Source organism: Sphingomonas rhamnosi, assembly GCF_036663615.1.
Taxonomy (GTDB): domain Bacteria; phylum Pseudomonadota; class Alphaproteobacteria; order Sphingomonadales; family Sphingomonadaceae; genus Sphingomonas.
The window spans coordinates 1-42,225 of the sequence record NZ_JAXOJJ010000011.1 but is presented as its reverse complement, the minus strand read 5'-3'; the positions used below and the strand labels follow the sequence as shown (position 1 = coordinate 42,225).

Sequence of the window (42,225 nt, the reverse complement as noted above, 5' to 3'; positions counted from 1 at the left end):
ATTCACTTTGTCTCATACCCCCTTCGCTAACGCGAATGTCGCGGGGTGGAGCAGCCCGGTAGCTCGTCAGGCTCATAACCTGAAGGTCACAGGTTCAAATCCTGTCCCCGCAACCATCTTGATTTGTAGCGCCTCGGCAGCCATCGGCTCCGAGGCCTTTTCTTGTTCGCCACACGTGCACAGTTCCAGCATGCTGGCCAGCTCACCACGCAGGTGGATCGCGAGGTCGTCACCCTCAGGCCGGAGCACCACGGCTTCGATGAGCTCGCGGATGCGCTCGAATGCCAGGCTCTGCAACGCCTCGTCCTCGAACGCCTTGGTCAAACGTGCCACCTTCTCGCGGTACACGCGGCCAAGATCAGGATGCACGAGCGCTGGAACATTAGCCGGCACCGCAGTAGCTTTGATCTCGGCTGCAAGCCACTTTTGCCGCTCACTCAGGAGCTGCAACTCGTCGACGAACATCGCGGCATCTACGCCTTTGAGAATCGCCGTCTTGATGTTGGACAGCTGCGTGTTCACCTGCGCCAGCTCCACTTCGCGTTCCGGGCGCACGGTGACGCTCACCGCCTGCAGCCGGCGGGTCTCCGCTTCATACTCCTCCAGGAACACCGCCAGCACATCATCGCGCAGCATCTCCGTGGTGAGGCCGGACAGTATTCGAGCGTCGAGCTCGTCCTGCCGGACGGTCAGTCGGTTGCCACAGTAGCTCAGCCCCTTTTTGGCTGACCCCTGACAGCCGAAGCGGCTTTTGCCCGACTTGGCGTAGCTGGCGCCGCACTCGCCGCAGGTCATCTTGCCCGTCAGGAGATAGCGTGGCCGCTGCTGGGCGAAGAAGGGCACGGGCGGCGTGACGTCGGCCTTCGGCTTCGATCCTCGCGCGAGCTTTGCCTGTCGGTTCTTCACCGCTTGCCACAGCGCGTCCGGAACGATGCGCAGGTCCGGCACCGCGACCAGCTCGGGGCGTTCTTCGTCGGGGCGCACGAAGGCATGACGCTTTCCACTATCGGGGTTCTTCCGATAGGTCTGCTTCTGGTAGGGGCGCCAGCCGGTATAGAGAATATTGTTCAGGATGCCGGTGCCACGTTCGGCATTGCCTGTGATGGTATTGGGCGTCCACGCGGGTGGCTTGAGGCTCAGCCTTGCGTCACGCTTGCCGCTGCGCGGCGGAGCAACACCTTCGGTATTCAGCCGACGGATGATCTGGCCGGGCGACATCCCAGCGGCAAACTCTTCGAAGATGCGCACGACGATGGCGGCCTGCGCCGGCAGCACCTGCTGCAGGCCTTTGATGCGTTCGTTGTTGCCGTCATATTCGATCCGCTTGTCGTAGCCATATGCGACACCGCCAGGGTTCAAGCCCATTTCATGGCGCTTGGCCAGTGCATCGCGGGTCTTGCCGCTCGTCGCTGTGATCTGCTCGGCATTGATGGTGCCCATCATGCCGATGTGCATCGGTGTAATCACGCCCTCCTTGCGGGTGGCGAGGATGATGCCGCGAAATTTCAGTCGCTCGTAGAGGCCGGCAATGTCCGCCTGCCCGCGCGAGATGCGGTCCATCGCGTCGCCGTAGACGACGTCCACGCCCCCGCGGCCGACGGCGGCGAGAAGCGCCTGCATTCCAGGCCGATGCATCGTTGCGCCGGATTTGGCTCCATCGGTGAAGCAGCCAACCTCGATCCACTCCTGCCGCGCTAACTCCCGCCGACACATCATCAGCTGCGTATCGATGCTGAGCGGATCCTGTTGGTCCGTCGAGTAGCGGGCGTAAATGACAGCTCGCACCTTAATTTTCCTCTTCCATTCGGGGTTCGCTGCCCGTTGCGTCCCCTGATCCTTTGTTCAGCTTCGACCTTCCCCTTTGAGCATCCATACGCGCAAGATCGCGCGCAAGTAGCCGTGCCAACTCAATGGCCAACGAGTGGGGCGGGCGGGGCGCCTCCGTAAGGCCACCGGCATCGATGCATGAGCGCTTACGCATCTTGGATGCGCTCGACCAAATCATTGAAGTACCGGAGCGTGACAACGGCGCTGTCTTCCAGCGCCGACAGTCGATCATCGAGCTCCACGAGCGTGACGAGCATGTCGCTCGCCGGTTCGCTGGCCATGTGGGCCTGTCGGACCAACCCTGCCGTCCGCCCGAACTCGGCGGCAAGCGCCCGCCATGCCAAATCGAGCGCTTCGAGAATTCGCGACTGTTCGCCAATGCGTGCCGTGTCGGCAGCATGGGACGCGACGACGATCATCGGAGCGCCGCCACCAGACCGGCGAGGCTCGGTGGCGGCTGATCGTCGGCGAAGCGCGGATTGCCGTCATAAGCCTTGATCCAGTCGAACGCTGCACCACGGTTCGGGAATGTTCGATACTGCAGTTGCAGGTCCTGGCAGATCTGCGCGACGAGGTAAGTCTGGTTGACTGTCGCCTTTTCCTTGCGCCAGCTTGCCTTCGGGTCACGCCCCTTTTTGGATTTGAGGAATAGCTCGGTTTCTTCACGGTACAGCTTGCGCAGCCATTTCCAGCGCACCCAGATTCCGTATTCCCGGATCGTTCCCCCCGCAGGCGACTGGAACAAGAGCGCGAGATGATCCGCAACCGAGCCGTCGGGCGCGTGTGCGGTGGACTGGACCAGCAGGAGAACACCTATGTTTCCCAGAGCCAGCCAGCCCGTGAGAGCGACGTGGTCGAGGTCCAGCTGGTCGACCGGCTCGAAGGCGCCGCCAAGTCGGTAGGCGGCTCGATCTCGCAGATTGAAGGCGGCGCGGCGGTGTTCGCGCGCCTGCGCGTCGTGGATCAGCGCGTCGAGTTCGCCAACCCTCGTCTCGACGTGACGTTGAGCCATCGCCAGCTTGCTGAATAGCCGACCGGCCTCGATCTTGAGGCGGTCCTCGATGCTGTAGGTCTTCGGTGCCATGCCCACCTTTTGAGCGACACAGCAAAGGCGCTTATGGGGGCTACCCCCGGTAAAAACACAGTTGGGGTCTCAGGCGGCCGTGAGGGCTGCATTGATGGAATCGCGTAGTTGCATCTGGCCGTCAAAGGCTCCGGGCAGCTTGGCACTGGCAGGGTCTTTGCGGATTGCGATCGCGTTGCGTTTGATCTCGCTGTCGATTTGACCTGGATTTGAGCCAGACGTCCGGCCGTGCGGTGACGGGCGCACCCTCGTCTTGTTCTGCACGCTGGCCTCCCACGCGTTCCATATCTCTTCAAAGCTGTACGCTGGCGTGCATTTCTGCCTGGCCGGGTCGGGCGCTTGATACTTCATGCGGCTAGTGGTCGGATCCCAGACTTGCTGCATCCTGATTCGGTAAAGTGCGATGTCGCGGAGAAACGCGATACGAAGCGCTTCGAACAGGTAGCCTACCGATAGCGCCTTCTCGTGAATCCGCAAAGGTTCAGGCAGGAGACCGAGCATTCCGCGGCTTCCCAGCGTCATCAAGGCTTTATCGATCCAGCTAGGCTGGTTTTGCGGCCGATCGGCAGTCCAGTCGATGGCCTCCTCCACGGCCAGGTACAAGCACACGCCTGCGTTGGCGCGGTCCATGTGCCCGACCAGCGTATTGGGTGCATGCCTTTTCTTGCAGGTTGCGAGGGTCTCGCGCAGGGTCATCAACGACCTGCGCGTCTCACTCACGACTTCGTCAAGGACAGGGTAGAGGGCATTGCCGTGCTGAGCGCGCCAAAGGTGAAGCTGGACGCGAGCCCGGGTATCGAGTTCAAGCTCTCGAATCTCAACCTCTGTTTTCCGTCTGAGCCCAATAGCCAAGTCATTCGACTGGGCGGGTGTGTAGGCGTCAAGCAGACGCTCTGCGAGCGACAGATCCGCTTCCAGCAATCGCAGCAGTGTGGAGACCCGCAGACTTCCTCCGCTACCATCCTTTTCTGCTGCGTCGAGCGCCGACCAGTTCAAAGGCGCGTGGATTTGCGCGCCGCACCTCATGGCAATGCCCCGGAGAACATAGGCAATGTGGAGACGTGCCATGCCGGGCACCACCGTCTTCAGCTCCTCGATTTCCTCACGTAACGCGGGCCGCAGCGACAGGTTTGCCGCACTCTCTGAAAGGAGGCGCCGACCGCGACCGATCCTGAGCTCCAGGAGAGCATCCGCGGCTTGCGGCAATATCTCCGACAACTTTGTCAGATCCGTCGCAATTTGCTCAAGATCCTCGATGCCGATATAGTCGCAGATCACTTCGCGCGCAGCGTCAATGCCATCGGGCCCAACGAGCCGATTGAGATACTGGGTAATGCCACTCGGATTACGGCCCACCGTGCTGGCGTCGGGAAATTGAGGATAGACATGTGTTACACGTGCGGCGAAATCCGCTGGCATGGCGCTGCCGCCCAGGAGCGCGGCTATGCGCTGTCCTGAGGCATAGCGCGACCGCTGGCGACGGGAGATCTCGTGCTCGATGTGCGTGAGCAGGGTGTCCAGGCGGTCGGGGGCAGAAAGGTGCTCCGACAAATACGAACGCATCAAGGCCTTGCTCCAGCACACGTCGCAACGCTTCGGTCCGGGTGGTTCGGAGCTATCCCGCCTCGCCCGCTCAACCGCGACAAACCGTTACGTTTAGTGCCAAGAAATTGGCATACTGGTTATTGCAGCAGCTAATGTGCGATTAACCGTGCCAATGTGTCCTCCTATGAATAAGTTGCACCCATCTGACGTGTTCGCCGCGCGATGTTAGACCCTTAGGCGGCATTGGTCCGGTTTGCCCCAGAAGCAGATGCGGCAGGGATCGGAACGGCTGCTTTCACGGAGATTTGGGTGGAGAACGGCCTAGCCGCTTTGGAGCGCAGACCGGCATAATCGGCCATTTGTTCAGGTTAAAGTCGTTGGCAGTATGAAGCTTCAGGTACCTATATTCTCCCGGTTTTTGCGACGGCTTATGCCCCGTGAAAGGCTTTGGAGCGTATGCGCCGGATCCACACAGTGCCACAGCACTTCCGTTACCGGTAGTTACCGAACTACTCTGCAGCCTTTTCAAGCGCTTCGAGTGAATCGGCTGGGGCATCGCCGAACTTGACTTTCGAAACAAGGACCGAGTCATGCAACTACGATAACTTCGTCGATGGGGAGGTCTATTCTGCTTCCAGCTTCAATCCATTTGCGCTAGCGTCCGTGTGTTTTAAATCTGGCTGGGGGGCTAGTCATGAACCGGAAACCGATCTTCGACGCCGTGCGGATATTGCTCGGCCGCGGCTTTACACCAAGCGAAGTGAAATCACTCGATCTTGCCTGCGACTTGGCGGAAGCTGCGCTGAGCCCGGCGGCGCCGCCTGCCCCGGTGGAGAACACAACCAGGGCTCCTGCCAGTCCGGTCCCGCACGTCGCTGCACGCAGCCTGGGGTCGCTTTCCGAAGAATTCGAGAGCGGTGGTCGCGGACCCGAAACCGTGTCCGGCGGCCTCAACGATCCGGGAGGCGTCTCCTACGGCGTGTACCAGCTGGCCAGCAAGAGCGGCAGCTGCGCCGCCTTCATGAAGGTGGAGGGCAGGCCCTGGGCGGCGGACTTCGGCACGGCCGTGCCAGGCAGTCTGCCATTCACAACCGCTTCGAAGGCAGTAGCGCACCGCGATCCGGATGCTTTCCGCAAGGCGCAGCACGCTTTCATCGAGCGGACCCACTATCGCCCTGTGCTCGCCGCCGTCACCGATCGCAAAGGGATCGATCTTGACGCGCGCTCCGATGCTGTGAGCGACGTGGCGTGGTCCTGCGCGGTGCAGCATGCAGGCGCGCCGAACATCCTCATCGAGGCGATCGATGTGACGGACCGAAACACCGCCCGCGACGATCCTGCTTATGACCGTCAGCTCATCGAGGCGACCTACGCCACCCGAAAAGCCTACGTCTTGCACGTGGCGAGCAATCCCAAGCTGGCGCCCGGCGAAAGGGCCCAACTGATCTCGATCACCAAGAACCGCTATCCCAAGGAACTGGCGAAGGCGCTGGCAATTCTGGGGACGGGGGCGTCCCTTGCGCGCTCACCGGCCCAACCCGCGATAGGGGGAGCCGCGGCGAACGGTACTCCCGGTGCGATCCTCGGCACGATCAACGGGAGGGCGGTGGCCGGATCCAACGGCGTCGACGTGAAAGGGCCGAGCGTGAACTTGGACACACTCGATGCGCGGATGGAACCGGCCATCGTGGCGGTCGCCCAGTCAGCGCGGGCGCTCGCCCTTCCCCGTCCCGTCATCACCTCGGGGAACGACAGCAAGCACATGGATGGTTCGCGCCATTACACGAATCGGGCCATCGATTTCCGCGGCAACAACGTCAAGGTCAGTGTGGGCCAAGCCTTGCGCGATTTGGTAGCCGCGAAGCTCGGAACGGACTATGACGTCGCGTTCGAGACTTTCATGGACCCGGCGAACAATCATCTGCATGTCGAATATGATCCCGATTAGACCGTTGCTGGCGGCAGCCGTCGTGCTGGTGGCTGCATGCGAGCGCCCGCCGGCGACTGCACAACGGCAGACCAGCGAGAACGCCGCGGTCAACAGTGACGCTGCATCATCGTCCGCCGAGCTCAAAACAGCCAAGCCTTCGCTGACCGGGCGGTCTCCGGTCGAGCCTGCCGCCAGCGTCACCCCGACGATCAACCAGGCTTCGACTGGGCAGATCGACTCTGAGCCGAAGGCGGCTCCGCCCGGCCGCGTGGTCGAGACAATCGACATCACCGTGAATGGCGAGCCCGCCTGCGCCCTCACCGTCCGCTACCGCCACAAGGTCGACCAGCCCGCCACATGGCGAGGCGAGCGCTGCGCCGACATCTCAGTGCGCCTGGTCTCACTAAAGGACCTGGTAAACCTGGGCCAGGCCGCCAAGCTCGACGCCGATGCACGTGAAGACCTCGCACGGACCGATGGCGGCAGGGCGATCTATGTCGAGGGCAAGTTCTCGTCCGCGCTATTTCCACTGAACGTCCTGGGACGTATCTACAAGGTGCCGCTCGCCGACTGATCGAAGACGCGCGGTCTACAGCGTCCTGAAACTTAGCGCATTTGCCCAGCAGACTCCGTGTCGATCGACCGTGAAGTTATTTGACGACTACTCTGTAACAGGATTAACAATTGCGCGGGGGGCTCCAGGGGGGGGCGCGCCAGGGAGCATCCGATGCGCAGTGATCAGTGCCGGATCATTGTTCACGATCGGCAGGATCGCGTCGTCGGCTGCGGATTAATCGCCGATGACGAGCACGTCATCACCTGCACCCATGTCGTTCGTTCCGCCTGGGGGGAAGAGGCGCCGCCCAACGCACCTGTCCAGATCACAACCGATGCGGGCGAGCGGCTGGACACGCAAGTCGTCAAGGAAGGTCAGCCCAGCTTCGATGTCTCGGTGCTCAAGCGCACTGACGGCAAGCGCTTCGCGCCGACCGTCTCGGCGCTGTGGGCCAGGGGCAGGCCGGGCCAGGCCTTCACGGGCCTCGGCATGAACGCTAAGTATGCCGACGGCGTGCCGCTGAGCGGCACTCTGGGAGCGACCACGCTGGGCGGCAATAACCAGTTCGTCACCGCGACCAGCAGGGACACACGCATCGAGCCGGGGGCGTCGGGCGCGCCGCTGTTCGAGGTGGTGGATCCCGATGTCCGCAACGACGGAGCGTTGCTCGGCATGGTGACCAGTTACCAGCAGCTGATGAACGGAGTGATCGTCGGAGCTGCGGCGCTGGCCGCCTTCTGGCCGGGGCTGCGCTCGTTCGACCCGGCTCCCGGCGAAGTCATGCCGCCCCTGCTTGATGACGACGCGGACCGCGCGCCTGTCGACCGTCTGCTGCGCGAGATCGATCGCTCCCCGCAGCGCCGTGCCTTCAAGGACGCCATCGACGAGCGCCGCCTGCTGAGCGGTCCGGGCTACCTGATCGCGGCGCTGTCCGGCGTCTGGGCGGACTTGCCCGACCGCTGCGCCATGGTGCTGAGCACGTATGCAATGGCACGGATAATGCGGGATGTCGCGCCCGACACGATCAAGTCGAAGGTTTGGCCGCTGAAGATCGCCGACCTGCTTGCCGAGACCAGCAGGGGCGCACGCCGCAATCTGCTCTCCGCGCTGTGCTGGAATTACCAGGTGGACACCGACGTCGCGGTGCTGCGGCCCTGCCTGGCGCAGGAGACGGTGCCGGTCTCGATCTTCGCCACGGCGTCGCGTCAGGACGTTGCGCTGATCACGTCCAAGATGCTGGCGGGCTGGTCCGCCTGCCTGGCGGAGCTTGCCTTGCCGATCCGCAACAAGCCGCTGCTGATGTTCATTATGGTGGTCGGCGACGATCCCGACACGGCGCCAGCAGCGACGCCGCTGCCGGTGCTGCGCAAGCCATGGTACGTCAACCTGCCGCCGTTGCAGTTGATCGAGGCCGACGAGGTGCGAACCTGGATCACGGGCTTGTCGCAGGATGCTCAGGGCCGCCGCGTGCGGCGCCAGATCGAGGCGGTCCTCGACACCCGTGCGGCAGGCTCGCCGCGATTCCGCATGAAGGAGCTCGAGTCATGGTTCAGTGCAGAATGTTGCGATGAGCGCGAATTACGCGTTTCTGGCAGTGAAGCCCGGGGAGGGTTCGGTCACCCTGACCGCGCCCCTGGTGTCCCAGTCGCCCGACCCGACCAATTACAAGCCGGCGCGGGGCCTCGCCGAAGCGATGGACACAGCGATGCTGCTGGGCATGCCGCTCCTCCTGACTGGGGAGCCAGGAACCGGCAAGACCCAGGCGGCGCGGTGGCTGGCATACCGGCTGAAGGCACGCCTGGTTCGCCAGGACGTCAAGTCCACCACCGCTGGGCGCGACTTGCTATACAGCTTCGATGAAGTCGCACGGTTCCGCGAGGCCAACCGGGGCGAGAGCAAGCCGCTGATCGAATACGTTCGCTTCAGCGCTCTCGGCGAGGCGATCGTGCGCACTTGGGGTGGGGAAGGGGCGCTCACGTCGTTGCGCCAGGGCGCGAACATCGCCGACGATGCCTTGCCAAAAACGACCCAAGCGACCACCGCGACGCTCCTGCCGCAGGACCCGCAGTTCGCCAAGGCCAAGCCTGAACACTGCGTCGTGCTCATCGATGAGATCGACAAGGCGCCGCGCGACACCCCCAACGACCTGCTTGCCGAGTTCGAGCTCCTGGCCTTCGATGTGCCCGAGCTTGGCCTTCGGATCGCGGCGGATGCGCGCTGGCGACCGATCGTGATCATGACCAGCAACTCCGAGCGCGCTCTGCCCGAGGCGTTCCTGCGCCGCTGCCTCTTCTTCAACATCCCGCCGCCCAGCCCGGATGACATGGCGCAGATCGTGTCGGGGTTCATCAAGGAGCTGCCCGGTACGCCGCTCTTCACCAGCGCCTTCGCCTTCTACGAGGCGTTGCGGCGTGAACCCACGGTGCGAAAGAAGCCCGGGACGGCGGAATTTTTGGCCTGGTGCGGAGCACTCTTCCGCCTCGCCGGACAGGAGCCGGACAAGGCTCTGACGCATAAGGCAGAAACCGACGACCGCGTCCTCAAAACTTTGATCTGTCTCGCCAAGGCCAAGGAGGATCTGGTCCTCGCGGAAACGCTGTACAAGAGCGGCGACTGGCAGGCGCAGCCGACGCCGGGTTGATGGGGGACGCGCGCGACTTCTACGCCGAGGCGCAAGGGCAGGCTCAGTCGCGTCGTCTAGGGCCCTTACGACTGGCGAAGCTGGCGGCTTTGCAAGTCGCGCTGCTCGAACGCGGCGTGCCGTCGGATGATCTGCGACTACCGTTCTACTTCGCCCCGCTGCTCGGCACGGCGCCGGACGATGCGGACGATGCGGACTATTGCGGCCCGCTGACGGCCACGGCTCAGACAAAGTCCTTTCCTCTCGAGGGGCAGGATGCCGACGCGCCAGGAACCTGGCGGCGCCTGGGCGCGGCCGCGCGATCGCGGTCGCTGGCGCTCCGCTCGTGGTTCACATGGGACAGGGCGCGTGCCCTGCTTCGGTCCGAGCGCTTTCGGATCTACGCCGGCTTGACGGTATTGGCTCTGCTACTGATCCTGATCTTCGGTCCGTCGAACCCGCTCAACCCCGACGCGATCGACACTTCGAGCCCGCTGCCGCCGATCTTCGATGCCGCGACCAGGAGCCGCACCGGCTCGATCACGCAATCGCTCTTCCTGCTGAACGGGACCGTGCTACTGGCAGACCTGGCACTCGCCGCGCTGGCGTTCGCCTGGCCCTACTGCGCGGCGGTCCTGCACGAGCGGCGGCGCACTCGGCTGCGCGAAAGTGTCGCCGCGATCCCGCATACCCTGATTGCGACCTCGGTCCGGCTGGCGCAAGCGCGCTTCTTCGACGATCCGTCATTCGCTGCCTCGCTGCGCAAGCTGCGTCGCTATACCTCGGTACCCTCGAATTCGATCGATGTGGCCGGCAGCATTCGCGCCACGATCGCACATGGCACGGAGCCCCAGCTGCGCTTCGCCAGGCGCAAGCGCAGTCCCGACTACGTGCTGCTGAGCGAGCGCGAGCAGCCGGGCGACCACCTCCCCGAACTCGCCAAGTCGTGGCGCGAGCACTTGGGCGAGGCACAGATCTCCTGCGCGCATTACGAATTCTTCGGTGATCCGCACACCCTGAGGGCGCTCAGTGAGAGCCAAGGCCGCCTTGCCGCGCCGGCCGACCAGCACGAACGGCTCGAGGACGTGCTGTTGCGCCACCCCGGTGCGCACGTCGTCATCATGCTGGAGAGCTTCGACGCGCTGCCCGATGGCGCCTCGCTACCACGCTGGCTCCAGGGGGACCGCAACGAGACCCGATTTCACCTGATGAACCCGCGCGCCGCGCGTCACTGGGCGGCCGAAGAGGTACGCCTCGCGGGCCTGAACGTCGAAAGCTTCGATGCCACGTGCGAGGGCAGCCTGGACTTCGCCGACCAGGTCGACCGTGCCAGCGGCGAGGGTGAGGTCGCGCCGCCGGACGCGCCGGGCGAAGCGGACCTGGGCGGCTGGCTCGCCGCGCACCGTTCGCTGCTACTGGCGCAAGCACCGCCGACCGAGCATCAGGTGCAGGTCATCCTGGACACGCTGCAGCGCTGGCTCGACCGCGAGGCGTTCGATTGGCTGCGCGCGCTCGCGGTCATGCCGGTGATCAGCCCAGGCTACACGCTGTTCTGCGGGGCGGTGCTGGCCGACCAGACGCTCGTCACCCATGATCGGTTTCTCGCCTTGGCGCGTCTGCCGTGGCTGCGCAGCTGCACGATGCCAGCGTGGCTGCGCCTGGCCCTGCTGGGAAGCCTCTCTCCCGCCGCCTTGGAGCGCGCTGCCGCCGTGGCCGCCGCCTTCCTTGATCCCACGGACGGCGAGCCGCAGACCGCGGAAGACCTGGTCGCCCGGCGGCGCACCGCCGAGGACGCGGCCCAGCGCGCCGCGCTCTCGCAGCGGCTGCGGCAATCGCGTCACCCGATCTTCAATGACCCCCTGCTTCACGAGGCGCTGCAAGGCGAGGTTCCGCAAGGTGAGCCGCTCGATGTGCGCGCGCATGGCATGGTGCCGGTGTCCCGCCCGCGCTGGTTCCGCCGGCCGGGTTATCAAGCCTCGATCGCGGCGGGACTCGCCATCGTGCTGCTGCTGTTCGTACAGCCGCAGTCCTGGCGCGAGCAGGGCCTGATCCCGTTCGGATCGCGACAAGTGCCGCAGCCGCCCGCGTCCGCGCCCGCCCCGGAGCCAATGAGCGCGGCGCCTTCACCCCTCCCGACACCGGATACCCCGCCCCCCGCGAGCGAGAGTGCTGCCGACGCTATGGAAGCCGCGGCTGATGCCGCAAGCGCCGCCGCCGCGAAGGCCGCCATCGAGGCGGACGCTCCGGCGCCCGACCAGGCCCTTCGGGGACGGTCGAGCACGCTCTACATCCAGATCGCCGACGAGAATCAGCGCCGCCAGGCGCAGGCGGTTCAAGCGCGGCTGGCAGGCGCCGTGATCGCCGGCGTCACTGTGACCGCCCCAGGTGTCCAGAACACCGCTACACGGTCGCCCAACAGCACGCAGTTGCGCTGCTTCACCGCATCCGCCTGCGCCTTCGCGCAGTACCTCGTGCCGGTAATCAGCTCGTCAGGCGTCGACGCGCGCATCGTGCGGTTCACGCGTCAGGACTTCACCACGCCTGACAACCGGCTGCAGGAGAACCAGGTCGAACTCTGGCTTGGCCAGCCAGCCAACGCGCCGAACTCGGACTCGCTTGGCAAGACGCCAACAAGCAACACGCCAAAGAGCAAGGTACCGGCCAGCAAAGCGCGGGCAGGCAAGAGCGCCAGCGATGCGAGCGGTAGCACCGGCGGCGGCTGGTCGGTGGCGCAGGACAAGGCGCCGACGCAAGTCGCACCGAGCCGCACTGACCAGTCGCCGGTCCAAGCGGCGCCTCCGGCAGCGACGGGGGCATCGTCATCAGCGGCGGAGACCCCGTCATCATGGGGGATGACCGCCACCGCCTACTTCTCCTACGACAACAGTGCCCTTGACGCCGAGGCCGTCTCGCTTCTGACCGACGCCGTACGCCGGGCTCGGAGCATGGGATCGTATCGTGTGCGGCTCGATGCCTATACCGATCTGAAGGGTGGCAGCACGTCGGCTGCACGTGATGCCCAAGTGGTCCGCGCGTACCTGGTCGGACTCGGCGTTCCCGAAGGCGCGATCGCGACCACCATCCATCCGACCGATCGCACGACCGGATCTCAGCAGACTGGCGCCACCGGGGCACGCCGGGTGGAGGCCACCTTCTTGCAGAACACCGCCCGGTGAGCGACGCGCCGCTAACCCCGCATCCCGGTCGCGCGTTCGCCTAGTTGCCGAACACGGTGTAGGCCAGCCAGGTGAAGTCGTTCTGCGTCTTGCAAGCCTCGCGCGCGGCCTTGACCGCCTCGCCGAGCGTGCAGCCATTCTCCAGTCCGGCGTAGACCGACTTGGCGAAAGCATTGGCGAGCTTGTCGTCGACCGACCATAGCGCGCCGATGAAGGCCGCCGCACCCCGCCGGCTGCTTGGCCGCAGGAAGGCGCGCGCGAAGCCGGCTGGGCCGACGATCCCGGCCCCTTGCTGCCCGGTCTGGCAGGCATTGATGAACACCAGCGGCCCGCCGTCGGTGCCGAAGTCCGCCTTGTCGCTGACGATCTCCCAAGTGAGCGTATCGGGTACGGCCTCGCCCCGCTCGTTTTGCTGACTGAGGAGCAGCAGTTCGGACCCGATCACCTCGTCCTGCTTCACCCGGCCATGGCACGCGAAGTGCAGCAACGCGCAATTTGTGGCGCCGGTCTCGAGGAAGTCGGCGACCGCCTGGCTGGTCGCCGGGATCTCGGTGATCGCCGCACCGAACCGCTCGATCAGCGAGTCGCGCTCAGCCACCGCGCCGGCGAGCTTGGTCCGCGCGTCGGCGTAGTCGGGGATCACATAGCTGCACGTGCCCTCGTCAAACGCGCGTCGCCGCCGGTTGGCCGGAGCATCGTGGAGCCAACGCGTCAGGCCCCATTCGGCGAGGAAGCCCTGACCCGACTTCTCCTGTCCATCGGGATCGCTGAGGTAGGCCAACTCCCACGGAATGTAGGGCTCGCTCGAGATGATCTGGATCGCGGTGATGTCCTTGCGGAACTTCCACAGGGTCCGCCGGATCGGCTCGGGCATTAGGCCGTTGGTCCACTCCTTGGCCGCGGCCGTGAGTTGCAGCAGGAAGCTATTGTAGAGCGCCTGCTTGTCCCCGCCCTGACGCAGTTTCCACGCCCGCTCCACTCGTTGGAGCAAGCCGCTCGTGTACTTGTCGAGCGAGATAGCGCCATCGATCGCCAGCAGCTGCAGGTCGGCTAATTCGGGATCGTCGCTGGTGAGGTTGAACTGCAGGCGCAAGTTGTCGTTGCCGGTCTTAAACTCGTAGATGCGCAGGACCACGCGTCCTTTCGAGGCCACTTTGATCGGCGTGGCCGCCTCGGCCTGCCCGCGCAGCGTCCTGGGTCGGACATCGACGAAGATCGGCTTTAGGCTGAAGGCCGCGACCGTCTGATTGTGCTGCCGCGCCTCGATCCGCAGCTCGGCCTCGCCCGGCGTCAGGCCCTTCACCTTGAACTTGCGGACGACTTCGTCGGGGTCGCTTGGGTCGACCTGCTGGACGTGCGGATCGAGCACTTCGCAATTGGCCAGCGCGATTACCTCGACCTCGAGCGGCTTGACCGCGTCCAGCCTCACCGGGTTGACGAGCGCGGCTGCGGCAGCGTGATCGGCCACGACGATCGCATCTGGCGAGATGGTGACATAGACGCTCGCGGGCTTGTCGAGCGTGGGCACCGGCGTCATCTCGGCGGCGACGTAGCGCTCGGTGGTCGCTGGAGCCGCGGCGTCAGCGGGCGCCGCGGCAGATGCTGCGACGGCGGTTGGTCGCTCGGCAGCGACCGGCGGGGCTGCGGGCGTGGGCGGCTCGGCCGCGGGGCTGGGCGGCCGGATGGCGTCCCAGTCGATCGAGGCCGGGCCGCGCCGGACCGGCTCGTCGTGTCGATCGTATCGTCGCTCCCAGGCTCCATCGTCCTCGCCTCGGCGCGCGTCATCCGAAACGCGGTCGGCTTCCCAAAAGTTGTCGGCCGCCCAAGCAGCTTTGTCGCCACCGAAACCGCCACCACCGCCACCGCCATAGTCGACGGCGGCGTCATATCGAGGCTCGGGCGGGCGCTGCGGTTCGGGCACGGGCTCGGGGTCTGGCTCGGGGTCGGGCTCGGGCTCGGGCTCGGGCTCCGGCGCCGCGCCAACCGGTGACCCCTGCCATTTCGGATCCAGCCAGGCCGCGATCTGATCGCGCACTTCGCTCTGCGAGAAGTAGATCGTGTGGTAGATGCCCGCTGCCGCGACCTGATGCTCGCCCACCGGCTTGGCCGCGCTGCCGAACTGCCCCATCGAGGCGGTATGCACGACAAGGTCGTTGGCGTTGCCGCCGTAGAGCCGGTCCGCCAGCCGGTCGAGCGCCGCCCAGGCCAGCCCGCCACGACTGCCCGAGGGCTCGAACTCGTTCGACACCACGAAGTACCGGCACGCCCCGCCCGAAGCGGCGGCGGTGTTTAGCGCGCCCACCAGAGCGCCGTCGGGCTCCATCGCTGCAAGACCGGGCAGATAGCGTTCGCTGATCGCCACTTGCGAGAGCATCTGCGCGAAGCCGCCCATCAGCCGGATGCCGCCACTGATGAAAGGCTGAGCAGCGACTGTCCCGGTCACTGCGGCCCCGATATGCGCGGCGGCGACCAAGATGTTGGTGTAGATGTCGAGCAGCGCGCGCCAGTTATCGGGCTCGGCAAGCAGCGTGCCGGCGTTCGTACAGCCTACGAACACCGCCTTGTCGATCGCGGCGCTCAGTGGCGTGCGCGGCAGCAGTTGCTCGATCAGCGTCCGCAGAACCAGCCCGCCGCGGCTGAAGGCGATCGCGTCGATACTACTGCCTTCGGGAAGCGCGAGCGCATGAAGCATTGCCAGGATCGCCTCGGCATTCGCGGTCGGCTCCTCCGCCAGCGTGCGGTGGTCATAGCCGAGGACCAGATCGTAGCCTTGCAGCAGTGCGTGGCCCACGAGGCCCGAAAAGCTCGTTGCCGTGTTGGAGAACGTGCCGTGGACGAGCAGCAGGACACGCGCCGGCTCGCCGGCCTTGAGACGCTGCCGCGCTCCGGCAAGATCACCGATCGTCCATGTGAGTGGATCGGCGCCGTCCACCAGCACTGGTCCGATCGGCATGGCGCCCTCGATGTGGTTGGTGACGGCATCGATGGACCGTCGCGCCAGGAAGCGCAGCACGTGCACGCGGACCGGCTCCGTGACCTTGTCCAGGATCCAGTCACCGACGAAGCCGCGCCGGCCGCTGTCCGCATCAGAGCCGGCGCCGACAATGACGAAGCTCTGCACCGCCGGCTCGTCGCCCCAGGATCGGCGCGACACGTTTGACCCGACGCCCGGCGGCAGCTCCCACCGCAGCAGCCCGCTCGCATCCTCGACGAGCAACACCGCGGCCTCGCCGGGCGAGACCGGCACGTCGATCCGAAGCTCGGACTCCTCGCCGCGGCGCAACGCTCCTTGGTCGACGTCCACCGCCAGGGTTGCGACGACCTGGAACTCGGCTGCCGCAAGCGCGGCGGCGATCGCCTCATCTTCGGAGATGGCCGCCGCCGGCGCTGCATCGTTGCCCCGCCGCTGGTCGCCCGGTGCTCCCATTGGCGTGACCCTAAAGCCCGTCGCGACGATGCTGATCGGTGCGCCTTGCCCATCTGCCATAGTCATGTCCCCGTCCCTATTGCGCTCAGAGCGCCCCGAACCCCTCAAAGCGGATACCGAAGCCACGCCGTCTGGCATGGCTAGAAGCGAGATTGCGAATGGCCAACGACCGCGCGTGGTCCGGCGGCATTGCCAGTATCTCGGGGCTTTCGCTCAGGAGCCGCGCCAGCTGACCAGAGACGATTGCGGTTGCCATTGAGGTGCCGTGCAGCACCCGGCGGCCGCCGCCGAGTGCGAACGAGATGATGCCGACCCCAGGCGCGATCAGGCCGATCCCGGCTCCGCCCGCGGTTGCGACGTTGGCGAATCCAGCCACGAACTCGGACGGCCGCTCGCGCGCGGTCGGGCCATCCACGAAGAAGGCTCCGTCCGAGCCGGGCGGCATGGAGGCGGTGTCGCCATAGGCCGAGACGGCGATGACCTCGTCGAACCGGGCTGGCTCTGCGATCGGCTCGCGCCAGCCGTTCCCGGCGGCAGCGATGACGACGCAGCCGCGTAGATTAACATCGCGGATGGCCTCGCGCACGGCGATGTCATCCGTCACCGTCGAGAGGCTCAGGTTGATGATGATGCAGCCCGCATCGGCAGCGCGGTCCAGCGCCTTCATCACGGCATAGCTTGTAGGCGGATCCTCCGGCGAGCCGCCGACGCGATATCCGAACACTTGCGCGCCGGGCGCGATGCCCCGGAATCCTGTGCCGCGTCCCGCGATTGTTCCGGCGACGTGCGTGCCGTGACCGATGCCGTTGTCGGCGCCCTCGCTCGCCGGCTGACCGGGCACGACGTTGATCAGGGCGAAGGGCATCAGGTCGGGGTGTGGCCCGAGCCCGGAATCGATCACGGCGATTCGGACGCCGGTGCCTGGCGTATCGTCCTGCACCGGGGCACGCAGCGGCGCGATGACGTCGAGCGCGGGGTCGAAAGGCATGAGCGCCAGGGTTTCGCCCGAACTGACCATGCGGTCCTGCTCGCACAGGCCCCAGTGCGCGGCGCCGGGAGCCGCGATGTGCAGCAACTGCGCTTGCACGGGTTCGCTCCCGAGTGGGAGCCGCACCTCCCCTTGCACGCCGGTCGCGCCCGCCGCACCTACGCAGGCGGCGCGGTCGGTCAGGAGCGTGACGGTCAGCCCCGCCAACGGCGCGCCGGTCTGCGCGCACCGCACGCATAGCACCAGGTCGCCGGGCGGGGTGTTCGCCGGAGCGGAGCGCGGCTTGATGCGAGGCGCGGGATTGTAGCTGTACTCGACGTCCGCAACCACCCGCGCGAGCGTCGCCGTTCGCGCCAGAAGTGCGGCATCTTCGGGGTTCAGGTCGACGAGCTTGGCGCCGTCCTCGTGCAACGCGTCGATCAGGTGCAGGTCACGTGCGTCAAACGCGCGGCGGCCGTCGTCGGAGGCGTCACCGCGCTCGAAGGGATCGAACCCGGCCGGCGCCGATGCGGCGAGCACCTCCCCGAAACTGCGGCGCAGCGGAGACCGGGTGCTGACGTTGCTCTGAACCACGGCGGCCAGGAACGTGGCGCTGTCCTGCGACCGGGCGCGCACGCCTTTCGGCGGCAGCAAGATGAAGCGAGCCATTATCGCTCACTCGTCCGTGCGCTCAGCCGAACTCGACCAGACCGCTGAGCGGCGTACCGTCGCCGATCAGAATCACCGGCTCGCTCTCTTCCTGTTCGCTGGCGAGGAAAACGCCGCCAGCTTTGACCGAGGCCATCTTCAGGTCGCCGTCATCGATCACGACCTGGAAGCACTTGAAGCCGAAGCTGAGCATCGCAGTGCCCTCGAAGGTCAGGAAGCCAGATTGCGCGTGCTGAGCGTCGACCGACACTTTGCCGCCCACGGCATTGGCGATGACCGGCACGTCGAGCGAAGCGGCGGAACCGCTTGAGGCTTCGAACTCGACCTTGATCTTGTTGGACTTGAGCACGTCGACCAGAACGAGCAACTTGCCCGATCCGGTGAGATAGGGCAGCGAGACTGGGTTGGTCTGGTCGACATCGCCGTCGCGCAAATAGCGGCCGACCGGAATGGCATCCACCGTAGCAGCGGTCACGTTCTCGTAGTGGAACTTGATCTTGCGCGCGTTCGTGTAGTCGACGCTGGCGCCCAGCGTGCCGCCGCCTAACGCCGAGATCATCCCGTTGAGGATATTGAGCCCCACGCCAATCTTCAGCGATGCCGAACTTTGCCCCTCGATATCGGTTGCAACGCCGCTGCGCGATTGCGGAAGATCCCCCGGCTGGCCGGTGATGAGATCCGACAGGGTACCCAGTAGCTGTGCGGAATCGCTTCGCCAGCCGATCACCGAGAGTGGCTCGACTCCTTCGCGCGGAAGTCGAATCACGTTATAGCCCAAATTCTTCAGAAACTTAAGAGATGGATCCGAACAAACGGCCATGCCACGTCTCCCCCTACCATATCGAAGATCAGTTCTACAACTCTACTTTATCAAGTTCAGGACGCAACTACAATTACCATAAGTTCAGCGCATTCACGTACGATGCCAATCTTACCGATCATGACGTTCGGCATCCGCTGAGCGCGTTGGCAGCTGCTCGAGCAATTGACGCAGGACCTAGGCGGTAGCGCGATTGCGTATCCACTCGCCGTATCGGAGCCGTGGCCTCAATTCGGCATCAAGATGATTTCGCGAAAGATCGAAGCGGCCGGCCCCAAGCTAGAAGTGCTCGATACGTCAATCCGCAGTGCGCGTAAGTCGGCTCAGTCGAAACCCACGGTTTAGGCGAGGCGTTATGATCTCCGCTGCTGATTTAAAACCAAAGCGGCGTAGCTCCGGTCTGCTTCAGCATTATTAGGTCCGGAAGTTTCCAGTCTGCTGCCGGCCCAGCTTCTGTCGTAACGCGACGCAGGTCGGGCAAACGCTGAACGTCAGCTTTTGACAAGATCTGACGTTCAACCTTCGCCATGGGAACGACGGGTTTGTTCCAATATTCGCCTTTCCAGTAGGCCTTCATGGTGATCTTAACCGATGAACGAACGGCAGAATTCGGGAAGGCTATAAACCGCCTCGAGTGGCGGTTTGTGGGTCAAGCAGTCCAGCGATCAAAGCGCGTTGTTGCAATAGATGCTATAGCAATGGATGCGGGTCTTGGCGGTGTCACGCCAACGCAACTAGCATCCTGGACACAGCATCGGAGCCAAACACCAAAGCCGCAGCGGAACGGGATGATGAATGTTGCTCAAGCTCTTCACCTTATCGGCCGCCGCCGCGCTCACCATGCAGGGAGTCGCCATGGCTGAACAACCAGGTCACGTCACCGGGATGGGTGGCGTCTTTGTCAAAAGCAAGGACCCGAAGGCGCTCGCGCAGTGGTACAGGGATGTGCTCGGCCTTGACGTGAAGCCGTGGGGCGGCGCGGCAGTGCCGTTCGATGCGCCTGGTCACCCACCGAAAGTATCATGGACGGCCTTTCCCGAAACCGGTGACTACATGAGCCCTTCGACGCGCGAGTTCATGATCAACTTTGCGGTGGACGACATGGACGCGATGGTCGCGCGCTTGGCGTCGCACGGCGTGCCGATCCTCAAGCGCGACGACAGTGATCCGTTCGGCCGCTTTGCCTGGATCCAGGATCCCGACGGCACCAAGATCGAACTCTGGCAGCCAAAGCAGAGCTAGAGAGAGCTACGCTGCGGCGGGATCGCGACGGCGCCAGGGCGTCAGCGGCTCGTAACTGGGCACATCTGTTGCGCCTCGCCTCGTCACGCGCAGCAGCTTGCGGTCCGCCAGGTGAAGCACAGCTTCCTGCACGCCGCGCTTCGAGAGGCCGGTCCGTTCCGCAAGCTGGGCGTGGCTGACGCGCACCGCACCTTCCTCAGCCGCCGCGGTCAGGACGAGGTAGACCAGGAACGCCGATGCGCGGTGGTCATGGCCAACAAGGTCTCTCATCAGAGCGTCCACGACCTACGCATCGACCGTAGACCGCTTGTTGCTCGTTGCTATAGCACTAGTCATCGGCCGTCGTCCCGCAAGGGTGGTCGGTGGTAACGCGGGAGGTCACGTGCTGCGAAGGATCAACTATGTCGGCATCCCGACCAGCGATCAGGAGCGGGCGCTGATCTTCTGGACGGAGACGATGGGCTGCATCGTCACGACGGACCGGCTCGTCGGCGACAAGCGCTGGATCGAACTCGCCATCCCAGGTGCACAAACGGGGTTGCTGCTGCTGACACCGGAAGGACAGGAGGACAGGATCGGGACCTTCTTCAACGGATCGTTCGGCTGCGACGACGTGGAATACGCGTACGAGAAACTGCGCGCGCGAGGGGTCGAGTTCACCGGCACTCCCGAGACGAAGCCGTTCCCGCACGTCTACTTCAGGGACCCAGACGGCAATACGTTCTTCCTGTCGAGCCGCTGATTAATCCCGGCGATCGAGTGTGAACCAATGTCTAAAGCTGGTGAGTGGAAATGCTAGGTCGAATGACCGCATGTGGGTCTTCCGTTTTAATTGATGTGTTCAATACATTAGTATTCGCTGATGCCTGTTTAGCTGGTCGGACCGGAAGGCACTGTGCCGTCGAACCGCGTTTTACCGGGTAGAGAATGTGCGAGGCTGAGATCGCCGTTATGGCCACGGAAGATCTGCCGGGCGAGGGCCAGACCCACGCCCGTGCCCTCGGTCTTGGTGGTGAAGAAGGGGCGGAAGATGTCGCTTTGGTTCGCGGCTGGAATCCCCGGGCCGGTGTCCGTCATCGTGAACTGCGTTTGGCCGACTAAGGCCGTGATGGTGAGCGTGACGCGTGCATCGGGCGAATCGTGCAATACCTCGGCTGCGTTCTGCAAGACGGCCCAGAGCGCGGCAGTCAACTGATCGGGGTCAGCCAGTATATTGGCGGGTGCCTCAAGGAGGTCGGTCGTGAAGGCAATCGTCGGCCATCTCGTGGCAAACAATGCTGCCAAATCGCCGACGAACCCAGCGAGAGGGATCCGTTCCTCCGAGGGGGCCGGCAGCCGCGCCAACGCACGGTAGCTTTCGCCGAAACGGTGTAGGCTGGCGGCGCGGCGCGCGACCGTCTCGACCGCGTCGCGTACCTTGGGCAGCATCGGGTCGGGATCGTTAAGCATCGCCACCGCGGTCTCGGCGAGCGAGGCGATCGGGGTGAGGGCGTTGACGATCTCATGGCTCAGGACCTGGACGAGCTCGCGCAACGCCGCGGCCTCGGCGGCCTTCAGTTCGGCGTCGATGTCGATCAGCGCGCCGATCCGCGTCAGCCGGCCGGTCAGCGCGAGATCGCCGGTGGCAAGCGCGAAGCTGCGGACGTCGGCGTCGTGGCCGATGTCGATCGTGGCGGTCCGGCCTGGGCGGGTCTCCGAGAGCGCTGCGACGAGCCCCTCGGGTGGATCGGCGACCAGATCGCTGGCGCCGAGCAAGCGCCGCGCGGCGCGGTTGACGACGCGCAGGCGACCGTCGTCGAGCGCGACCAGCGGTGCGGGCGACAGATCGAGATAGGCGTTCAAGCGGCGCCGTTCCTCTTCTCCGGGGAAAACAGGCGCGGGGGGCGGAGGTGCCGGCGGCCGTCGAGGACCGCGATCGACCAGGTCGAGCGCGGCGATCCAGACCGTGATCAGCGCGGCAAGCAATGCGGTCGCGTACAGGCCGCGCATGGCGGCAACCGCCCCGCCAGCGCCGGCCGCGGCGATCACCAATGCGCGCAGCATCGCGCGCACTTGGTCAGAGGCCATAGCGCGCCATCCGTCGATACAGCGCCGCGCGGGTCAGCCCGAGCTGGGCGGCGGCGCGGCTGACGTTGAAGGCATGGCGTTCGAGCGCTGCGGTGATCAGGGACTCTTCGTTGCGGGCCAGCGACAGGTCGGGCGCTAACGCCGCGGGCTCGGCGGTAGCGGGTGACAGCATGAGGTCGCTATTGCCGAGCAGTACCGCGCGTTCGATCGTCTGGCGCAGACCGCGGACGTTGTCGGGCCAGCGATCCGCGGCGATCGCGCGCGCGGCATCTTCGTCGAGCGCAATGCTCGGCCTGCCATGGCGGTACGCGAACAGCGCGAGGAAATGGCGGGCGAGCACTACCGCGTCGCCGACGCGATCGACGAGCGGAGGCAACGGGATTTCGATCGTGGCGACCCGGTCGAGCACGTCTTCGCCGATCGCCCCCCGGATCCCGATGCGATCCAGCCGCGAGGTCGCTATGACGCGAATGCCATCTAACGCAGCCAGCAGAACGCCGTTGAGCGCGCGAGGCAATCGGTCGATATGGTCGATCACCAGCATCCCGCCAGCTGCGGCCGCAGTGCGCTCGGCGATAGCTGCGGCGTCCGCCGCCTCGGCATCCAGCGTGACGAGCTGCATATGGGCATGCGGCGAGGCCTGATGGATCAGCCGGGCGATCAGCGTCTTGCCGGTGCCCGCAGCACCGTGGACGAGGATCGGCGCGGTGGTCGGCGCGACGCGGGCGATCAGGTCGCGGGCGCGGGCGATCCCGGCGCTTTCGCCGAGCAGGATGCCGTCATGGACAGGCGGTGTCGCGGCGGTCTCCAGCCTCGCGCGGCGCAGCGCCAGACCGCGTTCGACCGTGGTCAGCAGGCGTTCGTTGTTCCAGGGCTTGATCACGAAGTCGGTCGCGCCGCTGCGCATCGCCCGCACTGCCACCGCGATCCCGCTATGCCCGGTGACGACGATCACGACGGCGCGCGCGTCCGCCGCGATCAGCCGGTCGAGCATCGTGAAGCCCTCTTCGCCGGTGGTCCGTCCGCGCGCGAAATTCAGATCGAGCAGGATGACGTCGATCGCTTCGCCCGCGAGCAAGACCCAGGCCGCCTCCGGGTTCGCCGCGGTCGACACGCGCATCCCGTGCCGCTCGAGCAACAACCGTGCCGCCTTGGCGATGTCGGGATCGTCGTCGATCACGAGGATATGCGATTCGGTTGACATGGCCGGCATAGTGTCCGGAAACGGACAGTTGGTACAGTAGCAAAGACTACTCCGGTGCTTTCCTCAAGAAAGAAGCGTAATAACAGTGACTTAGGTTTGCTTCGTTCGATCCCGTACACTGTCCGCATGACGGAGACGACCCTGCCTGGAACTGGCGCTGCGATGGACCGGCGTATCGAGCGTCCGCACGCCCGGCGGCGCAAGCGGATCGTACGCGGTGCGCTTGTACTCGCAGTAGTGGCCGCGGCGGTGCTGCTGTGGTTATTGATGCCAGGCGCCAATGCGCTGACCGTCGACGCCGCCGCGATCAGGACCGGTGACGTCGTGCGCGCGCCGTTCCGCGATTTCGTGCCGCTACGTGCCGAGGTCGCACCCTTGCGCACCGTGTTCGTCACCGCGATCTCGGGCGGACAGGTCGCCGAACTCGCCGCGAGCGACGGCGCCATGGTCGCGGCAGGTACTCCGCTCGCGCGCCTGTCCAATCCATCGCTCGAACTGGACGTCGCCAGCCGCTCGGCCGAGATCGTCGGGCAATTGAGCGCGATCAGCGGCCAGCGGTTGTCGGTCCAGAACACCCGGCAGGATGGCGCACGCGATCTCGCCGAGGCACGCAACGCGCTGTCCAAGGCGCGCACGTTGCTCGCGCAGAAGCAGGTGTTGTACGACAAGGGGATCATCACGCGCGCCGCGATCGATCCGGTGCGCGAGGATGTCGGCTATCAGCAGGCGCGTGTTTCGGCGCTCGATCGCGGGACCGCGGAGGCGGGCGCGACGCTGGCGGATCAGTCCTCGGGGATCGCCGCCACCGCGCGGCAGTTGCGCGAGAGCCTGGCGTTGGTCCGCGCGAGCCTGTCCGCACTGGTGCTGCGTGCGCCGGTCGCGGGACGGCTCACCGCCTTCACGCTGCAGCCCGGCCAGACACTCAAGGCCGGCGACCCGGTCGGGCAGATCGACTCCGAGGGCCAGTGGAAGCTGACCGCAGATGTCGACCAATTCTACCTCGGGCGCGTCCGGGCCGGGCTGGCGGCGACCGCTGATATCGACGGACGCAGCTATCCGATGTCGGTCATCAAGATCCTGCCGCAGGTGACCGAAGGTCGGTTTCGCGTCGAACTCGGTTTTCGCGGTCCCGTACCCACGGGACTGAACCGCGGCCAGACGGTCGACGTACGGCTCGTGCTCGGCGCGGACCGGCCTGCGGTGGTCGCGCCCTCGGGCGGCTGGCTCGATGCGGGCGGCACCACCGCGTTCGTGCTCGACGGCGACAAGAAGGCCGTCCGGCGGGCGATCGTCGCCGGCCGGCGCAATCCCGACCAGGTCGAAATCGTCTCCGGTTTGGCACCCGGCGAGCGGATCGTGACCACCGCGCTCGGCACCTACACCCCCTTCCAGACCCTTCTCATCCGATAGGATTCGATATGATCCACCTGCAGGACCTCAGCCGCACCTATGCCTCGGACGAGATCGAGACGACCGCGCTCGGCGGCATCGACCTCGCGGTCGAGGCGGGGGAATTCGTCGCGATCATGGGGCCGTCGGGGTGCGGCAAATCGACCTTGCTCAACATCATCGGCACGATCGACCGGCCGACCGACGGGCGGTACCTGTTCGAGGGCGCCGACATCGCGCATGCGCCCGAAGCCGAGCTCGCCAAGCTGCGCCGCGACCGGCTGGGCTTCGTGTTCCAGAGCTTCAACCTGATCGACGAGCTGACGATCGCCGAGAACGTCGCGCTGGGGCTGGCCTATCGGACGATGCCCGCGCGCGAGAGGAAGGAGCGCGTGGCGGCGGCGATGGACCGTGTCGGCATCGCCCACCGCCAGCGTCATCACCCGCACCAATTATCGGGCGGCCAGCAACAGCGCGCGGCGATCGCCCGCGCCATCGTCGGCGAACCGCGGCTGATCCTCGCGGACGAGCCGACCGGCAACCTGGATACCGAGAACGGCGCGCAGGTGATGGACATCCTCAGCCAGCTCAATGCGGAGGGCGCGACGATCGTGATGGTCACACACAGCCCGTCGCACGCCGATATCGCCAAGCGGACGGTGCACATGCTCGACGGGCGTATCCTCTCCTCGGCGCGGCACGCCGCCTGATGCGCCGCTCGCTCCAGATGATCGTGTTGCTGCTGCTCGTGGTGGTCCTCGTCCGCCATCTTGCCGCGACCAAGCCCGGCCCCACGCCAGTCAGCGACGCCTGAAGGAACCGCCATGTCCGCGCTCACCAGTCTCTATCGCTCGCTCGCGCATCACCGGTTGTTCGCGCTGCTCAACATCGGCGGTCTCGCGCTCGGGATCGCGACGTTCCTCGTCCTGTTCCTCTTCGTACGGTTCGAGACCGGGTACGACCGCGTATTGCCGCAACAAGACCGGTTGTGGGTGATGGAGGAGCGCTATGTGATGCCGGGCTATCCGGCAGACACCAATCCGAACACGATGGGCAGCGAGCTCAAGATCCTGCAGGCGGATTACCCGCAGCTGGTCGGTACGCGCTACATGAACATGGCCGCGACCGTGCAGGAGGGCGGACAGGCGACCGCCGAGGACCTGGGCACAGTCGACGCTAACTTCTTCGATCTCATGCGCTTTCCCGCGGTCGAGGGCGATCCGACAGCAACGCTTGCCGATCCGAACGGCCTGGTGGTCACGCAGAAGACCGCGCGGAAATATTTCGGGAGCCAGTCGGCGATCGGCCGGACGCTGCAACTGTCGATCGACGGGACGACCTATCCCTACAAGGTCGGGGCGGTGCTGCGCGACATGCCCGACGACGTCACCTTCAAGAGCGAGATGTTCGCGCAACTGTCGCGCACGCGCTTCGGCAACGAATGGTGGGAGCACTGGGGCAGCGCGTCGCTGACCACGTTCCTGCGTTTCCCCAGCGATGCCGCCGCGCGCGCGTTCGAGGCGCAATTGCCCGCGTTTCTCGATCGCCACGCTTATGCGGGTGGCAGCCTCAAGAAAGGCGAGTATTTCCAGTCGCTGCGGCCGCTGACTGCGATGCATCTGTATAGTCCGGGCGATCGCGCGATCGTCACGACCTTGGGCGCGGTCGGGCTGCTGACGCTGCTGATCGCGATCGTGAACTACGTCAATCTGGCCACCGCCCGTGCCGGGCTGCGCGCGCGCGAAGTGGCGATGCGCAAGGTGCTGGGCGGCACGCGGCGGTCGCTCATCCGGCAATTCCTGGGCGAGGCGCTGGCGACCGTCGCGGTGGCGGCGTTGATCGGGCTCGCGCTCGCCGAGATCGCGCTGCCGTTCGTCAATGCGCTTGGCGGAACGTCGCTGGCGATCCGCTATGTCGGTTGGAACGGCGTCGTCCTGCCGCTAGTCCTGCTGGTCCTGGGCATAGCACTGGTCGCGGGGCTGTATCCCGCGTTCGTACTGTCGGGGTTTCGCCCGGCGGCGGTGCTCGCCTCGACGCGCGCGCCTGGCGGTGGGCGTAGCGGCACGAGGCTGCGGAGTGCGCTGGTGGTCGTGCAGTTTGCGATCGCGATCGCATTCGCCATCGCCACCGGAGTCATGCTCAAACAGACCGAGCATATCCGTGACGCCGATCTCGGTTTTCGCCGTGACGGCTTGATGATCGTCCGCTCGCTGATGACCGGCGGGATCGACTCCCCGCAGCGCGCGGCGATCCTGCGCAGCCTCGCGGCGGCCCCCGGCGTCGTCGGCGTCACTGTCGCCAACAATGCCCCGGGCGACCAGAGCACGACCAATTTCTCGGGATACAGCCGGGCTGGGGTGTCCGGCGCCAAGATATCGTTGATGGATGTCGGCACGGGTCGCGACTATTTTCGCGTGTACGGCGCGCGCCTCGTCGCGGGGCGCCTGTTCGACGCCGCGCATGCCGACGACCGCGGCCTGTTGACGATGGCCGAACGCAAGCGGGCAGGGCCCAACGTTGTGATCAACCGGACGGCGGTGACCGCGCTGGGCTTTGCGTCACCGACCGCGGCGCTGGGGCAGGCGATCAACGACGGCGAACGGGACTCGACGATCATCGGCGTGGTCGACGACCTGCGCTTCAGGAGCCCGCGCGATGCCGTCACGCCGGTCGCCTATACCTACAACACTGTCGATATCCTCTCGCCGTTCGCGGCGGTCCGTTATGCCGGCGCCGATGCGAAGACGATGACGGCGGGGCTTGAGGCGGCATGGAAGCGCGTCGTTCCCGGCGTTCCGTTCGAGGCGCGCTCGGTCGAGGACAATTTGTACCAGCGCTATTACAAGGCCGACGCGCAACGCTCGCGGCTGTTCACGATCGGCGCGGTGCTCGCGGTCCTGATCGGTTGCATCGGGCTCTATGGCCTGGCGGCGTTCGACACCGCACGGCGTGTGAAGGAGATCGGTATCCGCAAGACGCTCGGCGCGTCGACCGCCGAGGTGCTGCGGCTATTGATTGGGCAATTCCTGCGCCCCGTGATCCTAGCCAACCTCGTCGCGTGGCCGCTTGCCTATGTCGCGATGCAGCGCTGGCTTGGCGGGTTCGACGACCGGATCGCGCTGTCGCCGCTGTTCTTCGTCGGCGCCTCGCTCGCCGCGGTGCTGATCGCGAGCGGCACGGTCTTCGGGCAGGCGTGGCGCGTCGCCCGTGCCGAACCCGCGCGCGCGCTGCGCCACGAATAGGGACCGAGCGATGTCATCAGCTTTCCTGACGCTGTACCGTTCGCTCACCCGGCATCGGCTGTATGCGATGCTCAACATCGGCGGGCTCGCACTCGGCATCGCAGTGTTCCTGGTACTGATGCTGTTCGTCCGGTTCGAAACCAACTACGACCGCGTGCTGCCGGGGTGGGAGCGCGTCTGGATGATCGAGCGCACGCTCCAGTTTCCCGGTAATCCGAAGGTCGAGATTCCCTCGCTGCCGCCGATGTTGGCCCAGATGAAGGCTGACTATCCTGGCACGACGGGCGCGCGCTTGCTCCAGTACGACGTCGCGGTTCAGAACGGTACGGTCAGCGTTGCGCAAACGATGGGACAGGTCGACCCGGCCTACTTCCAGCTCTTCCCGTTTCCGTCGGCCGAAGGCGATCCGGTTGCCGCGCTCGCGCGACCCGATGGCATCGTCATAACCACCACCGCCGCGCAGACGTATTTCGGGCAAGGCTCATCGATCGGGCGAACGCTGACCGTCCTGTTCGATGGTGCGCCCCATCTGTACCGGGTGGGAGCGGTATTGCGGCCGCTGCCTGGCAACATATCCTACGCTAGCGACCTGTTCACGGCCATTCCGCCCGATGCGACGGCACAGCGCGGCAAGGGGTTCCGGACTTTCTTGTCGTTTCCCGACGATGCCGCCGCCGCACGCGTAGCGCGCGACCTGGCGGCATTCGTCAAACGCCACCCAGATCCCGATTTTCCGGTTGGCATGGTTGATATAGCCAAGACCGGCATCGTGCCGCTGGCCGACGTGCATCTTGCCGCGGACACCGTGGGGACAGTTGTTACCGTACTCGGCACGGTAGGCACCGTCGCGCTGCTGCTTGCGGTGATCAACTACATCAATCTCGCAACCGCGCGCGCCGCGCTACGTGCGCGTGAAATTGCGCTGCGCAAGGTCGTCGGAGCGACCCGTGGAGCACTCGTCGTGCAGTTGCTTGGCGAGGCGTTGATCGCGGTGATCGTGGCAACGCTGGTCGGGTTGGCGCTTGCTGAAGTCGCGCTGCCTTTTGTGAACGCCACCGGCGGCACCACCCTAGCGATCGTCTATTGGGGATCGGACTCGATATTGGTCCCACTCGCGGTGTTGATCGTGACGGTGTCGGTTCTTGCCGGGTTCCATCCCGCCTTCGTGATTTCGCGCTTTCAACCCGCGGGCGTGCTGGCATCGGCGCGAACGCCAGGGGGCGATCGTCCGGGCGCGCGGTTACGTAAGGTGCTGGTCGTTTTTCAGTTTGCGATCGCGATCGCACTGATGATCGGCACCGGAATACTCGTCGCGCAGACGCGGCATGTCCAGAACGCCGATATCGGTTTCTCGCGCCACGGTTTGATCATGGTGCCGGGATATGGTGCCGCAGCCGTTGATCGCGTGCAACGCACGGCGCTTGCCACCGCGGTCCGCGCCACTTCAGGAGTTGTAGCTACCACGACCAGTGGAATCGCACCCACCGGGGGCAGCTATTCGATCAGCGCCATGCACCGTGCCGGAGCGACCGGCGAACCGCCGATGATTCTCCAGGCGACCGTCGGCGAGCGGTTTTTCGAGACCTATGGCGTCGCGCTGCTCGCCGGTCGCCGATTTGACCCACGCCGCTTCGCAATCGACGAGGAGCAGGACGATAAGGGCACGAAGACGCGCGACCACAATGTCATCCTCAACCGCACGGCGATCCAGCGCCTAGGCTTTACAACCCCCGCCGCCGCCGTCGGACAGGTCATCGCACAGGGCGACCGGACTGCGCGGATCATCGGCGTCGTCGGCGACATGCGTTTCGCTACTCCGCGCGAGCCGCTGAATGCTGTCTCGTACAGCTATCGAGCGGATGGCGGCGCGGCTCCGGTCCTCGTCATTCGTACTAATAGCGACGTCGCGGCGACGCTGGCGCGGGTCGAATTGGTATGGCGTCGCCTTGCTCCGAATGTGCCGTCGGGCGCAATCACGGTCGACCAGAAACTATACGATTCCTTTTATCGCCAGGACGTCCAGCGCTCGCGGCTGTTCACGACCGGCGCGGTGCTGGCGGTCACGATCGGGTGTCTCGGGCTCTATGGCCTGGCTGCGTTCGACACCATGCGCCGGGTGAAGGAGATCGGTATCCGCAAGGTGCTGGGCGCCTCGACCAGCGACGTTATGCGGCTGCTGCTGATCCAGTTCCTCCAGCCGGTCCTCCTTGCGAACGTGATCGCGTGGCCGATCGCGTGGTTCGCGATGTCGCACTGGTTGGGTGGATTCGACGATCGGATCACCCTGTCGCCGGTGTATTTCGTCGCCGCCAGCGCGCTCGCGCTAGTCATCGCTGCCGCGACGGTTGCCAGCCAGGCATGGCGCGTCGCGCGAGCCGAACCCGCGCGCGCGCTGCACCAGTTCTAGGAGGCTGAGGCAGGCGGGTTTGATGCCGGTGGGCAATGGCATGCCCAATTAGCCAACCACCATGACGCCAACGGTCTGATGGAGGTAAAGCGACTGGACGAGGTGCAGGTCGAAAGGCTCAAGCTCAGCGCAGCGTGAAGATGAATGAGTGTCTCAAGTTGGGGAGGCGGTAGGGCACCTTGAATGTCGGCTTGTGGGTCCAGGCCGACAGTGCAAATGGCGCATTTTGTCAAAAGAGCCTCTGTCGAGATCCCTTATCCTGCTGGTTCACGCCGGTCAGTGTTCATAGCGTCGCTGAGCAACCGCCCAATCGCTCGCTCAAGCGCCGCGGGTTCGGGGAAAAGGTCAACGCTGTAAAGCCATCGCGTCGCGTACGGGCCGCGCCCGATGTCCACCCGTCCGACACCGTCAGCGCCAACCGAACCGCGGATTGGTGCCACATGGGCGAATAGGATGGCATGTTGCCGGACGCGATTAATGCGACGCCTCTCCACGTCATCGAGCAGGAACAGAAGCGCCTGGCTGCCAGCCACGAGCCAGCTCTGCTGTTGAGGTGTGGCGAAGATCTTTAGCGCGCGCGAAGCGCTCGCGGGCGCATCCTCGCCTGCAGCAGCTACGATCTCATCTGCGTCATAGAATTGGTGCCGCGGTGACAGGACCTGGTGCTTCGATAGTGCCTGCGCCAAGGCCGCCGCAGCACTGCGCGCATCAGCGTAGCGGCGCTTCGTATCTCGTGCCAGAAGCCTCGCAAAGAAGTCGTCCACGGCCGGTGCGAGATCGGGGACGAGCGTCGAGGGCGGCGCAATCTCGTCCTTCGACAACTGCGCGAAGGCCTGCGCAAATGGCTTTTGCTCCCCAAACGGATGTCCTCCGGTAAGGCACTGATAAAGGACGATGCCGAAGCTGAACAGATCCGAGGTAGCATCCAGGGGCTGACCCATGCTTTGCTCCGGGCTGGCGTACCGCAGCGTTGCCAACACGTCGCCGGTTCCTGTCCGGGTTGTGCTCTCAGTCGCACGGTCGAAAGCGAGGCCGAAATCGATCAAGCGCGGCTGCCCGGTGCGGTCGAGTGCGATAGAGCCCGGTTTGATGTCGGCGTGAATGGCCCCGGCATCATGGATGTGTGCGAGCGCGTCAAACAGTGGCATCAGGACTGCGAGATCCGGCGGGTGCCCCTCCTGGATCGCCGTCTCGAGTGTCGTGACGCCGGCGTCCTCCATCACGAAATAGGGCTCCCCGCTTGGGGCTGTGCCGGCCTCCAAAAGCGTGACGATGTTGGGATGCGTACTTACCCGGGCGAGCACTTCGCTTTCTCTGCGAAAGCGCGCGATCCAGTCCGGATCCTGCGCCAGCGTCGCGTGCAGGCGCTTGATTGCGACCTGCCGCCCGCCCAATGTGTCCTGCGCCAGGAAAACCTCTCCGATGCCCCCGGAACCACGACGCGAAAGCACCCGGTATCGGGGCCCAAAATCGGGCAAGTTCGAGCCATCGGTCTCGGCCGTTGCGGTCGCAATCTCCGCACTTACGCGGAGCGGTACGCGCGCAGCGAAATTGAAATATAGCCCTATCTCCTCCGCGCCGAGGCCCGCGAAATTGGCGTCGTCTTCTCTAATGTCGAGCAGCGGGTGAAGCGTGAGCAGCTTGCGGAGTTGGTCGTTCTCAAGAAAGGGGCGATCGCGGGGGGCAAGGTAATCCCGCCGCCAGTGATAACTCTCGTTTCTCCACCGGCGGTTCCGTCGGGGCCATCCACCGGCTCTTCGTCGCCACGCATGGCGCGTTCGAGCAGGCCGAGCCAGTCCGGGCGGTCCCGCAGTAGCCCGAATAACGGCTCGAAAGCCTGCTGCAACACGACCACTTTCGCAAGCCTGACCGGCGTGACCGCCGCGCCAGCCTTCGCTTGCGCCAGGTACCAGTTCAGGCCATAAATGTTGATTAGGCGTTTGATTTCGCGCGGGTTTTGCGCGACCGATCCGAGAAAGACTTCACCACATCGGTCATCGGGGAAACGCACGTCGAGCTTAAGCACGAAATCGCGCAGCTCGGTTGGCGTCGGCGGCGGAAGGTGAAAGGGTAGCTGGATGATCTTGCTCAGATATTCGCGTTGCGCGAGAAGATCGTCGGGATAGCGCCGCTGGAGAGCCCGCTGGACAACGGCGATGTCCACGCCAACTACAAAGATGCAGCGCGGAACGTCTAGGAAGACCTTGATCACGTCGAGTAACTGCAGGGCCTTGTCCGGTTCACAGCGATCGAGATCGTCGATGAAGATGACCACCTGTGAAGCGCTTGCCGGCAAAGATCCGACCATGCGCGCGAACTGCTCGCGAAATCGCGCGAGCGTTCCAACGTGCGCCTCGAAATCGAGTTCGCGGTAGAGTGACTGGCCGGGTAGCTCTAGCGTGCCGATTTTGTGGACGAGCGGCTTAAGCAGCTGCCAGCCAGCGAAGAGTGATGCGCCGACGCCAAGCGAACCCAAGGCAACGCCGAGCGCATGGGAAGGTCCAAGCACGTGAGACGCAAGGAGGCCGAGGACGCCGGGAACCAGGATAAGAACGAGCCGCATTAGGATCGCTGGCAGCTTAAGGGGAAGCCGGTCCCATGCTAGCCCGCGGTTGAGCAAGCCGGCCGAAAAGCGAACCTGGTCCGAAATTCGAAGCCGGCGCGAGATTTGCCCGATCAGATTCTGCAGGAAGGCCGCGCCGATGGCCTCGTCCCCGCCATAGGTTCATGCGCTGAACCAGATCGGCGCAACTTGGCGCGTGGACAGCCGTGCCTCGATCATGCGCATCAAGGTGGTCTTGCCTGTTCCCCAGCGACCGAAGATACCTACGATGAAGGGAGTCTTGGCCTGGGGGTTCAGGATGACCTCCTCAAGCGCCAGTGCATAAGACGCGAATCCCAGACGATCGACCTCGGCGGGACGATCGTCGAGCAGCGGGCTGGATCGGATACCAGCGTCATTTTGGAGATCGGTCTCTACGATCGGTCACCTTCCTCAACTTCAAGGTGCCATGTTACCGTGATCCTGCCAATTGCTGTCGAACAGAAGAAGGACAAATGATACGGGTAGCTAAACACGGTGTGGACTCTTTTTGCCCTTCTCGCTGTGCCGTTGGCCCAGCATTGCATCATCCTTCCCTGAAAGCCGAGATGAACGAGTTTCCGGTTGTGGGAACAGGCTAAAGGCTGCCGAGTGGCCGCTTATGGGTCAGTGCGCCAGAACGCTGCAGATCGACTCGCGACTGGAAGCGAACGTCAGCGCCGAGAAATGCGCTCGGACCAGAATGCCCAAATAGCCATGACAATGGCGAGCAAGGTGGTAACGAGGAAGACTGGCTCGGTAAGGAGACCAGCACCTTCGGCGATAACTCTGGCGACATGCGCTAGCGCGAGGCCAGTGAAGATCACGCCGGTCGTGAACACGTAAGCACGCATTCGCAACGCTCTCACATTTCTCCCCGACACGCTACCCGCACCAGCCAGCGCCGAAATCGACAGTTTTCAAAGGCCGAATAACCGCGCGGACCGGATCAACTTGGCAGGTCTGCCCTGTTGCTTGACGGGCCGATCGGGAGAAGCCGGCGACCGCGGCTGGCCCGCAGGCGACATGAAAGAATGTCGGATTCGGGGATCGCCAACCGTACCCCTGCATGGCAGCTTATGGACCGTTTTAGTGAAAGCGCTCACCTCGACTGAGCTGCTCAAGAATTTGCTGCATCCTGCGCGCTCGCGTCTCCGGCCGTTTGGCTGTCTGGAGACGGTAGTAGATCGGGTACAGGTTCTTGCGGTCGAGTGTCCGGAAAAACGCTTCGGCCTCAGGAAGGGCCGCTAGCGCGTCCAGGAAATCCTGCGGTATGACCATGGCGGCCGAGCCCTCGTAGGCGGCATCCCAGCGTCCATTTGCGCGCGCGGCTACGACATGCGCGAGCCCGGCCGGAGTCATGCGCCCTTCAGCGATCAACCGATCGGCGTGTTCACGGTTCTTGGTCGACCAGCTGGATCCGACCTGGCGCGGCGTCAGACGCTGGAGGTAGGAGCGCTCGTCACCTAGACGCTTCAGGCTATCGATCCAGCCGAAGCGGATCGCTTCCACGACGCAGTCGGTCCACGTTACCGAACGCTGTCGCGAACCCGCCTTGTAGATGCGAACCCAGAGTTCCCCGCTGTCCGCGTGGTGCTCGGCGAGCCAACCGGCAAGATCCTTGGGGCTCTCGAACGCGAGGGCATCGGCTTGGGGAATGGTCATTACCTGAAGCTAACCAATTCCAATCCCGCTGAGAAGCGGCATGAAACCTCACTCCCCGTGCTGCAGCCAAAATGACTGAAGGAGGCGAGCGCCACATGAACAAGCGGCGGCTTTGGGGAAGCGCGCAGCTGGCACTGAGTGGCCGGGTATGGGTCAATGGGACTGGCTGCTCGAGTATGGCCGATCTGCAGGCAAAGCCGCCCACGCGGTGTTCGGCATCGATTGCATGGTAAAACGTAACTCGCCGCCCGCCATGATTTGATCGTGCCGCAAATATGCGTGCGTTACGGGCACCCCGTTCAAGCTGACGGATCCGACATAGGGATGTCGAGTGTCGAGGCGGTCCGCTCTGATGATCAGGTGCTTACCGTTTGGTAGCGTCAAATCCGCGCGATCGACGAACGGCCGGCCGATCACATATTCGAGACTGCCAGGCGTGACAGGGTAAAACCCAAGCGCCGTGAAGACGAGCCACGCCGACATCTGCCCGAGATCGTCATTGCCCGACAAGCCGTCAGAGGTCGGATGATATTGGCTCTCCACGATCTGCTTTAGTCGTTCCTGGGTCCGCCACGGCGCGCCCGCATAGCTATAGAGATAAGCGACGTGATGGCTGGGCTCGTTCCCATGGATGTACTGGCCGATAAGCCCGGCGATGTCTTCGGCGTGGCTGTAATCCAGCTTCGAATTGTCGTAATCGAACATCGCATCGAGTTTCGCGACGGTCGCCGCATCGCCGCCAAGGGCGGTGGTAAGCGCAGCCTGATCCTGCGGCACGAACCAGCTATATTGCCAAGCATTGCCCTCGGTATAATCCGATCCGTAGTTGATTTCGGTCGGATCGAACGGCGTGCGGAAGCTGCCGTCGGCCTTGCGTGCGCGCACGAAGCCCGTCTTCGCATCGAAGCTGTTGCGCCAGTTGCTGGCGCGTTTTTCGAAAGTCGCCGCAACATTTTTGCGCCCCATCGCGCGCGCCATGCGAGCGATGGTCCAATCGTCATATGCGTATTCCACCGTCTTCGAGGCGGCCTCAGGCTCCCGGTCGATGGGAACATAGCCGAGCTTCATATACTCGCCGAGCCCACCATACGGCGCATAAGTGGCGCTCGCTACCATCGCATTGAGCGCGGCGTTTGCATCGAATCCGCGGATGCCTTTCAGATATGCGTCGGCGATGACCGGTGCAGCATGGTAGCCGATCATCGTCCAGGTCTCGCGCCCCTGAAACTGCCACACCGGCAGGATGCCATCAGGGCTGTTCTCGCGGCTCGCAACGAGCGAGCGGACGATGTCGCTGGATGTACGGGCAGGCTGCACCAGGGTAAGCAGCGGATGCTCCGCGCGAAACGTATCCCAGAGCGAGAAGGTCGAGCGAAAGGGGAAACCCTCGGCTTTGTGCACTTGATTGTCCGGCCCGCGATAGCGACCGTCTGCATCGCTTGCGATCGATGGCGCAAGGAGACTGTGATACAGGGCAGTGGCAACCGATCTCTGCATTGGCGCGGGCGCCTTGATCTTTAGCACATTGAGCGAATCGCGCCATGCCGTCGTGGTGCGCGCGCGGATAGCGTTGAAGTCGCCGGGCTCGCTGTCAAGGTTAGCGATCGCACCGGCCTCGTCGACCGACGAGATCGCGGCCTTCACCTCGAGCGGACGGTCGAGCGCGCCAAAATCGAAGCGTGCCACCAGCGCGCGGCCGGACCGTTCGGCGACCTCGTCGCTCGCGCGTCCCGGCCCCTGAAAACCCTTGTACGCGAGATCGGTCTCGGTGGAGACGATGGCGTGTGACTTGAGCGGCACCGAGAAGCGCATTGCGAAGCACAGTATTCGGCCGGGCGCCCAGCCGCGGGTCTGCCGGCAACCGGTCACGGTGCCATCGCGACGCAACCGGATCGACGACCACAACACCTTGCCCGGGTAATTATACAGCGAACTACGTAAATCGAGTACGAGATGCATGGCATCTGACTTCGATGAGGCGAGATAGCGTGCTACGGCGATCCGGGTGCCAGCGGTAAGCTCGGCATGAACACCGCGATCTCTCAGTATCACAGAATACTGACCGGGTCGCGCGATCTCCGCGGCATGATCGAAGCGCGATCGGTAGCCCGTGCCGGGCCTGGCCGGATCGCCCGGTTCGAGCGGGACCGTGTCGCCGGCGATGGGCATCATCAAGAAATCGCCGAGGTCTGAATGCCCCGCGCCCGAGAAATGCGTCAGCGAGAAGCCCTGGATCGTCGGATCGTCATAGCGATAGCCGGCGGCGTGGCTGTAACACGTGCGGATCACGCAACCCGTGTCAGTGTCGGGCGAGAACTGGACCATGCCGAATGGAGCGACCGCGCCGGGAAAGGTGTGGCCCTGACCGCCCGTTCCGATCATCGGATCAACCTGCTCGAAGGTGGATTGCGCGGAGAGCGGCGCTGCGGAGAGCGCGGCTATGAACGTCAGCAGCGTGATTGGGCGGGTAATCATCATGGTACGCTTAGAGCATTGCCGCGCATTCGACGAAAGGCCGCGCGTAAATGTGGGGCGGCCCCGCCGAACCTAACATAAACGAAACTCCGCTTCCAGGATCTGCCAATCCGACATCCCAGCGGCGCAATGCCACCCATCCACATACCCTTGGCCTTGGACGCCGCGATCTTGTCGCGGATCCGTTCGGCGGTGACCTCGCGTTCGAACTGCGCAAACGACAGCAGCATGTTGAGGGTGAGCCGCCCCATGCGGGTGGTGGTGTTGAACGACTGGGTTACCGACACGAACGAGGTGCCGGACGCGTCGAAGGCTTCGACCAGTTTCGAGAAATCGAGCAGCGAGCGGGTAAGCCGATCGACCTTGTAGACGACGATGATGTCGATTGCACCGGCGGCAACCTCCGCAAGCAGGCGCTGAAGGGCAGGGCGCTCAAGGGTGCCGCCTGAAAGCCCCCCATCGTCATAATGCCCGGGGACTTCGGCCCAATGGGCGGGCGCACCCGTACCGTGCGCGCCTTGCTCGACAGCCTGCCCCGGCAGCAAAATCGGCCCGAGGTGTGCTTGGACGAGGCGCGGGACCGGCCCTTGTCGCTGAATTACCAGTGGCAGCAATGGCGGGACGAGGCGAGTTTGCCGGGCGTTCGCATCCATGACCTGCGCCACAGCTTTGCTAGCCACGCGGCGGGACTGTCCGAAACGCTCCCGATAATCGGCAAGCTACTCGGGCACGTGAGGATTACCTCAACGGCGCGCTATGCACACCATGACGACGCCGCCGTGCTGAATGCGGCCAAGCGGGTCGGCCGATTGATCACGCGACACATGGCGTGAATGCCACGCCGCGAGCAATCGGTGCGCCTTTGTTGGTTAGCGGCTTGCTCAGGCGGTCCGCCGAGGAAGACGGGCTTCAGGCATAGTCAGTCGTAGCCGAAGGTACGCAAAAAAGTTTCCGTGGCCGGACTTCCGACCCGGGATTCTGACGCTTCTGAACCTGCGGAAAAGCGTAAACGGCGCGAGCAACAATGAGACGGACGATTGACCAGCAACGCCCTTGAAGCATTAGGATTTGATGCGTATGGAGCCTCAGCCGAACAGCGCCTTTACAATCTTGTTCAGATCGACGGGCTTTTCGCAGCGGACTACGTCTGCGTAACGCGCTAGGATAGAAGACTTGTCATACCCTGTCGTAAATACGCAGGGCACGCCGCGCTCAAGAAGCGCGTCGGCGATGGGCCAGGACATCACGCCCTGCAAATTGACGTCTACGATCGCCCCGTCGATGCGCTCCGTCCGCTCGATCAGCGCGATAGCCGTATCCACGCTTGCCACTGGTCCGATCACCTCAGCGCCGCCTGCCTCCAACAGACAGGCCATGTCGTCCGCGATCAAATAATCGTCCTCGACCAAAAGAACACTTTGTCCGGTAAGCATGGTCTTGGTATTGGTCATTACTCGCGGTCCTCTGCGCGGTTGCGATCGGTGAGCGGCAGGTCGATCGTGCATCGCAAGCCGTCATTGTTCAGTTCAAAGCTGGTCGTGGCGTTGAGCGCATAGGGAAGAGCGCGCTCGATCAACTCGCGCCCATACCCCTTTCGCGTGGTATCCTCGCCCCCCGGCGCGCTACCGACACCCTCCTCAACCCACTCCAGAACAAGGTTGGAGGCCGCGTCGCCCACCTGCTTCACAGCCCACGTGACCTTCAGCGCCCCGTCGTGGGCCGCAAGCGCGCCGTATTTCCGAGCATTGGTGGCGAGCTCGTGGATCGCCAGCGCCATTGTCTGCACGATAGTGTCGCGTAAGACGACGTTAGGTCCCTTCAGCGTTACTCTATCGTCGGAGGCTTCTGCTCCAAGCGCGTCCAGTTCCATGCGGATCAGCGCGCCGATAGTGATCGGCTCGATCTCGGTGCGGGATAGCAGACCTTGCACACGCGCGAGCGCCTGCAAGCGCTCGTTGAACTTTATGCGGAACTCTTCAGTCGGACCCGTCCGCGCCATCGTCCGGTTCGCGATCGCGCTCACCACGGTGATGAGGTTACGGGTGCGGTGCTGGAGCTCGGCTACCATCACTTCCATACTCGCCTCGGCCCGCTGGGCTTTTTCGGTCAACTCTTGCTGACGGATCGAGGATGTCAGGAGCGCAGCGTTCATGTCGCGCAGGAGCTGCTCGTGCTCGCCGTCCTGCGCGTGATCCGTCATTCCGCTTTCCCTCGAGGCAACTCTTCATCGGACTCGTCACGGGCGCCGGCAGTCGGATGCTCGGCTCGCCGATCTCGGGACTCCCAGGACCAGGTTTCGGGAATGCCGCTGGTAAGGCCGCGATAGCCCCTGAGCGGCTCGCCGATTACGACGCCACTGTCGGTAATCGTGTATTCGTGCATATCGATGCTGTGAGGGCCGCCACGCATTTTTACGACGAGCATCATCTTGCGCATTTGTCCGTTGATCGAGACGTAGCGCAGCCGCACGATGTCATCGGTCAGGAACGATATGGCGTAGTTACTCAGACCCATCGAGGTGAAGTTCTCTTGAACCTCCACGGTGCTTACAACAGTTGCGCCCGTCCGGGTTAGTGCCGCGATCATCCGATAGAGCGACTCTCGGAACTCGTGCCGAAATTCTGGGGCAAGCGCCATTTCGAAGCCGACAAGCGAGTCGAGCACGACCCGTTTTGCGCCAAGGTCTTTCACTGCCGCGATGACTTCGTGGACAGTTTCATCGACCGAAAGGTCCAGCGGGCGGATGTAAATGATCTTGAGCGTGCCCTCTTCCTGCGGCGTTACGAGATCGATGCCGACCTTCCCCGCCCGCCGAACATAGTCCCTTGGAAGCTCTTCGAAGATGACGATGATGGCCGGCTCACCGTGACTAAGACCCTCGGCGGCGAATTGTGACGCCAGCATCGACTTGCCTGATCCGGACGGCCCAGCCAGAAGCATACTGTCGCCCTCGGGTACGCCGCCGTTCAACAGCGCATCGAAGCCGGGGACACCGGTCGCAAGCCGCCGCTCGCCCTTGACGGTATCTGACGGGGCGGTGAGCCCAAGGGTGCGCGGGAAGGTCTGCACGCCATCGTCCGTGATGCGGAAGGTGTGCATCCCAGGCACAGTATTCTGACCGCGCATCTTGATGACCTGCATCTTGCGCACGATCGAATTGCGTTCGACGCTTTGGTTAAGCCACAACAGCCCATCGGCAACTGTGAATACGGGATTGTCGCGAAACTCTGTCTCTGAGTATTCGCCGATCAGGAACGAGGTGACTTGCCAACTCGTGAGGTACAGCGCCAACCGCTGAATGAGGTCGGGCAGATCCATCCCATCCGACTTCGTGTGGCCGCTTCGCAGCATCGTGCGAAACGAGTCGACGAAAACCATGCCGGCGTTGGAATCCTCGACCTCTTTGACGATGACATCGAGCACCGCGCCAAGATCTTTCTCCATGACGACGTGGCTGAGATTGATGAAGCGAATGGCACCGTCTACCTTAGCCATGTCGAAGAACGAAAATTGCTGCTGGTAGCGCAGCATCTTGACCGCCGGCTCGCCAAGTACGGTGAAATAGAGAACGGGGCGTTCCCTCGTGGCGTTGGCGAACATTATCTGATGCGCCAGCGTAGTTTTACCGCCGCCGGGATTGCCGGCAATGATGTTGAACGAATATTCCGGCAGTCCGCCGGCGAGGATTTCGTCGAGGCCGGGGACGCCGGTGGGCAGGCGTCGGATAGGGACCCGGTCTCGCTCCTGATTAATACTCTCACTGCTCATGCGATTGACCTCGTATCTTCATGTCGGTCGTCTAATGACTCGTCGGGCCAGGCGTCGCTAACGAAGCGCAGCGTGAGGGGTTCGCCGACAAAAGCGACCAATAGCCCCAGAAACTGCACGATGATCGCGAGCACCGCATCGCCAGAGACCTTCTCCAGTCCTTCGAGCGATCCATCCGCTCTGACCGAAAGTTGTCGCAGAGAAGGATCGTCCGCGCGCGCAAGCGCATGCGCTCGCCGCACGAGTGAGGTGAAGGCGTCAAGCCCGGCAAACCGCGCCAGCGCGACCCGTAGACGCTCAAAGACCCGCGCCGCCTCGTCGGCCGGATCACCGGAGGCGTTCGGATGCCGACCTTCCAAGGTCAGCAATCGTTGCGCTAGGGCTCGCATTGATACCAGCGGATTTTCCTTGAACGCCATCGCCACCACAGTCGGCCCTTTCAGCCAATCTTACAACCGCGTTCCAGTTGGCTGCCGCGACGGCTTCATCGGTCGGTTTTGCCTGGTGCCATGCTAAAGGTCTCTCCCGGGCGTTGTCAGACCAAAGTGGCAGGCGGGGAGGGGGGATGATACCGGCGGTGTATGAGCCGAAAATCGAGGGCGCTGCCGCCTAGCCCGTTCCGCCGTTTCAATTCGTCGGCGGAGGTGATCCGGCTCGTGGTCATGATGTACGTCCGATTTCCGCTGTCGCTGCGCAACGTCGAGGACCTGCTGTTCGAGCGTGGTATCGACGTTTGTCACGAGACGGTGCGCATGTGGTGGAACAGGTTCGGCCCGATGTTCGCCGGCGACATCCGACGGCAGCGGGTAAGTCGCATGCGGGGCTTCCGTCACTGGCGCTGGCACCTCGACGAGATGTACGTGAAGCTGGACGGTGAGATGGTCTACCTCTGGCGAGCGGTCGATCACGAGGGCGAGATCCTAGAGAGCTATATCACCAAACCCAGGAGCAAGGGGGCAGCACTCACCTTCATGAAGAAGGCGCTGAAGCGTCACGGCCGGCCCGAGACGATCACCACCGACGGACTGCGCTCGTACGGTGCCGCGATGAAGGAGCTGGGCTATACCCAGGAGCTGGGCTATACCGATAAACAGGAGGTCGGACGCTGGGCCAACAACCGGGTTGAGAACAGCCACCTGTCGTTCCGACGAAGGGAGCGCGCTATGCTGCGTTTCAGGCGAATGAAGACTCTGCAAAAGTTCGCTTCGGTCCATGCCAATGTCCAAAACCACTTTAATCTCGAACGCCACCTCGTCGACCGCCAAACCTACAAGGAACGACGCTCGGCCGCGCTGGCCGAGTGGCAGATCCTCGCGAGCTAGGCCGCCGCACCCGAAGTTCGAGGTGCATCGTGTGCAGACGGTTCGCGTTACACTGACAGCACCGAACAGCCACCTGTCGTTCCGACGAAGGGAGCGCGCTACGCTGCGTTTCAGGCGAATGAAGACTGAACCGCGCCGGGTTTGCCGGAGGCTCCAACTCCTGAGAAGGTGGAGCCTGTATGAGCAAGACGACGAACAAGTTTGCGCCGGAAGTTCGCGAACGCGCGGTACGGATGGTTTTC

Annotated in this window: 32 protein-coding genes, 1 tRNA gene and 1 pseudogene; 15 read left to right on the top strand and 19 right to left on the bottom strand. The window is 64.2% G+C overall.

Annotation, left to right across the window (positions count from 1 at the left end):
- The first annotated feature begins 39 nt into the window (after positions 1-39).
- Positions 40-116, top strand: a tRNA-Met gene (locus U1701_RS17445).
- Here the strand turns inward: U1701_RS17445 and U1701_RS18780 are convergent.
- The 4 genes from U1701_RS18780 to U1701_RS17420 all read right to left on the bottom strand — a co-directional run bounded on the left by U1701_RS18780 (position 73) and on the right by U1701_RS17420 (position 4,477).
- A complete protein-coding gene (locus U1701_RS18780; RefSeq protein ID WP_443026088.1) occupies positions 73-1,785 on the bottom strand; it encodes a recombinase family protein in 1,713 nt (570 codons plus the stop codon). The two genes, U1701_RS17445 and U1701_RS18780, sit on opposite strands and share 44 nt — an antisense overlap.
- 188 nt (positions 1,786-1,973) lie before the next feature.
- Positions 1,974-2,246, bottom strand: coding sequence for a hypothetical protein (locus U1701_RS17430; protein ID WP_332783853.1), 273 nt, complete (start codon positions 2,244-2,246; stop codon positions 1,974-1,976).
- Positions 2,243-2,911 (bottom strand): hypothetical protein, encoded by a 669-nt coding sequence (locus U1701_RS17425; protein ID WP_332783852.1) that lies wholly within the window; start codon positions 2,909-2,911, stop codon positions 2,243-2,245. The genes U1701_RS17430 and U1701_RS17425 overlap by 4 nt, the downstream gene beginning before the upstream one ends.
- Positions 2,912-2,980: 69 nt before the next feature.
- The gene (locus U1701_RS17420; protein ID WP_332783851.1) at positions 2,981-4,477 is read right to left on the bottom strand and encodes a hypothetical protein; all 1,497 of its coding nucleotides are present in this window, start codon (positions 4,475-4,477) and stop codon (positions 2,981-2,983) included.
- A 673-nt stretch (positions 4,478-5,150) separates the two neighbouring features.
- Here U1701_RS17420 and U1701_RS17415 point away from each other — a divergent pair.
- The 5 genes and pseudogenes from U1701_RS17415 (at position 5,151) to U1701_RS17395 (ending at position 12,738) form a co-directional block, all read left to right on the top strand.
- Entirely contained in the window at positions 5,151-6,404 is a 1,254-nt protein-coding gene (locus U1701_RS17415) for a VgrG-related protein (RefSeq protein WP_332783850.1), read from the top strand.
- The gene (locus U1701_RS17410; protein WP_332783849.1) at positions 6,382-6,960 is read left to right on the top strand and encodes a hypothetical protein; all 579 of its coding nucleotides are present in this window, start codon (positions 6,382-6,384) and stop codon (positions 6,958-6,960) included. Before U1701_RS17415 ends, U1701_RS17410 begins: the two co-directional genes overlap by 23 nt.
- A 153-nt stretch (positions 6,961-7,113) precedes the next feature.
- Positions 7,114-7,560 (top strand): annotated as a pseudogene (locus U1701_RS18775) (trypsin-like peptidase domain-containing protein); the annotation flags it as partial.
- Positions 7,561-8,509: 949 nt separating this feature from the next.
- Positions 8,510-9,583, top strand: coding sequence for an AAA family ATPase (locus U1701_RS17400; protein ID WP_443026087.1), 1,074 nt, complete (start codon positions 8,510-8,512; stop codon positions 9,581-9,583).
- Complete coding sequence (locus tag U1701_RS17395; protein WP_332783847.1) at positions 9,583-12,738, top strand: OmpA family protein; 3,156 nt, start codon at positions 9,583-9,585, stop codon at positions 12,736-12,738. Before U1701_RS17400 ends, U1701_RS17395 begins: the two co-directional genes overlap by 1 nt.
- A 40-nt stretch (positions 12,739-12,778) precedes the next feature.
- Here U1701_RS17395 and U1701_RS17390 read toward each other — a convergent pair whose 3' ends face one another.
- The 3 genes from U1701_RS17390 to U1701_RS17380 are packed head-to-tail and all read right to left on the bottom strand — an operon-like array spanning position 12,779 to position 18,621.
- On the bottom strand, positions 12,779-16,231 hold the full coding sequence (locus U1701_RS17390) for a DUF7379 domain-containing protein (RefSeq protein ID WP_332783846.1): 3,453 nt from the start codon (positions 16,229-16,231) through the stop codon (positions 12,779-12,781).
- 19 nt (positions 16,232-16,250) lie between these two features.
- The gene (locus U1701_RS17385; RefSeq protein ID WP_332783845.1) at positions 16,251-17,801 is read right to left on the bottom strand and encodes a S8 family peptidase; all 1,551 of its coding nucleotides are present in this window, start codon (positions 17,799-17,801) and stop codon (positions 16,251-16,253) included.
- 22 nt (positions 17,802-17,823) lie between these two features.
- Positions 17,824-18,621 (bottom strand): gasdermin, encoded by a 798-nt coding sequence (locus U1701_RS17380; protein WP_332783844.1) that lies wholly within the window; start codon positions 18,619-18,621, stop codon positions 17,824-17,826.
- Between the two features lie 795 nt (positions 18,622-19,416).
- Here U1701_RS17380 and U1701_RS17375 point away from each other — a divergent pair.
- Positions 19,417-19,863: a VOC family protein gene (locus U1701_RS17375; RefSeq protein ID WP_332783843.1), complete on the top strand. Its 447-nt coding sequence runs from the start codon at positions 19,417-19,419 to the stop codon at positions 19,861-19,863.
- Between the two features lie 6 nt (positions 19,864-19,869).
- On the opposite strand, the gene U1701_RS17370 is transcribed toward U1701_RS17375, so the two are convergent.
- Positions 19,870-20,133, bottom strand: coding sequence for a helix-turn-helix domain-containing protein (locus U1701_RS17370; protein ID WP_332783842.1), 264 nt, complete (start codon positions 20,131-20,133; stop codon positions 19,870-19,872).
- Positions 20,134-20,245: 112 nt separating this feature from the next.
- On the opposite strand from U1701_RS17370, the gene U1701_RS17365 reads away from it, so the two are divergent.
- Positions 20,246-20,605, top strand: a complete 360-nt coding sequence (locus U1701_RS17365; RefSeq protein WP_332783841.1) for a VOC family protein — start codon at positions 20,246-20,248, stop codon at positions 20,603-20,605.
- A gap of 128 nt (positions 20,606-20,733) precedes the next feature.
- On the opposite strand, the gene U1701_RS17360 is transcribed toward U1701_RS17365, so the two are convergent.
- Positions 20,734-21,930: a sensor histidine kinase gene (locus U1701_RS17360; RefSeq protein WP_332783840.1), complete on the bottom strand. Its 1,197-nt coding sequence runs from the start codon at positions 21,928-21,930 to the stop codon at positions 20,734-20,736.
- Positions 21,920-23,134, bottom strand: coding sequence for a sigma-54-dependent transcriptional regulator (locus tag U1701_RS17355; RefSeq protein ID WP_332783839.1), 1,215 nt, complete (start codon positions 23,132-23,134; stop codon positions 21,920-21,922). Before U1701_RS17355 ends, U1701_RS17360 begins: the two co-directional genes overlap by 11 nt.
- 126 nt (positions 23,135-23,260) lie before the next feature.
- Between U1701_RS17355 and U1701_RS17350 the strand changes: the two genes are divergently transcribed.
- The 4 genes from U1701_RS17350 to U1701_RS17335 all read left to right on the top strand — a co-directional run bounded on the left by U1701_RS17350 (position 23,261) and on the right by U1701_RS17335 (position 30,172).
- Complete coding sequence (locus U1701_RS17350) at positions 23,261-24,544, top strand: efflux RND transporter periplasmic adaptor subunit (protein ID WP_332783838.1); 1,284 nt, start codon at positions 23,261-23,263, stop codon at positions 24,542-24,544.
- A gap of 8 nt (positions 24,545-24,552) precedes the next feature.
- Positions 24,553-25,233, top strand: a complete 681-nt coding sequence (locus U1701_RS17345; protein ID WP_332783837.1) for an ABC transporter ATP-binding protein — start codon at positions 24,553-24,555, stop codon at positions 25,231-25,233.
- 114 nt (positions 25,234-25,347) lie between these two features.
- Positions 25,348-27,765, top strand: coding sequence for an ABC transporter permease (locus U1701_RS17340; protein ID WP_332783836.1), 2,418 nt, complete (start codon positions 25,348-25,350; stop codon positions 27,763-27,765).
- Between the two features lie 10 nt (positions 27,766-27,775).
- Positions 27,776-30,172, top strand: coding sequence for an ABC transporter permease (locus tag U1701_RS17335; protein WP_332783835.1), 2,397 nt, complete (start codon positions 27,776-27,778; stop codon positions 30,170-30,172).
- Between the two features lie 254 nt (positions 30,173-30,426).
- Here the strand turns inward: U1701_RS17335 and U1701_RS17330 are convergent, their stop codons facing one another.
- The gene (locus tag U1701_RS17330; protein WP_332783834.1) at positions 30,427-31,650 is read right to left on the bottom strand and encodes a serine/threonine-protein kinase; all 1,224 of its coding nucleotides are present in this window, start codon (positions 31,648-31,650) and stop codon (positions 30,427-30,429) included.
- Positions 31,651-31,736: 86 nt separating this feature from the next.
- Positions 31,737-32,735 carry a KAP family P-loop NTPase fold protein gene (locus U1701_RS17325; protein ID WP_332783833.1) on the bottom strand — a complete coding sequence of 333 codons (999 nt, stop codon included), beginning with the start codon at positions 32,733-32,735 and terminating at the stop codon, positions 31,737-31,739.
- A 105-nt stretch (positions 32,736-32,840) separates the two neighbouring features.
- Between U1701_RS17325 and U1701_RS17320 the strand changes: the two genes are divergently transcribed.
- Complete coding sequence (locus U1701_RS17320) at positions 32,841-33,233, top strand: hypothetical protein (RefSeq protein ID WP_332783832.1); 393 nt, start codon at positions 32,841-32,843, stop codon at positions 33,231-33,233.
- A 609-nt stretch (positions 33,234-33,842) separates the two neighbouring features.
- Here U1701_RS17320 and U1701_RS17315 read toward each other — a convergent pair.
- The 3 genes from U1701_RS17315 to U1701_RS17305 form a co-directional block, all read right to left on the bottom strand.
- Positions 33,843-34,418 carry a YdeI/OmpD-associated family protein gene (locus U1701_RS17315; protein ID WP_332783831.1) on the bottom strand — a complete coding sequence of 192 codons (576 nt, stop codon included), beginning with the start codon at positions 34,416-34,418 and terminating at the stop codon, positions 33,843-33,845.
- A 153-nt stretch (positions 34,419-34,571) separates the two neighbouring features.
- On the bottom strand, positions 34,572-36,896 hold the full coding sequence (locus tag U1701_RS17310; protein WP_332783830.1) for a GH92 family glycosyl hydrolase: 2,325 nt from the start codon (positions 36,894-36,896) through the stop codon (positions 34,572-34,574).
- The gene (locus U1701_RS17305; RefSeq protein WP_332783829.1) at positions 36,893-37,546 is read right to left on the bottom strand and encodes a recombinase family protein; all 654 of its coding nucleotides are present in this window, start codon (positions 37,544-37,546) and stop codon (positions 36,893-36,895) included. Before U1701_RS17305 ends, U1701_RS17310 begins: the two co-directional genes overlap by 4 nt.
- Here U1701_RS17305 and U1701_RS18770 point away from each other — a divergent pair.
- A complete protein-coding gene (locus U1701_RS18770; protein ID WP_443026086.1) occupies positions 37,451-37,726 on the top strand; it encodes a tyrosine-type recombinase/integrase in 276 nt (91 codons plus the stop codon). The genes U1701_RS17305 and U1701_RS18770 overlap by 96 nt on opposite strands.
- Positions 37,727-37,978: 252 nt before the next feature.
- On the opposite strand, the gene U1701_RS17300 is transcribed toward U1701_RS18770, so the two are convergent.
- From U1701_RS17300 to U1701_RS17285, 4 genes are read right to left on the bottom strand one after another with little or no spacing between them, the layout of a single operon-like run.
- Entirely contained in the window at positions 37,979-38,344 is a 366-nt protein-coding gene (locus U1701_RS17300) for a response regulator (protein WP_332783828.1), read from the bottom strand.
- Entirely contained in the window at positions 38,344-39,093 is a 750-nt protein-coding gene (locus U1701_RS17295) for a sensor histidine kinase (RefSeq protein ID WP_332783827.1), read from the bottom strand. The genes U1701_RS17300 and U1701_RS17295 overlap by 1 nt, the downstream gene beginning before the upstream one ends.
- Positions 39,090-40,661, bottom strand: a complete 1,572-nt coding sequence (locus U1701_RS17290) for an ATPase domain-containing protein (protein WP_332783826.1) — start codon at positions 40,659-40,661, stop codon at positions 39,090-39,092. The genes U1701_RS17295 and U1701_RS17290 overlap by 4 nt, the downstream gene beginning before the upstream one ends.
- On the bottom strand, positions 40,658-41,086 hold the full coding sequence (locus tag U1701_RS17285) for a hypothetical protein (protein ID WP_332783825.1): 429 nt from the start codon (positions 41,084-41,086) through the stop codon (positions 40,658-40,660). Before U1701_RS17285 ends, U1701_RS17290 begins: the two co-directional genes overlap by 4 nt.
- A gap of 156 nt (positions 41,087-41,242) precedes the next feature.
- Between U1701_RS17285 and U1701_RS17280 the strand changes: the two genes are divergently transcribed.
- Positions 41,243-41,983: an IS6 family transposase gene (locus U1701_RS17280; protein ID WP_332783824.1), complete on the top strand. Its 741-nt coding sequence runs from the start codon at positions 41,243-41,245 to the stop codon at positions 41,981-41,983.
- Positions 41,984-42,225: the final 242 nt, after the last annotated feature.

Excerpts from the sequence above, each read along its gene's own strand:
- U1701_RS17290 (WP_332783826.1), bottom strand. The coding sequence starts at position 40,661 with ATGAGCAGTGAGAGTATTAATCAGGAGCGAGACCGGGTCCCTATCCGA.
- U1701_RS17390 (WP_332783846.1), bottom strand. The coding sequence starts at position 16,231 with ATGACTATGGCAGATGGGCAAGGCGCACCGATCAGCATCGTCGCGACG.
- U1701_RS17375 (WP_332783843.1), top strand. The coding sequence starts at position 19,417 with ATGTTGCTCAAGCTCTTCACCTTATCGGCCGCCGCCGCGCTCACCATG.
- U1701_RS17410 (WP_332783849.1), top strand. The coding sequence starts at position 6,382 with ATGTCGAATATGATCCCGATTAGACCGTTGCTGGCGGCAGCCGTCGTG.
- U1701_RS17400 (WP_443026087.1), top strand. The coding sequence starts at position 8,510 with ATGAGCGCGAATTACGCGTTTCTGGCAGTGAAGCCCGGGGAGGGTTCG.
- U1701_RS17370 (WP_332783842.1), bottom strand. The coding sequence starts at position 20,133 with ATGAGAGACCTTGTTGGCCATGACCACCGCGCATCGGCGTTCCTGGTC.
- U1701_RS17385 (WP_332783845.1), bottom strand. The coding sequence starts at position 17,801 with ATGGCTCGCTTCATCTTGCTGCCGCCGAAAGGCGTGCGCGCCCGGTCG.
- U1701_RS17325 (WP_332783833.1), bottom strand. The coding sequence starts at position 32,735 with ATGCGGCTCGTTCTTATCCTGGTTCCCGGCGTCCTCGGCCTCCTTGCG.
- U1701_RS17355 (WP_332783839.1), bottom strand. The coding sequence starts at position 23,134 with ATGTCAACCGAATCGCATATCCTCGTGATCGACGACGATCCCGACATC.
- U1701_RS17350 (WP_332783838.1), top strand. The coding sequence starts at position 23,261 with ATGACGGAGACGACCCTGCCTGGAACTGGCGCTGCGATGGACCGGCGT.
- U1701_RS17360 (WP_332783840.1), bottom strand. The coding sequence starts at position 21,930 with ATGGCCTCTGACCAAGTGCGCGCGATGCTGCGCGCATTGGTGATCGCC.
- U1701_RS17315 (WP_332783831.1), bottom strand. The coding sequence starts at position 34,418 with ATGACCATTCCCCAAGCCGATGCCCTCGCGTTCGAGAGCCCCAAGGAT.
- U1701_RS17380 (WP_332783844.1), bottom strand. The coding sequence starts at position 18,621 with ATGGCCGTTTGTTCGGATCCATCTCTTAAGTTTCTGAAGAATTTGGGC.
- U1701_RS17335 (WP_332783835.1), top strand. The coding sequence starts at position 27,776 with ATGTCATCAGCTTTCCTGACGCTGTACCGTTCGCTCACCCGGCATCGG.
- U1701_RS17425 (WP_332783852.1), bottom strand. The coding sequence starts at position 2,911 with ATGGCACCGAAGACCTACAGCATCGAGGACCGCCTCAAGATCGAGGCC.
- U1701_RS17300 (WP_332783828.1), bottom strand. The coding sequence starts at position 38,344 with ATGACCAATACCAAGACCATGCTTACCGGACAAAGTGTTCTTTTGGTC.
- U1701_RS17295 (WP_332783827.1), bottom strand. The coding sequence starts at position 39,093 with ATGACGGATCACGCGCAGGACGGCGAGCACGAGCAGCTCCTGCGCGAC.
- U1701_RS17345 (WP_332783837.1), top strand. The coding sequence starts at position 24,553 with ATGATCCACCTGCAGGACCTCAGCCGCACCTATGCCTCGGACGAGATC.
- U1701_RS17415 (WP_332783850.1), top strand. The coding sequence starts at position 5,151 with ATGAACCGGAAACCGATCTTCGACGCCGTGCGGATATTGCTCGGCCGC.
- U1701_RS17395 (WP_332783847.1), top strand. The coding sequence starts at position 9,583 with ATGGGGGACGCGCGCGACTTCTACGCCGAGGCGCAAGGGCAGGCTCAG.
- U1701_RS17280 (WP_332783824.1), top strand. The coding sequence starts at position 41,243 with ATGAGCCGAAAATCGAGGGCGCTGCCGCCTAGCCCGTTCCGCCGTTTC.
- U1701_RS17430 (WP_332783853.1), bottom strand. The coding sequence starts at position 2,246 with ATGATCGTCGTCGCGTCCCATGCTGCCGACACGGCACGCATTGGCGAA.
- U1701_RS17340 (WP_332783836.1), top strand. The coding sequence starts at position 25,348 with ATGTCCGCGCTCACCAGTCTCTATCGCTCGCTCGCGCATCACCGGTTG.
- U1701_RS17310 (WP_332783830.1), bottom strand. The coding sequence starts at position 36,896 with ATGATGATTACCCGCCCAATCACGCTGCTGACGTTCATAGCCGCGCTC.
- U1701_RS17305 (WP_332783829.1), bottom strand. The coding sequence starts at position 37,546 with ATGGATGCGAACGCCCGGCAAACTCGCCTCGTCCCGCCATTGCTGCCA.